Source organism: Maritalea sp. (assembly GCF_047634455.1).
GTDB lineage: Bacteria > Pseudomonadota > Alphaproteobacteria > Rhizobiales > Devosiaceae > Maritalea.
The window spans coordinates 1-55,229 of sequence record NZ_JBLIAI010000012.1 but is presented as its reverse complement, the minus strand read 5'-3'; the positions used below and the strand labels follow the sequence as shown (position 1 = coordinate 55,229).

Below are 55,229 nucleotides of genomic sequence, written 5' to 3'. Positions count from 1 at the left end.
ATTTAGGCGAAATCGGCCGAATTGACTTGCTGTCAATGAGGATATTTCAACGACAAACTGGCAAAATTGAATGCTGCCTTTCGGGTTGGATGCAAAACAGGCAGCTTCAGCGTCGAAAAGCCTCACCGATATGAAAATCGCTTTCGTTTCTCTCCTCAAATCAGTCTATTTTGCACCCAATCCAGACCTTTTCTCAATTCAGTCCAGACCCTAGATTTTGAGGGTGAGTTTTTGGTGTTGGAGATGGGGTCGATTACTTGTCCGCTATTTCAGGGGCGGCGGGGTGGCATGTCCGGTTTAATCAAACAGTATCCCAAAGTCAGTTTCGCAGTGCTTTATGTGCGCGAGGCACACCCAGGCAGTAGCATTGGCGCACACAAGGATTTCGTTGAGAAAAAAGCCCGCGCGAATAAGCTCGTGAACGACGGGGAGGGGCGGCGTATTTTGGTCGATGATGTTGAAGGCACGGTGCATAGTGCTTATGGATCTTATCCGAACGCGGTGTTTATCATCAACAAAAACGGGTGTGTTGTGTTTCGCTCAGACTGGAACATCCCCACGGCTACGGGGCGAGCGATTGAATTGTTGCTTAGCGGCAAACCTGCACATGTAAAAAGCTATTTCCGGCCTGCACGCCTAGACATTGTGATCAAAACCTTGCGTGCAAGTGGCAAGGGCTCGGTTGGGGACTTTCTCAAGGGCCTGCCCATGCTGATCTGGAAGAACCTTATTCGCCGCAATTTTTTGTTGCTGTTAAACCGGGAGCCTCAAATTCGCCCAGATAGTGATTGTTAATGGCTGGTGTTTTGAGGGGGATGAAAATGGGCATATTGCGACACACATTTATGGTTATCGTGGTGATGTTTGGTTTGTTGCCCAGCATGGCCTATAGCGCTTCGATTGAGGCGAAATGGTTTTTGCATCCTTTTGGGGAAATGCGCGCCTATTTTGGCGATTTTTTGGCTGTGTGCGATCAGCAAGGTTTTCAAAATTGTCGGATCATCCAAAATGGGATTGGGCCAGACGCAAATTCGGATGGCAATCTTGTTGCGCCAGCAAAGGGTGTTTTTGGGAACACACGTTTGGCGATCCAACAAAATTATGATGCAAACAATGCTTTAATTTACACGTTGGAAATTTTTTCCACCCTACTTCCTAATGTGCCCAAAGGACCGATGACGTTGTCAATTGATGGGGAAGTGTTTCAACTCAAAAATGATGATTGGCAGGCGGGAAGCCCGGAAGGGTATAATGTTGCACAGACTTTTTCGGTTACGGACCCATCGCTCAACGCCCGTCTTGTAGCGGCAATGAAAAAGGGCAACCGACTGCGTGTGTTGCACGATGGCTGGACAGAAACTCGATTTCAGTTACGTGGCATTACCCGTGCACTTGCGGCCATTGAATTGCGTGAATTTCACTAGGGTCTGGACTGAATGGCGCAGCGATAGCTGTTGCAAGATGTGCGGCTCATATTCAGGCAGATGCCGCCGCCAAATCCCCAATATATGTTAGACCGCAGGTCGCGTCCAATATGAGATGGGCGGGATTGCATCAGCGTTTGGCGTCTATATGTTGCCATTCTGGTTGGTTTTATCCAATGGTTGCTCAATGGCGGCGGTTTGGACAGTGGAAATAGTAGCTGGCTGAGCCGTTTCATCGCGCGGCAGCGACGTCGCGGCGCTTGATTTTGACATTGTGCGCTGCGGCGCTTTCCATTCAAACATGTCGAGTTTTCCGGTGAGTGGCGACGTTGCTTCCCACTCATTGGCGCTGATACCATCCGCAATCCAAGTGAGGTCTGGTTGCGCGGAAATGGCCTTGCCAAGCCAGGCGCGGGCTTTGCCTTGATCGCCAGTTTGGCCCTGCTCAATTTGCGCCATTAGCGCGCAAGTGGATTGCGTTGGGTTGATGTCGATCAAATGGCTCAGCGCAGCGCGGGCCAAATCCCATTCGTGGGCCTCGATAGCGGCTGTGGCCAAAACAATTTGCGCGTCAATATTGTTGGTGACTTCGGACACAAGGCTTTTGGTGCGTTTGAGGCGCTCAACTGCCGACGCGCCGGGTTGGGCGTTGGCGTAAAGCATTGCCACATGGGGATGCGGATCAGCACGCCAAACGCGCCGCAGCAAGCCGGATGCTTTGCGCGCCTCACCGCGGTTGATATATATCCGTGCAGCGATTAGGGCCGCAGGCACGAATTCGGGGATGCGTTTGAGGGCATCATTGGCGAATTGAATGGCTTTGTCTGGATCAGTTTCTTCAATCTGTTTGGCAATTGCGGTGCGCAATATGCCGTCCATGCGTTTGATTTTGGCGCGGTCGGCGCGGCTTGTTGGCATATTCGTTAAATGTTCAAGCGCTTCTTCAAATCGCTCGTTCTTGGTGAGGTCATTGAAAACAGCGTCGTTTGCCCAATCAAGTTTTGGCGCAAGGGTGATGGCTTTTTGTGCGAATTTTAGCGCGGTATCATTGCGGCCCTGGTGGCGCGCTTGTTCGTACAGCCCGGATAGGGCGGCAATCGCTGTGTCTGGGTTGGCGATCATTTCGCGATATTGGTCACGTGCGTCATTCCAGTCGCCAAGTTTCACGCTGGCTTGTGCTTCAAGCAATTGGGCGGCGCTGTTGCCGCCCAGTTTTACACGGGCTTCGCGGGCAAGTTGTTTGGCGCGAGCTGGGTCACCTGTTTGCAAAGCAATGATGGCATTGGACAGTGCATCCACCCCACGATTGTGCTTTCGGTTGGCGGCGGCGCGGGAAAACAGGGCAGGAATACCAAAGATGCGGCGCAAGATTGCCCAGACGACAATGGTGAGCAGCATCAACAGGATCAGACCAAAAATGGTCAAGCCAAGGCCTGGGCGCATTTGATAACCAAATGCTTCAACCGTGACGTTGCCGGGCAGCGCAATGATCCAGCTTGCCCCAAGGGCAACGGCAAGCGAAAGGGCGACGACAAGGAACATCCGGATCATTGAGTAGCTCCTTGGTCGGCGGTAGCGAGTTGGAGTGTCAGTTTTTTGGCTTGGTCTAACAAAGCGCTTGCCTGCTTTGTCGAATTAAGTCTGTCGCCAAACTCACTTGCCGTAACCAGCAAATCAGCGGGCAATTGATCAAATGCACCAGATGCAGCGGTCAAGTCGCCTTGCTCAAGCGCTATCTCTACACGCGCGACGATTGCCAGCGGATCGTTACCAGATTGATCAAGCGGGCGCAGGCCAATAGCGGATTTTGCTTGTGCGATCAACTTGTCATACCACGCGGCATCGGCTGGCAAGTTTGCATCCGAACTTATCAAAGCTGGTATCAATTCAACAAATTCACTGTGCAAGGCGGCGCTGGTCGTAACACCAGTGCTTGCTGCCATGTTCTGCGCATCTGTTGACTGCAAATCTGGTAGGATTGTTTGTGCGGTGGTTAAATAATTGTCGAACGGCGCACCGGAGCTGATCGCATCGCCCCATGCATTGAGGATCAACGGCAAGTTTGTCGAAGTCGGCAAAGTTACAGGTGCGGGCTGCGCATCAACTTTGGTTGTGAGTGCGGTTAGGGCTTGCGATAGTTTTGCGATTTGTATTTTTAGGTCATTCAATGACGCCACGTTCAAATTTTGATTGAGGGCAAGCGTAGTCACTTTTGCAATTGTTGCCTCGAGCTTTTGATTCTGCTCGAATTGTGCTTCTAGCGCTTGAGTATTGTCCGGAGACAGTTCCAAAATGGACGCCTTCACGCCCGCAATTTCACTTTGCAACTGCGTTAGAAGTGCTGGATCAACGAATGGATTGTCGATTGGTAAATCACTTGCGCTGGTGGCCGGCAATTCTGATTCAATAGTGTTGATTCTGTCAGCCAATATATTGAGCTGCGCGTTGAGCGTGTTCACCGCGTCACTAGTGCTTAAAGTATCCAACTGTTCTTGGGTAACAAAGGAACTCAGATCCGATTTTGGTGCATTTTCTAGGTCGTAAACCCGTTTTTGCAGGGCTTCCATGCTTGTGCTGAAACGCACACTGGGCACGCCTTTTTCAAACGGGGCAATGCCATTGAATGCCATGAAGCTGGTGGCGCCGGTGCCAAGGGCCGCGCCCAACAGAGTTACACCAATCAGGCTTGCCACAATTGGGGGGGTAAAAGCGCGGCCGGATTGGGGTTGGTCGGGCTTGGTCGATTTTGCTGTTGTGGAAGGGGCCTGTGGCTTTGGTACGCCTGATGGTGCGCTGCGCTTAGTCGTTGACAGCTTTGCTGCGGCTGGCTTTGCGCTTGGTGCAACAGATGGTTTTTCGTTGGCGGTTTTGGCTGTGGGCTTCGCATCGATAATTGGAGGCTTTACAGGGCCTTTTTGCTTGTCATCTGCCATAAATATTATCCCTTGTGCCGCAAAGATGGGGCCAAACTATTTTAAGCCTAGTTAGGCTGATTTGCCATCAGACAAAATGTCAATTTGTGCAAAAAGTGCATTTTCATTGGGTTGATCGGCAAAGCGCCCAAATTGCGCGCCAGATGTTTGTAATGTGTGCCAAATAGATGGCGACAAACAAATGAAATTCAATATTGAAATATCAATTTGGTTATCCCGGCAAAGCGCGACAAAATGTTCTGCGGCTCTTTGTGAATACAGCAAAACGTCATCAATCACGCCTTCTTTAAGTTGTTTGATCACCGGGTTGGGCAGCGTTTTGGCGGCGATCATTTCGTAGACGGGGGTCACTTCAATCGTAACTTCGGTCCCAGCAAATGCATTCTCAATGTCTGGTTTTCGATCGATCGCGCAGGGGTAAAAATAGGTGCCGCCAAGCCCCATTTTTTTGATCATGGCGATCAGGTCTTGCACGTCGCCTTTGGTATTGATGACGTTGTGAAAGCCATTATTTTCAGCCACCTGGGCTGTCGTATCGCCGACGGTAAAACAAGGTAACAGTTGATGGCCGATTTCAAGCTCGGTTGATAGTACAGATTTTACGGCGTTGGCAGATGTAAAAATTGTCGCCACCATATTGTGCGGCGAAGGCACATCAAACGGCAAAATGCGTTTGGAAAAGAGCGGCGCGGCCATTGGTTGATGCCCCATATCGATCAGGGACGCGACGGTTTTTTGACCGCCGGGGAAGGGGCGTGTGACCAATAGAATTTTGCCGCTCATTACCTCACCTCAAAGCTTTCAAGGAATTTTTCACCCGCTTGTTGGCGCAAAATCTCTGCCAAATGCTGGCCGATTTGTGCGCAATCAGCAACATGTCCTGTTACTTCGCCCTCAAAAGCGGTTTGTCCATCGATTGACAGGAGTTGACCGATGACCTTCATGTCATCGCCGTCAATCTCGGTGTGCGCCCCAATTGGGGTCCGGCAGGACCCGTCGAGGCCATGCAAAAAGTGGCGTTCGGCCACCAAAGCGGCGGCGGTGCCGGCGTGGTTAAGCTGGGCGATCAGTTCGCGGGTGCGGGTGTCGCCTGTTCGGGTTTCAATGGCAATCGCACCTTGCGCGGGGGCGGGCATGAAAATGGTGGGGTCGATCAATTGCTTGGCGATATGGGTTTGGTTGAGCCGTCTTAAACCAGCATAAGCCAGCAATGTTGCATCGGCGACGCCTGTTTCAAGCTTTTTCATCCGGGTTTGCACATTGCCGCGAAACTCAACAATGTTGAGGTCTGGGCGTTTGCGCAACATTTGCGCGGCTCGGCGCAAGGAAGATGTGCCAAACACAGCCCCCTCGGGCAGGTCGTCGATTGATTTGTAATTTAGGGATACAAAGGCGTCGCGCACATCTTCGCGTTTTAAGAATGCATATAGGCCCAAGCCGTCTGGCAATTGGGTGGCGACATCTTTTGCGGAGTGCACGCCAATATCGATACGGTCCTCAAGCAATGCCATTTCGATTTCTTTGGTGAACAGGCCCTTGCCGCCGACTTCGGACAATGGGCGATCTTGGATAATATCGCCAGAGGTTTTGATGACCTCAATCACGATCTCTTTGGTGTCCACAGAGTGGAACTTTGTGAGCTTACTTTGTACCAGTTTTGCTTGGGCGAGGGCGAGCAAAGAACCACGGGTGCCGATACGTAAAAATGGCTTATTGTGTTGATTTGTTTGCAATGGGCTTTCCACTTGATGTAGGCAATAGCGAACTGTCACTATAGGGCTTAACCAAAGACGGTCTATGTCGCAAGCAACTACCATCATTCTTGGCATTGAAACCAGCTGCGATGAAACCGCCGCGGCGATTGTTGTGCGCAGCGCAGATGGTCGCGGGCAGATATTATCCAATATTGTGCGCACCCAATTGGATGAGCACAAGGCCTTTGGTGGTGTGGTACCCGAAATCGCTGCCCGTTCCCATGTGCAATGGTTGGATCATATCGTCGCACAGTCGTTTGAAGCGGCAAACCTTAGCTACAAAGATTTGGACGGCGTGGCCGCAACCGCAGGGCCGGGTTTGATCGGCGGGGTGTTGGTGGGGCTAACGACCGCCAAGGCGATTGCCAAAGCAACCCATAAGCCCTTGATTGCGGTCAATCACTTGGAAGGTCATGCGCTAACTGCACGATTGACCAATAATGTTGAATTTCCGTTTTTGCTGTTGCTGGTTTCTGGTGGACACAGCCAATTTGTGCTGGTGCGCGATGTTGGAGACTATGAACGCTGGGGCACCACAATTGATGATGCGCTCGGGGAAGCGTTCGACAAGGTTGCAAAAATGCTCAATCTTGGTTTTCCCGGCGGGCCGCAAGTTGAAGAATGGGCAAAAAAGGGCGATCCGAAACGCTTTAAGTTCCCACGACCTTTACTGAAGGAAAAGCGGCTGGATTTTTCTTTTTCCGGGTTAAAAACCGCTGTCCGGTTGGCTGCCGAAGCTGCCGCACCATTGTCTGATCAGGATGTGGCGGATATTTGCGCGAGCTTTCAAACAGCTGTTGTGGCTGTTCTGGAAAAGCGGTGTGGGCAAGCGCTGGAACGTTTTGCGGACGAGCTTGCTGGTGAACCCATTCGGTTGGTGGTTGCTGGCGGCGTAGCGGCAAACCAAAAAATTGGCGCTGCCTTGCAAAGCGTGACTGAACAATATGGCGCGGAATTGATTGTGCCACCGATGAATTTGTGCACCGATAACGGGGCAATGATTGCGTGGGCTGGGGCCGAGCGTTTGGTGCGCGGCCAAATCGACAATTCCAGTTTTGCAGCGCGACCACGTTGGCCATTAGACAGTGAAGATATGAAATTGAGGGCGGCGCATGACTAAAGATATATTTGTTGTTGGCGCAGGTGCATGGGGCGTGGCTTTGGCGCATACGGCGGCGATTGGCGGTTGTAAGGTACGGTTGTGCGGGCGTGATAAAACTATTGTTGATCAAATCAACAATCACCACACTAACCCGCAGTTTCCAGACTTAGCCCAAGTGAACTCAAATGTTGTGGCGCAGGTCGGCTATGCTGGCATTGAGGCGACGCAAACGACTTTGATCGTGGTGCCTGCCCAAGCGACACGGCAAGCGATATTGGATATTGGGCCTGAAAAATTGGCCGGCAAGAACCTTGTGCTGTGCGCCAAAGGCCTCGAACAAGACACTCTAATGCGCCAAAGTGAGATCGTGGCTGAGTTGGTGCCAGAGGCAGTGTCGTTTTCGCTGTCGGGTCCAAGTTTTGCAATTGATGTGGCGCAGTCCAAACCCACGGCGGTTACGTTGGCCGGGCCAACACTTCAACAAGCCCGCGAGATTGTTGATCTGCTCGCTGGCCCCACATTCAGACCCTATTCCAGTGATGATTTGATCGGCGTCGAATTGGCCGGGGCATTGAAGAACATTTATGCGCTGGGTGCAGGCGCCGTTGAAGGGGCTGGGCTTGGTTTTTCTGCGCGCTCTTCGCTGATTGCACGTGGGTTTGCGGAAATGGGCCGCTTGGTCGACGCATTGGGTGGTTCCGCGGCCACGCTAAATGGGCTTGCGGGACTTGGCGATCTCACCATGAGCTGTACCGCGCGCGAATCGCGCAATTACGAATTCGGTTTTCGCTTGGGTGCCGGTGAAACGGTGCAACAGATATTGGACAGTGGTGCGAAGCTTGCTGAGGGGGTGTTTTCAACGCCAGTTGGTTTTAAACTGGCGCATCAAAACGGCGTGGATGTGCCAATCATTGGGGCGGTCAATGCGTTACTTGATGGCAAGGTAACGATTGATGTGTTGGTGTCAAAATTGATGGCGCGGCCATTGCGATCTGAATAGGAGAGAATATGTATTTTGTGATTTCTGGGCGCGACCGGCCCGATGCATTGGAAAAACGTAAAAGTACCCGCGCGGCTCACTTATCCTATTGGGGTGATTTGGGCGCTGATCTAAAATTGGCGGGTCCGTATCTGGATGAAAATGGCAACCCGTCGGGCAGCTTGATCATCATTGAAGCGCCAACGATCGTTGCCGCGCGCACTTACGCGGAAGCAGACCCATATGTGACCCAGGGGGTTTTTGAGTCTGTCGGGGTAACCGAGTGGATGTGGGCGGTAAATGCCCCAGAAAAGGCGGGTGCGTAATGGCTTATTGGTTGTTTAAAAGCGAGCCGAACACGTGGGGCTGGGACGACCAGGTGAAAAAGGGTGCGCCCGAAGAGTGGGACGGCGTACGTAACTATCAAGCGCGCAACAATATGCGATTGATGAAAGTTGGCGATCTTGGGTTCTTTTATCATTCCATCAAAGAAAAAAGCATCGTTGGCATCGTCCGCGTCGCCGCAGAAAGTCATCAAGATAGTAAAACAGACGATCCGCGTTGGGAGTGCGTTGACATTGAGGCGGTGAAACCGTTCGTTACACCAATTACGCTGGACGATATCAAGGTGCACCCGGATTTAGGCGACATGGTATTGGTCAATAATTCGCGACTTTCTGTTCAACCTGTTACCGAGAAAGAGTGGCAGATTATTTGCAAGTTGGGTGGTGTGGTGGCATAGTTTGGGCGTATCGCTTGTGAGCGATAAATCATTGACAGAAGCAAAAGGGAGTTTGGGGATATGGGTCACTTTGCAGATATAAATTGGCTGGCAATTGTGCTGGCAACGATTGCGAGCATGGCGCTGGGCATGGGCTGGTACACGGTACTTGGCAAGCAGTGGATGACCGCGCTGGGCAAGACCAAAGAAGACCTGATGCCAGACGGTAAAGGGTCGCCAAAGCCATTTATCATTGCGGGCATTTGCCAGTTAATTATGGCCTATTTCTTGTTGCTGCTGACGCGCGCCATTATAGATACGAGCGCTGTTGACGTTCAAATTTTGGATGCCGTGCTTGTTGGCGCGCATATGTGGTTTGGATTTTTGATGACCGGCATGATTTTAAACCACGCCTACCAAGGTCAAAAACTGTCGTTGACCTTGATCGATGGTGGGTATTTGCTGGGTATTATGATCGTGCAGGGCGTTGTTTTGGGCTTGCTGGCGTAGTCTAAGCGTTCGTCGTTTTAAAACTTTATTGCCGCTCCGGTTCTGCTGGGGCGGTATTTTTGTGCGATCAAAAATCGCTGGCAATGCCTTTGTTTTCCCAATCGCCATAGCGGGCCGGGTCCGGGCCCTCTTTGCCATTGATTTCACGCGGGGCGTTGTTGGTGACATTGTCGATCTCTGCACGACGGGCCTTGGCCTCTTCAAGCGCCTGTTGGGCGATCTTGGGGTCAGGGCGCTTGGCGTTTGGGTCGGTTTTGGCCATTTTCTGGTCGCCTTTTATGGTTTGCAATGTTGCATCAAATTTGACCCTTGTCAGGGCTACTTTTGAATACCATCTGTATCATTAAGGAGTGAAATAGGAGTTTTGCATGTTCAATGCAATAAGAACAACGTTCTTGCTCGCGGTGATGACTGGGCTGTTTATGGCTGTCGGGTTTGTGGTTGCGGGCAGTTTTGGGATGTTTTTTGCGTTGGCTTTAGCGCTCGTGACCAACCTGATTGCCTATTGGAATTCGGACAAGATGGTGTTGCGGATGCAGCGGGCGAGAGAACTTAGCTGGCGTGATAGTCCTGATCTGTTTGATATGGTTGAAGGTTTGGCGCGACGCGCAGGTATCCCCATGCCAAAACTCTATCTTATACAAAACAAGCAACCCAATGCCTTTGCCACTGGTCGCAATCCTGAAAACGCAGCCGTTGCGGTGTCCAGTGGGCTATTAAACCATCTTGAATATGATGAAATCGGTGCGGTAATCGCCCACGAAATGGCGCATATTCGTTCTCGCGATACCCTAACGATGACCATAACTGCTACTTTTGCCGGGGCGATTTCCATGCTAGCGCAGTTTGGTCTGTTTTTTGGCGCGCGCAACACCAATAGCCCGCTTGGGCCTGTTGCTTCGATTGTGATGATTGTTGTTGCGCCGTTGGCGGCCTTGATGGTGCAAATGGCGGTCAGCCGCACCCGCGAATATGAGGCGGATAAGGATGGGGCGCAAATTTGTGGCAATCCATTGGCTTTGGCGCGGGCGCTTAAGAAGATATCCAAACTGGCAAAGAATTTTGAGAATCCATTTGCACGTCGGTCGCCGGGCATGGCGCATCTGTTTATTATCAACCCGTTAGCGGGGCGTGGGGCGGATAATATGTTCTCCACCCATCCAAATGTTGAAAACCGAATTGCAGCATTGCTTGAATTGTCTAAGCAAATGCAGGTAGAAGAACGCCAACAAAGTGACATTGGACGTTTCTTGCACCACCCTCAACCAAAGCGGGGTGGGTGGCGGACACCAAATAGCCACGTTTCTGATCGAAACCAGCCCAAAGGCCCTTGGGGCTAAGCAATTCTAGGAACGCAGATGAGTAGACATTCTCAAGCCACAGGGTTTGATATTCGGCGCGCGGCCGCACAACGATTGCAAACAGTTCTAACCGGTGCCCCATTTGTGCCTTTTGGGGCGCGCGAGATTTCAGATTCTCGTGATCGGGCGCTGGCGAACAAATTGGTTACCGTGAGTTTGCGGCGGCATGGTCAGATCAGCCGAATTCTTTCTTCAGTGCTTGAAAAAGGCATACCCAAGCGGGCGGGAATTTTTGAGGCCGCTTTGCGGTCCGGAATTGCCCAATTGCTGTTTTTGCCTGACATGGGGCAACACGCGGCTATTCATTTGGCGGTGGAAGTCATCAAAAAGGATCGTCGTGCCGGCAGATTTGCAAAATTGGCGAATGCGGCGCTGCGCAATGTGCAGCGTGGATTTTCTGTTGATGACCTTGACCCAAAAGATTTGGTACCGGCTTGGGTTTTTACCCGTTGGGAAAAGCATTATGGTGAAACGGCGGCGCTGGGTATGCTCGACGCCTTGTTGGCTCCGGTTCCTCTGGATATAACGGGGCGACCTGACCAAGACCAAACTGAGTTATTCAATAAAATGGGCGCAGTCAAAAATTTGGGGGCGAGCTATCGCCTTGAAGACCGTGACGTTTCGGTTGAGGAATTGCCAGGTTTTGTTGACGGCCAATGGTGGATACAGGATTTGGCCTCAACATTGCCGGTTTATCTGGCGAACCCGCAACCTGGGCAAAAAGTGTTGGATATTTGCGCCGCGCCTGGCGGAAAAACAGCGCAACTGGCGGCAAGCGGCGCTGAGGTGACCGCTGTTGATTTGGATGGCAAACGGCTTGAACGGGTGAAAGAAAACCTTGATCGCTTAAAGCTCAACGCGACGCTCATTGAAGCGGATGCGACCAACCTTAGCGCTGAAACACAATATGATTTGGTGGTGTTGGATGCGCCGTGTAGTGCAACGGGGACGTATCGTCGACATCCTGAAGTCTTGTGGCACCGCCGCGAAAAAGACATCAAACAGCGTGCGCAGTTGCAAAAAGAAATGCTAATAAATGCGGCGCATCTTGTGAATGTGGGCGGGCAATTGGTGTTTTGCACATGTTCTTTGGAGCCTGAAGAAGGCGAGGTGCAGGTTGCGGCATTTTTGAAAATCCACCCCGAGTTTGAAGTGGTGCCGGTGATTCAAAAAGAGCTGGAAAACTGGACTGATCCTATCCTTGCAGGCGGATATGTGCGGACATTGCCCAGCATGTCAGCGCCGCAAAATGGTACTGGAATGGATGGCTTTTTTGCCGCTAGATTGCGCCGTATCAAATAAATTCGATTGCAATTGTTTTCACTAAGTGTGAATCGGTTGCGGCCGTGCTATCCTAATTCATAGACTTGAGGAATATAATTACGTGTCAGGCGGACCATTTTTGCGTCGTACATTGGGGGCCATTGCGGACGGGTTTGTTACAAGCCCAGTTTTCCGCTGGACGTGGTCGGCCCCTGGCAGAGGAAATGTAAAACATAAGCTTTTGGAAATTCGGCCAGCCGACGCTTATAACGTTGCTGACATGATGATTGGCCAATATCTGCTCGCGCAACGACTTGTCGATACTGGTGGCACGACCCCATTTGCTGTTGATTATGCAAGTGACGAGTGGTTTGACGAGCTGCACAGTTTTTCGTGGCTGCGCCACTTTTCTGCGGTGCAGGATGAGGGATCCAAAAGATTTGCCGGAACGCTGGCAATGGATTGGGTGTCGCGCTATGGTCGCTTTTCAAAAAAAGTTTGGGAAAATAAACTCACGGCGCTGCGCATACTCAACTGGGTCAAGCATTTTGATCAACTGTGCTTTGGATTGAACGATGGGCGGCGCGCGGTTGTGGAACTCAGTTTAGCTGAACAGGTTAAAAGCTTGCGTGTGCGGATAAATTTTGAGGCCGATCCCGCATGCCGATTGTTGATGCGATTGGCGTTGCTTGGGGCTGCGGTGGCATTGCAATATTCCAAGGAAGAGGTTTCTCAACTGCTCGAGCGGACCTTATTGTCCTTGGAACGACAGATAGACGCGCAAGGTTTGCACCGCAGTCGGAACGGCGAAATGCAGTTTTTGTTGCTTTTGGAAATGATACCGGTGCGGCATGCGGTAACACCTGTTTTGCCGGATGCCTCCAAGGTATTTGCGACAGTGTTGGACAAAATGCACCACAGTTTGGCCCTTTTGATGCATTCCACAGGCGAATTGTCGTTTTTCAACAATGCGCGCTCGGTGCCACATGAAATGCTGTTGGCGGTACAATCGCGGGCAAACAACAATCTTGAAATTGACCAAGGTGAGCAGATTGGTGGATATGGTGCGCTGCTGGGGGCGGAATCTAAACTGATTGTCGATGGTGGTGCCGAACTTGGAGATGACTTCCGGCAAGGATTGTTCGCTGGCGGTGCTAGTTTTGAATATAGTTTTCGCAACGATTTAATCGTGAGTAATTGTGGACCGGGCCCAACCGCATTGGGCGCAGATGCGGACCTGTTTTTGTTGCCCGCGTCTCATTCTAGCCTTGAAATTGACTATCGCGGTGCTTTTCCATTTAAATCAAATACGCTTTTGCAGCAGCATATGCGGGCAAATCGCACCGCAATGCCAAAGATTGACTTGCGCGAAATGCGCGTCGACATTGTCAATAAGGGTTTTGAAGTTCTAACCGGACTAACCCACGAGCGCAGCCTCAACATTCTGGCACAAGATGGCGATGCACTGTTGGGCCAAGATATTATCCGCTGCGATATGAGCCATAAAAACGCACCAGACCAATTCTTGCTGCGTTTTCATTTGGGTTCTGGGGTTGAAGCGACCTTGAATGAGGGTTCAAACCAAATTGAATTGAAATTGCGCTCTGGCGCGATTTGGGCGTTTATCTGGGAAGGTGCGGGTGCGCTCATTGAAAGAAGCGTACGTTATTCCGCGCATAAGGGACTTGAACCCATTCAGCAAATTGTGCTGAGCGGCAATGTTGTTGCGCATAGTGAAGTTGTTTGGACCTTTATGCCGCGCACCTAATCGCCAGTTTGGGTCACAAAAAGCGATGTCATGTGGTTTCTTTTTAAAAAATATCGTGCTAGCGAAGCGCCATTAGCGCCTCTGGCGCTTTTTGGACCCAACAAAAGGTGAGCTTACCGTGCCCCTCAAACGTGCCCTACTTTCGGTTTCAGATAAAACCGGCCTTGCCGATTTCGCCCGTCATTTGGTTGCTCATGGCATTGAGTTGATCTCCACCGGGGGCACCAAAAAAATGCTGGAAGATGAAAAAATTCCCGTGATTGATGTGGCAGAGGTGACCGGTTTTCCAGAAATTATGGACGGTCGGGTCAAGACTTTGCACCCCAAAATTCATGGTGGATTGTTGGGTCGGCGCGACAGCGATAGCCATAAAAGCGCGATGCGCATCCACCAAATCTCGAACATTGATATGTTGGTATCCAACCTTTATCCATTTGTGGCGACGGTGAAATCTGGCGCTGATTACGATACGGTGATCGAAAATATCGATATTGGCGGGCCGGCTATGATCCGCGCGGCGGCGAAAAACCACGCGTCGGTGACGGTGATTGTTGACCCTGATGATTACGATAAAGTTGTCGAAGAGTTGCAGGCGAACGGCGAAGTGCCGTTAAAGTCTCGGCAGCGTTTTGCGGCAAAAGCCTATGCGCGCACTGCAGCCTATGACGCTGCGATTTCGAACTGGTTCGCACAAACGCTGGAATTTGACGAAATTCCCTATCGCAGTTTTTCTGGCAAGCTTGATCAGGTCATGCGTTATGGCGAAAATCCGCATCAGTGGGGCGCGTTCTACACGGATGGATCAGATAGTGTTGGTGTTGCGACGGCCGAACAGATCCAAGGCAAAGCGCTGTCGTACAACAATGTGAGTGACACTGACGCGGCGTTTGAATTGGTCAGTGAGTTTAATCCAAAAGAACACGCAGCAGTTGCCATCATCAAGCATGCGAACCCGTCTGGCGTGGGGTTGGGTGAAAACTTGCTTGAGGCCTATGAGAAAGCCCTGCGTTGTGATCCGGTTTCGGCTTTTGGCGGCATCGTGGCGTTGAACCGCGAGATTGATGCAGAAGTAGCTGAGAAAATCATTTTGGTTTTTACCGAAGTGATTATTGCGCCAAGTGCCACGCCGCAGGCGATGGCTATTTTTGAAACCAAAAAGAATTTGCGGCTTTTGTTAACTGGTGGATTGACCAATACCAAGGCAGAAGGTTTGACCGTGAAATCTGTCACGGGTGGCCTGCTGGTTCAAACACGCGATAATAAAAGCGTTGAAGATTGTGAATTAAAAGTGGTGACTAAGCGTCAACCCACAGCGCAGGAACTGGTCGATCTCAAAATTGCGGCAATTGTTGCCAAGCATGTAAAATCCAATGCGATTATCTACGTCAAAGATGGGGCAACCGTTGGTATTGGCGCGGGGCAGATGAGCCGTGTCGATTCTTCGCGCACAGCACACCGAAAATCAAAAGATGCTGCAAAGGCGATGAAGCAGAAGGGCGCGTTAACGCAAGGCTCCGTTGTCGCCTCGGATGCGTTTTTCCCATTTGCAGACGGTTTGATTGCAGCAGTGGAAGCGGGTGCAACGGCGGTTATTCAACCCGGTGGGTCCATTCGCGACGATGAAGTGATCGCTGCGGCAGACGAAGCGGGCATTGCGATGATCTATACGGGTATGCGCCATTTCCGGCACTAAGCCCTTTTTGCTGTCTATTGATTTTGGTCCCGGATCAAGTCCGGGACGGCCAAGTGGGGATAAACACATCCGCTGCGGCATCCCCGGACGACTAAGTGGCGCGCGCGCCATGCAGGCTGATCCGGGGTCAATCTTGGGTTTAGGGTTTGCAGGTTTTCTTTGTAAAACACGCCCTTTGTACCGCCCCGCACCGGATGCGGGGCCTCATGCGATGATGTAAAGCCCCCCACCCTTAATCCCTCCCCACCAGGGGGAGGGAGATTAGACCTTGCCATACCCCACGTCCGTTCTCCCTGTCAGAACGGTGATCAAGGTCTGACTGTCAAAGTTCAAAAAGTGCTAGAATTTGTGGTTCGCTCCTTACTGGGTACCCGGGTAAGCTTGGGTATAACGGTGGAGGATGGCGCAGGAATTGGCTACTGTTTGGCGACGCGCAAGACCCACCTCCCTCCCCACCAGGGGGAGGGAGACTAGACCATACCCCACGTCCGTTCTCTCCGTCAGAACGGTGATCAAGGTCTGAATGGCAAAGTTCAAAAAGTGCTAGAATTTGTGGTTCGCTCCTTACTGGGTACCCGGGTAAGCTTGGGTATAACGGTGGAGGATGGCGCAGGAGTTGGGCACTGTTTGGCGACGCGCAAGACCCACCTCCCTCCCCACCAGGGGGAGGGAGACTAGACCATGCCCCATGTCCGTTCTCTACGTCAGAACGGTGATTAAGGTCTGAATGGCAAAGTTCAAAAAGTGCTAGAATTTGTGTTTCGCTCTTTGCTCGGTCCCCGGGTAAGCTTGGGTATAACGGTGGAGGATGGCGCAGGAATTGGGTACCGCTTGGCGACGCGCAAGACCCATCTCCCTCCCCACCTGGGGGAGGGAGATTAGACCTTGCCATACCCCACGTCCGTTCTCTCCGTCAGAACGGTGATTAAGGTCTGACTGTCAAAGTTCAAAAAGTGCTAGGATTTGTGGGTCGCTCTTTGCTCGGTCCCCGGGTCAAGCCGGAGTATAACGGTGGAGGATGGCGCAGGAGTTGGGCACTGTTTGGCGACGCGCAAGACCCACCTCCCTCCCCACCAGGGGGAGGGATTAAGGGTGGGGGGCTGTAAAAGTTGGTCCCGGATCAGGTTCGGGACAGCCAGAGGGGTTGCTTTAGGTCCCGGCTCGAAGGCCGGGAATGCCCTGTGGGGATAAATCGAATTTGCCTTTCGGCATCCCCAAGCTATATTTCCTTTTGGCTTCCCCGGACAGTCAAGTGGCACTCACGCCGCGCGGGCTGATCTGGGGTCAATCTTGGGTTTAGGGTTTGCAGGTTTTCTATTCAGCCCAAACAATAGGTTCATTGGCGCAATTAAAACCTTCAGCCATTGTGTCGGCGACATCGCGCGCAATTTGATTGGCGTTTTTGTACTTACTGGCATTGATGCGTGCAACTTGGCACGTCTCGCCCAATTTTACCTTGGTTACAATCAAATATTGCTGTTTGTCACCCATGCCGTCTTCCGTAAAGAACCGCAGGATGGTCGCGATTGGTGTCCAGCCTGTGGCCCGGTTGGCGAGACGCCATTCAAGCGTTTCCCCAATGGTGTTGAATGCAGAAAGGGTTTGCTCGGCCGCACGCTCATTGAGTGAATCAAGGCCATAGCTAACAAACATGCGCAAGTCGCCTTCGGCAACCATTACCGGATAACCGCGATAGCCTGGGCAGGCAAGGGTCGCTCCAAAATCATCCGCTTGAATGATTGAGCACTCATTGTCGAGGTCGAGTTTTGTGTAAACACTGTCATTTGTCTGTGCCAACGCCCCCGTACTCAATAGCGCGAAAAAAGTAAGATTAACCAAAATTGCCGCAAAAAATGTTTTGTGCATGGCGGTTTTTCCTCCCGAACGGATGATTTAAACATATTAGCGGCATTATGGCTTGCATTCAGCGCAGCGGCTAGGCATTAGTGCTGGCGAAAATTACAATGTTCATCACAAGGGAGCAGATTGATGGATCTCAATGCAATTGGTGCGGGCAAAAACCCACCTGAGGAAATCAATGTTGTGATCGAAGTGCCGATTGGCGGCGAGCCGATTAAGTATGAGTTTGACAAAGAGAGCGGTGCGATTTTTGTTGATCGTTTTTTGCACACCCCGATGCGCTATCCGGGCAATTATGGTTTTGTGCCAAACACGCTTTGCGGCGATGGTGATCCGTTGGACGTCGTGGTGATGAATTCACGCCCCATTATGCCCGGTGCAGTGATTAAATGTCGCCCGATTGGCGTTTTGATCATGGAAGATGATGGCGGTATGGACGAGAAGCTGCTGGCGCTGCCGATTTCAAAGCTCACCAAGTCCTATGAAAATATCAAAGACATTACCGACATGCCTGAAATTGAAGTGGCTAAAGTCGTGCACTTCTTCACGCACTATAAAGATCTTGAGCCGGGAAAATGGGCAAAGATTGAAGGTATTAAAGGTATAGAAGTGGCCAAGAAAATCATCTTGGACAGCATTGCATTGCACAATAAACAAGGCTAATTGCTTTTTGCTTTGACGCCAAGAGTTTGAGGGGTCGGCGTTATGCTGACCCTTTTTGTTTGACGAAATAAAGCCCGGCCAGGCCCATCAGCATCAACACCACAATCGGCGAGATGCCGATTTGTTGGGAGCCAGACCACCCGGTGGCGATGGCCACAGCGATCGGGCCAATAAATGCTGTTGCGCGACCGGAAAAAGCATAAAGGCCAAAGGCTTCGGTGACTTCACTCGGCCGCACCTGGTGGACCAACAATGTCCGCGACGCTGCTTGAATCGAGCCGCCAAACGCGCCGATTAATGTGCCAGCGATATAAAAAGTGAGCAGTGGGACGCTGCTTTGTGCATCCACTGGTATGACGAATAGGATGTAATTTGGTGTGGTGGACACCACCAAAAGACACGCTAGCACGAGGACGAGGCAAGAGATGGCGACCACGGGCTTCGGGCCGAATTTTTTGTCCATTTTGCCGCCAATGAATGCCCCTAGTGCACCGGCAACCGCCGCGATGATGCCGAAAATGCCCACTTGGGTGACGCTGAGGCCCAAAACCCCAGCCGCATAAATGCCGCCAAATGCATATAGGGCATTTAGCCCATCACGATAGAAAAGCGAAGAAAGCAGAAACGCGAAATAACTTTGGCGCTCCGGCAGGGTTTTCAGCGTCGCCATGAGTTTGTGCAAAGCCAGCGACACTGCATTTTTGGTGGCTTGGCGGTTTTTTGCGTCTGGCACGAACAAAAATAGTGGCAGCACAAACACCAAATACCAGATGGCCGTGAACGGCCCTGTTGCGCGGTCCCCTTCAAACGACTTTCCATCGAGGCCAAATAGGGGGTCAAATCCCAACAGGGTTTTGCCGGTTTCTGCGTCGCTGGTTGCCATGAACGCCAATATGAAAACCAGCGATGTTACGCCGCCAACATATCCAAGCGCCCAGCCATTGCCGGACAGTTCTCCCAGTTCTTTTCGCGATACCAAATCTGGCATCATCGCATTGTTAAAGATGGCGGCGAATTCAAAGCCGATCATCGCCACCACGAGACCAACCAGAGCAATCATCACCGCGTTCTGTGTACCCGGCACCGCAAAAAACAGCGAAGTTGCGCCCGCAACCGCCAGAACCGAAAACAAAGCGATATAGGGTTTTCGCGGACCGGTGGCATCTGAAATGGCACCCAAAATGGGCGCGAGGAATGCAATGATTAGTCCGCCAATGGCAACGGCCCAACCCCAAGAGGTTTGCGCTTGTGCACCGCTGGCGGCCAAATGCTGGGCAAAATAGGGTCCAAATATAAAGGTAAGAATGACCGTATGGAACGGTTGCGCCGCCCAGTCAAAGAACATCCAACTCACTCGCGCCTTTTTTGATGCGCCTGCTGGTTGCTCTGTTTGCCCTATTGTTGCGCCAATCATTTTCTTCCCCTCAAAATATGTCGGTCACCTTAATGGGCATTCTGGGATTGGGGAATAGGGCCTGTGGATGAGAGTGATATCAAAAAGCCTCGGCAAAAGACTTGCCGAGGCCGATGTTTGAATTATTCAGGTCGAAATTAGCCGCGGGCCAAATCGGACAACAGACCGGCGGCCACTGAAAGTCGTGAAACGCTCAGCGTGCTTTCGGTGATATTGGCCACCATTTCACGGCTGCGTTCAATGTCGTCACGACGAGCTTCATGCCAAGCGGCGAGACCGGTTTCCACATCTGAGCTGTCAAAGCTTAAGACATCCAATGTGATATCGCGCTGTGCACGCATCAAGTTGGCAATCGCCCGATCAAGCGCCATCCGATCATAATAGTCTTTCACTTCGATGGTGTGCACTTGCTCGGTGATGCGTCCAAGTTGGAAGGTTTCAAGAACTGCAAAATAGGTCTTAGCAGCATCCTGGATCGGGATTTTGACACGTTCACTGATCAACACCACTTCTGTTGTAAGGGTGAGCGCTGATAATTGTGCGATCCGTTTGGCCAATTCTTCGGGTGTGCCACCATCTTTAAAGCCTTGTGCTTGGTCAGAGACTGACTTTGCAACAAAAGCGGGCAGCACCTGATCAAGCATCGAACGAATGGTCTCAATGCCTTTTGAGTAGGTATCTACAACAGTTGATATGCCGTCGGCAAAATTGACGTTGCGCAAGAACCATGCGGTTTGTTGCAACAATAGGGTGCGCAACTCATCGTAAAGCTCAAGTTGTGTATCGCCCTTCATTTTTGTGTCCAAGTCATCAATCGCTAAATTCATGTCTGTTAAGCCAAAGCTGTCTCTTGCTGCCGCGTAAGCTGCGGCGACCTGAGAGGCATCCGCACCCGTTGCTGCGGAGATACGATGCACGAAATCAGGCCCCCCGCGGTTGATCATGGCGTTACACAAAACCGTGGCGATCACTTCGCGCCGCAAGCGGTGATTTTTGATTGTGCCAGGATGCACTTCTGCCAATTGATCCGGGAAGTAGCGGAACAGTTCCTTGCCCAAATAAGGATCGTCGGGGACTTCGCTTTCCAACAGCTCGGCGTAGAGCGTGTTTTTTGAATAGGCGAGAATGACCGCCAATTCGGGTCGATAGAGCCCATTGCCTTGGGCTTCGCGCTCCATTAGCTCCACGTGCTTGGGTAAATACTCAACCTTGCGGTTTAGTTTGCCCGCCGTTTCCAATGCTTTCATGAAGTCAGCGTGATATGGTAAATCGCTGAGCTGACGCCGCTCGGCTAATGACAGGGCCAGTGTTTGCAAATAGTTGTTGCGCAAACAAAGTTCGGCAACTTCGTTGGTCATTTGTGCCAAGAAGCTATTGCGTTGCTCGTAGGTGAATGTGCCGTCGCGCACCAATGTGCCAAGGGCAATTTTGATGTTCACTTCCAAATCTGATGAATTTACACCCGCAGAATTGTCAATGGCGTCGGTGTTGATGCGACCGCCATGGCGCGCAAACTCAACCCGGCCCAATTGGGTGATGCCAAGGTTGGCGCCCTCCCCGAGGACTTTCGCGCCAATTTCTGAACCGGTAATACGAATTGCATCGTTTGCACGGTCGCCAGCTTCAGCATCGCTTTCAGTACTGGCCCGCACATAGGTGCCAATGCCGCCAAACCACAATAGATCAACTTTTGAGACAAGAATCGCGCGCATCAATTCGTTTGGCGTCACCTGGTCTTTTTCAAGACCCAATGCCTCAACTGCTTCAGGTGAAAGTTTGATCGATTTTGACGTACGCGGATAGATCGCACCACCGGCTGACAATAGTGATTGGTCGTAATCTTGCCAGCTCGAGCGACCCATATCAAATATCCGCTTGCGCTCAACCCAAGTGGTCTGAGGGTCAGGATTTGGATCAATAAAAATATCGCGGTGATCAAAAGCGGCAATTAGTTTGGTGGCTTTTGACAAGAGCATACCGTTGCCAAACACGTCGCCGGACATATCCCCGACGCCCACCGCTGTAAACGGTTCGGTCTGTATGTTGCGGTCCAATTCACGGAAGTGGCGTTTTACCGCTTCCCAACCGCCACGGGCAGTGATGCCCATTTTTTTGTGGTCATAGCCGACCGAACCACCCGAGGCAAAAGCATCCGACAGCCAGAAACCGCGCTCATCGGAAATGGTGTTGGCCGTATCTGAGAATGTTGCTGTGCCTTTGTCGGCGGCAACAACCAGATATGAGTCGTCCCCATCAATGCGCGTCACATCTTTTGGCGGGATGACTTTGTCGCCATCCAAATTGTCCGTGATATCAAGTAGTGACCCGATGAAAATTTTGTAAGCTTCTGTGCCCTCAGCGATAAATTGTTCACGGGTTGCGTTTGTTGGGATTTGTTTGGGCACAAACCCGCCCTTTGCCCCAACGGGTACAATCACTGCATTTTTCACCATTTGTGCTTTGACCAACCCCAAAACCTCCGTGCGGAAATCTTCAGGACGGTCGGACCAACGCAAGCCACCACGCGCGATCATGCCGCCGCGCAAATGCACCCCCTCAACCCGAGGGCTGTAGACATGGATTTCGCGATAAGGACGTGGCTCGGGTAAGCCATCGACTTTTGAGGCGTCATATTTTATGGCGAGCGCCGGGCGGCGTTTGTTGTCTACCCGTTGGAAGAAATTTGTTCTTAGGCTTGAATCCACCAAATTTACATATCTACGTACGATGGTGTCATCATCTAACGAGGTGATTGCTTGTAACGCGGTGGCAATCGTTTCGCGTGCATTTGTTTGAACACTGGTGCGGTCGCCAACAAAATCAGGTGCATGACGCACATGGAACAAATCCACAATGGCTTGGGCCACATCGGGGTGCTTGGCCAACGTGTCCCACATATAGCGTTGTGAATAGGTGATATTGGTTTGCTTGAGGTACCGACCAAGCGCCCTTACGATGGAGACATCGTCCCATTCCATGGCTGCGCGCACGGTGAGTTTATTGTAGCCATCATTTTCGGCATCTTTGTACCACACGGCTTTGAGCGCCCGTTCAATGACATTGTCGACTTGCGTCAAATCCTGTTTAACCCCAGGGGCTTTGATCGTCATGTCATGCATCACACGTTCATCAGTACCCACAGGCGTGACCGTATATGTGCGTTCATTGATGACTTTGAAACCGAAATATTCCAGCATTGGCACCCGCGCGCTTAGCGGGATGGCTGTGGAGCGGTGGTAGAGTTTGAGCGAATACGCGCCTTCGCGCCGCGCATGCTTACTCAACCGTACAGCGATCTGCTTGTCGTCCATGAGCAATTGGAATTGCTCAATGTCTTTTAACGCTTCCCCATGGTCGTATTTTTCTTGATAGGCGTTGGTAAACGCGTTCGCATAATCAATAACGGCACGCGGTTCATTCGCGGCGGCCAACAAGCGATCACCATAACTAAAAGTCAGCTCGGTGATGTAGGTTTCAAGTTCTTCACGGCTTGGGCGTGGTGTTGCGCCACCGTTGCGGCCGAGAATGAAATGCACCGAAACCAATTCGCCTTCGGGGAAGTTGGGATAGTAGGTGGAAACGCGCGCGTCATATTGCTTAGCGAGGTAGTCACCAACCTGTTCGCGCAGCTGCGAGTTATAGCGATCCCGCGCCATAAACATGATGATCGACACGAAATTGTCAAAGGGATCGATGCGGGGCAATACGCGCACTCGTGGGCGATCTGCCAAAGCCGAAATTGTTGTGGCAAATTCAAACAACAAGTCTTCGTCGATCTGAAATAGTTCTTCGCGCGGATAATTGTCGAGCGCGTTCATCAACGCCTTGCCAGAGTGGGAATTTGGATTGTGACCAGAGCGGCGCATAACCCCCATTACTTTGCGGCGCAATAGCGGCACTTCTGTATGGGGTGTGGCCAATGACATTGATGTAAACAAGCCGATAATGCGCAATTCCCCGGCAACGGAGCCATCTTCGTTGAACTGCTTTATGCCGATATAGTCCATGTGGACCCGGCGGTGCACCACAGATTTTATGTTGGCTTTGGTGACCATTAGTGGGTCTGACTTTGTCAAAAAATCCGCATGTTGCGCGGTCATTTCCACATAGTCTTGGCCATGCCGAAGGAAGAAAAAATTTGGATCAGATAGAATTCCAAGGCCGCTTCCTGGAATGGGCTCAAGATGCGGTTTGCCATCAACTTCTGAAAATTGGTATTCGCGCATGCCCAAAAACGTGAAATTATGGTCGGCAAGCCACCCCAAAAAATGCATGCTTTCAGACAATACGGCTTCGTCGACCTTTGGCGGGTTATTGCGATAATTGCGGACCACATCGCCCAATTTTTCCAGCATCGGACGCCAGCCCACAACTGCCCGGCGCACATGTACGAGCACATTGTTTACTTCTGTGTGAATGGCCTCAAGTGTATTTGGATCAAGTCCTGGGTCAAAGTGAACGTGCAACAGGCTTTCTGTAGTTGCGCCATCTTCGAATTTCTCCAGAACTTCGATTTGGTCTCCATTCAGCTTGATGGGCAGCACAGGGTGCGCAAATAGGCGGATGTCGGCACCGGTCGCGCGAATGGCAGCCAAACCCGAATCAACAATGAACGGCATGTCTTCATTGAAGACGTCCAGGATATGGGTGTTGTATTTGTCGTTCAGCGGCGTGACTGTAACCGAATGTTCTTGCGATTGTCGCTTGCCCAAATGGAGATATGACTGGCGAGCAATTTCAAGAAATTCATCGCGATTATAATGGCTTAAGTCTGCTTCATCGATTGAATTTATGAGATGGGTGAGAAAATTTGCGAAACTTTTCTCTGTGGTGCCCAGCCCATGTGCTGCTGCAACCAATTGCGCTTTGTGTGAGGTTTGAACCTGCGCCATCGTGTGGCCCCTTTTGGTGATGACATAGGGGGAGCCTAATCCTTGATGGTAAATAAATGAAGTAGGAAATGGTCTGTAATTTCCAGCCATTGGTCTTATTTGGCTGGTGTGCAGTGACGCCATTGGCGAACTGATCTTTGAGCGTTAGCCTTGACCCGGTTTCCCTAGGGTTTTAGATATATAGATCGAACATTTTCCTTTTGACTTAAGCCCTCGCGAGAAAACACATAAAATGACGACCGCACGCACAATCTATGACAAGATCTGGGATGATCACTTGGTGAGCAATAATGAAGACGGCACCAGCCTGCTTTATATTGACCGTCATTTAGTGCACGAAGTGACCAGTCCGCAAGCATTTGAAGGCCTGCGTATGGCCGGCCGCAAAGTGCGCGCGCCGCAGCGTACTTTGGCCGTGGTTGACCACAATGTGCCAACCACTGATCGCTCGCACGGCATCGATGATCCTGACAGCAAATTGCAGGTCGATACTTTGGCGCAAAATGCCAAAGATTTTGATGTGGAATATTTTGACGAACTGGATCATCGCCAGGGTGTGGTGCACATCGTTGGCCCGGAGCAGGGCTTTACGCTGCCGGGCATGACCATTGTCTGTGGGGATAGCCACACTTCAACCCATGGTGCATTTGGCGCTTTGGCGCACGGCATTGGCACCTCAGAAGTTGAGCATGTGCTGGCCACTCAAACGCTTATTCAGTCAAAAGCGAAAAATATGCGCGTGACCGTTAATGGCAAATTGCCGGCTGGCGTGACGGCCAAAGATATTGTTTTGGCAATTATTGGCGAAATCGGTACGGCAGGCGGCACGGGGCATGTGATCGAATATGCTGGTGAAGCGATTGAGGCTTTGTCGATGGAAGGTCGAATGACGGTTTGCAACATGTCAATTGAAGGCGGTGCGCGCGCCGGTTTGATTGCGCCGGACCAAAAGACATTTGACTATATTCAAGACAAACCGCGGGCACCAAAAGGTGACGCATTTGAGATGGCAAAAGCCTATTGGGCAACGCTTGTCACCGACGATGGCGCTGTGTTTGATAAAGAAATCGTGCTTGATGCCGCAAACTTGACGCCGATTGTGACGTGGGGTTCCTCGCCTGAGGATGTTGTTGCTGTAACCGGGGTGGTGCCAAATCCGGACGATATAGAAAACGAGAACACGCGGGCGTCGAAATGGCGGGCGCTTGATTATATGGGCCTTAAGCCGGGCACCAAAATTACAGACATTACGATCGACCGGATATTTATCGGGTCTTGCACCAATGGTCGGATCGAAGATTTCCGGGCTGCTGCGGAAGTGTTCAAAGGCAAAAAGATTGCGTCCACTGTTAGCGCGATGATTGTGCCGGGTTCTGGTATTGTCAAAGCGCAGGCAGAGGCTGAGGGACTTGATAAAATCTTTATTGACGCAGGCTGTGAGTGGCGTGAACCGGGTTGTTCGATGTGTTTGGCTATGAACGCGGATAAGTTGAAACCAGAAGAGCGGTGCGCTTCCACATCAAACCGTAATTTTGAGGGGCGTCAGGGCTTTAAGGGCCGGACCCATTTGGTCAGCCCTGTTATGGCTGCGGCTGCAGCAATTGCTGGCCACTTTGTGGATGTCCGCGACCTCTAAACAACAGTAAGATGATCAAGGCGAGATCGGTTTTTTCAACTGATTTTGCCTTGCTGTGGTCCGCTTTTGGCGGGCACTTGTGTGCTGGTCGGGGCAGATGAATTGTTCTAATAATTTTGATCCATTTGACGTTTTCAACATGGGGTGACGTCCACCTATCGTGATCAGGCATGTTCGGTTTGTTTTGTTTTATTGTTGTTTCAATGGACGGCTGAACGCCCGGTGCACTTGACAATTCACAGATTTAATTGTGAACATATGTGTGAAATAGCGCCGATGTTTGGTGCGATTTTGGGGGGCTAGCGGATGGTGCAAATCGACCGAAGCTGGAGCCTATTTGGGATATGCATTTTCGTTGTTGCGGCGTTGATTGCACCATTTTTTACGCATTCGGACTATGATTGGGTGCAGCACACAACTGGTGAACTTGCTGGGCAACAAATGCCAAATGCATGGATCATGCGGGTTGGTTATGTCAGCCTAGGCTTTGGCGTTTTTTTTGATGCGTTACAAATGGTGGTGAAGCGTCGCCGCGATTATATTGCGTTCATCATTTTCGGTCTTTGCCTGATCGGTGCCGTAGCGTTTAATCAACGTTCTATTGACCCCAAAAACTTTTTCGCCGCCCCTTTGGCGAATTGGCATGGTTTCTTTTTTGTATTTGCTGGTTTGTCGCTGGTTGTGGGCATTGGCATGCGCTTTTTCCACCATTTGGATTGGCGAAGTAAAACCATTAACGCAACCGTTATCGTGATTGTTTTAGCGACCGCCCCGCTGACAGTGCTTTTGCCACAATTTGCCGGTGTTTTTGAACGTCTTGCCCTGATCGCCAGCCTTGCTTGGCTCGCGTGTTTTTTTCATCCAAAACGGGCCTGAAGGTTGATGGCCTATCGCATTTTTGTCACAAGTTTGAACTGTTGCAGTTCTGATTGATTGAGATAGTAAAGTCTATCTGGTGGAGTCTCTAGCGCGTGTATCCAGATCGCAGGGTCCACGCCCATTTCATACAAGAATTTGGTGATGCGCGCGGTGGTTGTCTGGGCATCTGACATGGCCTGTGGCGCGGTGACCTTAGCTGTTGCCCCATAAATTTGATGCAAGCCAATTGTGGCCTTTGGTCCAGCAAAACGTGTTTTACCGCCTGCAAACATCAAAGGACAGGAAGAAGCGCAGAATCCGCCATCTTCGATGCCAGTTGAAAGCCCTAGTTCTCGGATGCGGACTGCGATCTCTAGTGCGTCATTCACTGATCCGCCCGGTGAGTTAATTTGAACAGTTTTTATATATTCATTTGTGCGGTCAAGTTCTTTGATAATGCGAACCGAGGCCCCGGCTTCAATATATCCTGACAATAGCATGATGCCATTTGGGGCCAGCGTTGCGCTTATGGGGGCCAACAAGATGTCTGGTTGTATTGTGACTTGATCACCTGGATTATATTGGGGCGCATTGGGATCAATTTCGGGCCGATCAACGGCGGGCAATATTGGTTGTTGGGTGAATGGGGTTGCATCAGGTTGAGAAACACTCAGCGTTTGAAAATCAAGATAAAGCAATGCCGCCGTGCCAATGAGCAGACCAAAGAATATCGCTCGCATCAGGTTGGCGTCGTTTGGCCATCCAAATCTTTCGGGTTTGGGATCTGTGCTGGCGTCAATTGTCATGATGGTTTGTTGTCATGTCGTTTTGCGGCGTCGATTGGGGTGACGTTGGGGTCGCCGGTTTTCACATCAATCTCTTTGTCCGCCACAACGGGCTGAGAGGGTTTGGGTGCAGCATGGTGCGCCGCTTCCGCTTCGCGGTTGGCGTTCATTTCATTAAACAGGCTGACGGCGCGCATCATTTCGGCCGCAGTGATCTTGTCCGCCGCGTCCAGGGTGCGCGCTTCGCGTCGGCTGGCGGAATATACAACAGCCAAAATCAGCACCAAAACCATTGGCAGCAGGTCGATGGAAATGGCCCCCGCCCAACTTGGCAAGAAGTCACGCGCATAGAGAAGGACTGCTTCTGCTGAGGAGAGGGGAACAAAGCGACGCGATTTTACCTTGGGTTGTTTCAGGATGCTGTCGGCTGCGGTTTTAAGGGCGGTGGATTGTGCTTGAACTGCGCCCATAACCGATTGCATGACCTCGTCTTGACGGGCAGCAAGGTCCTGTGTGCGCCCATCGGCAACCGGGGCAATAAACCCAAGTGACAAGTCGTCGGCGGCACGGCTGACGGACGATGCGATAGAGGTTTCTTGCAGTGAGGCGATGACACCGGTAAGGGCCACAGCTTCCGCCGCAAACTTGTCGGCGCGCGGTTGCACTGCGCCTTCACCCGACACGAGTGCGCGCATGTTGGCCAAGTGGGTCGAGCCTTGCTCAAACTGTTGGGTTACCGTGCTGCGCGATGCAGCAATGGTGTCGCCCAACTCGTCCAACTGGGCCGACATTTGCGTGAGCAATTGCACCACCGAGCCGGAGCCAGATGTGCCAGTGAGCGCGCCGGAGCGGCGTTCGTCGTCCGCAAGGCGGGAAAAACGCACTGAAGCGCGTTGTACATCCGGCAATAGGCTTTGGGCCGACAAAGCGTTGCCGTGGGCCGCATCCAAATCGGTCACATAGTCTTCCAAGGTGACGGACAGATGTTGCTCTAGGGCGGCGGAACCTGCAAGGGCTGCAGCGTTTAGCCAAGAAGACATGGCTACGATCATTAGACTGCCCAAGCCCATGACGGCAATCAATGCCCCACGCCGCGCATTGTCGCGCATCAAAGGAAAGAATTTGAGCATGTAGGTCCAAAAGGCATAAATGCCAACAGAGACGGCCACCGAATAGATGAGCGCGGCGGCAAAAACCATGTCAGCGGAACCATCAAGCAGGCTGCGCACGCCCAAATAGGTATAGACCCCGCTTGCCAGTGCCAACACGGCGAGAGCGAAACGCGTCATGGTTTCAAGGCTTTTCACCCCTTCGCGCAAGCGGGCGGCATTATTGTTGTCGAGCATGGCGGGCAATCCCTTTGATGGCTGTCGCGCCACATTAAGGGGTTTAATCGCGACAAAAAAAGGGCAATGGTGATTTATGTTAATGCAATCGGCTTGGGCGGCAGAGAAAGTTCAGCAATCGCCTTTGCCAAACGGGCCCGTTTGGCTGGTGTTGGCATGTCATCAAGGCGGGAGAACAAGATGTGCACCAATTCCGGGTGCTCGCCGCTGCTCAGTGTTTTCGCGGCATTTTCAGCATACATGGGCAACTGGTTTGGTGCGGCATTTTTAAGTTGTACGTGCAGTTTGGGTAGAACATCATCACGATATTTTGCAATTGATGCCAACTGCAACAGGATTGCATTTACGTTGTCTTTTGCGATAACCGAACCACGATCTGCCGCAGACAAGATTTGCGGCAATTGCTGCACAATTGCTTCGGCGTTATAGGTGCATGTGGCTGAAATGAGCGTCAGCGAACCCCACAAAATCCGGTTGTCTTTGGTGGCCAAAAGATCAAGGATAAAATCAAACTTGTCGCCAAACCTTTGAGGGCGCAGTGCTGCGAGTTCATAAAGCACTTTGATCGCATCATGGGCGAGCGCTTTGGTGCCATTATTGACAATGCTCAATAGCTCTAAAATTTCACTATTTGCATCTGATTGTGCCGCAAGCTTTTGCGCCAATTCAATGTTCGGTTTTTCGTCACTTCGGTCCAAGGTTGAGGCGAGTTGATCGGCAATGGGCATTTGGCGCTCCGTTCATTGGCTAAAGGGGCTTATAAACTCGCCGCTAATTCTAGCGATAATTGTGCCATGTCGGTGAGCGAGCTTTGGCGCTGGTTCGCATCGATTTCGTCCCCGGTAATCAGGCAGTCTGAGATGGTGCAAATGGCGAGCGCTTTGCAGCCCTTTTGCGCCGCGATGGTGTAAAGCGCGGCGGCTTCCATCTCGACAGCGAGAATGCCGTGCGCGGTGAGGGGTTTATAGGCATTGAGGCCGAGCGGTTGATAAAAACTGTCGCTAGATACAATGCCGCCCGCATGCCAGGTCATAGATTTTTCGTCCGCTAAGTCTGCGGCTTTGCGCAAAAGGGAAAAATCTGCGGTCGGGGCATAGGTGAATTTTCCAAACACCTCCTGGAACATATTGCCTTCATTGGAGGCAGACATGGCCAAAATCACGTCGCGGACCTTGGCTTTTTTGTTGAGCCCGCCGCAGGTGCCAATGCGAATAAGGTTCTTCACCCCATAGGTGTCGATCAACTCATTGACATAAATGGAGAGCGAGGGTTGGCCCATGCCTGTGGCCTGCACACTTACGCGTTTACCGTTGAATGTGCCGGTGTAGCCCAGGCAATTGCGCACGCCATTGACCAGTATTGCATCCTCAAGGAATGTGTCGGCGACCCATTTGGCGCGCAACGGATCGCCTGGCAGAAGAACAGTTTCAGCATAGTCACCAGGTTTTGCGTTATTGTGCGGCGTCATTTTTTACTCTCCGGTCAAATTTGTTGGTCGCATCTAGCCATCATTCGGAATTAGATTCAATGTTTGCGTGTCAGTAATGCGCCACACTTGCGGCAGGGGCTTGACGCCCAAACATCACTGATGCATTGAAAAGGCTGAATTACTAGGGAAATTGCAAATGGACAAGTTCATCTCATTAACAGGCGTTGCTGCGCCATTGCCGTTCATCAATATCGATACCGATATGATTATCCCAAAACAGTATTTGAAAACCATCAAACGCACCGGTTTGGGTAATGCCCTTTTTGCTGAGATGCGCTTTGAAGAAGATGGCGTGACCGAGAAGCCTGATTTTGTCTTGAACAAAGACGCTTATCGCAAGGCGTCGATTATTGTGGCGGGCGATAATTTTGGGTGTGGGTCAAGCCGTGAGCATGCGCCATGGGCGCTGAAAGATTTTGGCATCCGCTGCGTGATCTCCACCAGCTTTGCCGACATTTTTTATAATAACTGCTTTAAGAACGGCATTTTGCCGGTTGTTGTGACCGAAGAACAATTGGCAGCATTGATGGATGATGCTGACCGAGGTTCAAACGCGACCATTTCGATTGACTTGGAAACGCAAACAATTTCTGGCCCGGATGGGGGCACGATTGGTTTTGATATCGACCCATCGCGCAAAAATGCTTTGCTGCAAGGCTTGGATGATGTTGGGCTGACCATGGAAAAAGGCGATGCCATTTCCGGCTTTGAACACCAAATGGAAGCTTCGCGGCCTTGGATTTAGCGGTTTTCTTGGGTTTAGCGGTTTTGGTGCAACAGACCAATATGAGTTAGGCGGGGAAAGCCCCCGCCGTTTTATTGCGTTGTCAGGCAGGATTTTGCGTCGCTGACTGCATTTCTGTTTGACGTTTGCGCCATGCAATGGCGACCAGAGACGCGCCGTTGGATATCAGTTCAACGGATAGGACGATCCCCAATATTGAGGCTGCTGATTGTGGGAAGTTGGCGAAGATCATAATCGCCAATACAACCGACAAGCCGCCGGACAATAATAATGTCCAATAGGAATTGCCGCTGCGCATGGGTAGTGCCATGAAGATTTTGGACACGCCCGTCACCAAGAACAAAATTGCCACCAAAAGTGTAAGTGATAAAATGCCTGCGAGTGGATTTGCAAATAATGCAACGCCAATCAACGCGATGCCGATGGAGGCGATAAGGCCCCAAATCCTATTATTCTGATCCTGATCTTGGAACGCCACATAGCCAGCAATAAGCCCAATGACCAAAAACGCCCAACCCGCCAATTGCTCAACCGCGATAGTTGCCGCGAGCGGATTTGCTAATGCTACTAAACCTGCAATGACCGACAGGAGGCCGGCCACCAACCAAATGATCCAATGTCTCATTACGCCCTCCTTAAAGTGTTAACAATGGCTTAATTGTGCCAGTATTTGCCTGATTTGTCACCTCGTTGAGTAAAGTGATGATTTCTATTGCACTTTTGCTAGTTTTGCGGTGATCTTTGACCATCCTCACAAGTAGAATCAATTTATATATTTGAATGATCTTGAAGTGATTACGGAGGCGAATATGGCAGTGCAAAGAATTTCTACGGGGTCACCTTTGGAGAAACAAGCGGGCTATTCCCGCGCGATAAGAGATGGCGATTGGGTGCATGTGGCGGGCACAACGGGCTATGATTATGCAATAATGGTTATGCCGGATGATGTTGGACAACAGGCTGACAATTGTTTCAAAACAATTTCCGCAGCACTTGAAGAAGCGGGCGCTTCGCTGAACGATGTGGTGCGCGCACGCTATTATATTACCGACCCATCTTATGCCGATGAGGTGTTTAGGATCACTGGCAAATATTTTGGCGATATTCGCCCCGCTGCAACTATGGTGGTGGCCGGCCTGATCAAAACTGAAATGAAAATTGAAATTGAAGTAACCGCAAGAGTTGGTGCTGGGGGTTAGGCGTCTTCAAGACATTCAGCGTAGGGGCGTGGATGGGGCAACTGCTCTATTTGTTTTTCTGACAAAATAACGTACGGTATCGTATGTAATATCTCAGAGGAATGAATATGTTGTATCTATTGGCGGCGTTGGCGGACTTGGTTTTATCTATTTTGCACGTGGCAGCGATATTTGTTGGGGCGCCGCTCTATTTGTTTTTGCGTGCCGGTAAAAAAATGGCTACGGCAGATCAGCATGGCGAGCGCTGGCCAGCATTGTTAACAGTGTTTGTTGCCGCAGTTTTTTTGGCTTGGGGTTTGATCAGCTATTGGGCCGGCACAACCAATGAATATGCAGATTGGGCAAATTATCTGGTCATCGCAATTGGCGGCGTATTTGTGCTGCGGGGCAGTATTATCGTTTTTCAGTTAAGTGGTTCCAGGGCATTTTCTGATGGAGAAGTGCCACAAATGCGGGATTTTGTGTTCAGCGCCGCTTCACTTGGCATCGGTGGGCTCCACCTTGGTGCTGCTTTGGGGGCAATCTAGTCGAATTTTGCCGACAAAGCCTTGTCAGTCTCACTTGTTGCGCGTAGCAAAGCGGCAACCGGAATAATTGTGATAGGCACGGACATGGCAAAGCAAAATCTTTTATTGTTGCCCGGCGACGGCATCGGCACTGAAATCATGGCAGAGGTGGAAAAGCTAATCGCTCATCTCAATGCAAAAGGCCTTGCGGATGTTGCGTTTGACACGGGGCTTGTAGGCGGTTCAGCCTACGATGCGCATGGCGTTGCGATTTCTGAAGAAGATATGCAAAAAGCATTGGCCGCTGATGCGGTAATTTTTGGCGCAGTAGGTGGCCCGAAATGGGATGATGTGCCTTACGAGCAGCGCCCAGAAGCGGGTCTTTTGCGCTTGCGTAAAGACCTTGGTCTGTTTGCAAACTTGCGTCCCGCCATTTGTTATCCGGCGCTCGCTGATGGCTCGTCATTAAAACGTGAAATCGTTGAAGGTTTGGATATTTTGATTGTGCGGGAATTGACCGGCGGGGTCTATTTCGGCGAACCCAAAGAAATCATCGATTTGGGCAATGGTCAAAAACGCGCGATCGACACGCAAGTTTATGAAACCTACGAAATTGAGCGCATCACGCGCGTGGCTTTTGAGTTGGCAAAAACCCGCGACAACCGTGTGCATTCATCTGAAAAACGCAACGTGATGAAATCAGGTGTTTTGTGGCATGAAGTGGTGAGCGCGATCCATGCCAGCGAATATCCGGACGTAAAGCTTGATCACATTTTGGCAGACAATTGCGCGATGCAATTGGTGCGCAACCCCAAACAATTTGACGTGATCGTAACGGACAATTTGTTCGGCGACATCCTGTCGGATGCAGCGGCCATGTTGACCGGCTCATTGGGTATGTTGCCATCCGCATCGTTGGGTGCGCCGGATGCAATCACTGGTAAACGCAAAGCCTTGTACGAACCCGTGCATGGCTCAGCCCCAGATATTGCGGGCCAAGGCATGGCCAACCCCATCGCCATGATCGCCAGTTTTGCAATGGCATTGCGCTATTCGTTTGAAATGGTTGACCTAGCAGACAAAGTAGAAGCGGCAATCGCTTCTGTTTTGGATGAAGGTTATCGCACAGGCGACATCATGCAAGAGGGCTGCAAAAAGGTCTCAACGTCAGAGATGGGCGACGCGATTATCGCCAAACTCTAATGGGCCGACGGACTTGTGATGAGATGTTGGCATTGCGTTCGCTATGACCAGCTCCACAATTGCTTTGAGCAACAAGTGGGCGCTTATGGTTGTCTAAATTGACCCAGTTCTGGGGCCAATCTGTGCGGCAGGGGAACCGTTCTTAGAAAAACCGTTATTGACTCTTAAACAATTGCCATTAGAACAGGCACAGTTATTTTTTGAATAAAGTGTGAGCATTTGATGCGCGGTTTGGAACAGGCAGCGATGAAGATGAAGACCATGTCCACCATTGGTGGCGTGGCCAAAGCACTTGCAACACCAAAAAAGACCACCACCAAAACCGTTTAACCGTCTTCCCTGGGCTTTCTCCCGACAGGGTGGAGGGTCAAAATGACGGCCGCAACTTCTTAAATGTTGCGCGGGGGTGAAGACAAGGATCAAGAGATTATGGGTTATAGGGTAGCGGTTGTCGGCGCGACAGGTAATGTCGGGCGCGAAATGCTCTCAATTTTGGCAGAACGCGGTTTTCCCGCTGATGAGGTGATTGCGATTGCATCATCACGCTCAGTTGGGCGCGAAGTGACATTTGGCGACAAAACGCTCAAATGCAAAGACCTGCAACATTTTGATTTTACCGGCGTTGATTTTGCATTCATGTCTGCGGGCGGTACCATTTCAGAGAAATGGGCCCCTAAAATTGGCGCACAAGGCTGTATTGTCATCGATAATTCTTCGGCATGGCGTTACCATCAAGACGTGCCGCTGATTGTGCCAGAAGTGAACGCGCATGTGCTTGATAGCTATATGGCTAAAAATGACCGTATGAACATTATCGCTAACCCGAACTGTTCAACCGCGCAGTTGGTTGTGGCGCTCAAGCCGCTACATGATTTTGCAAAAATCAAACGGATTGTGGTTTCGACTTACCAGTCTGTGTCGGGATCTGGTAAAGAGGCATCTGACGAGTTGTGGAACCAGACCAAAGGCGTTTTTGTTACGGATTTGCCGACACCTTCTGTTTTTACGAAACAGATCGCCTTCAACGTGATTCCGCATATCGATGTGTTCATGGAAGATGGATACACCAAAGAAGAGTGGAAAGTTTTGGCTGAAACCAAAAAGATGCTCGACCCAAAAATCAAAGTGACGTGCACAGCTGTGCGTGTGCCGGTATTTGTGGGCCATTCTGAAGCCGTAAACATCGAATTTGAAAACGAAATCACAGCGGATGAAGCGCGCGACATTTTGCGTGAAGCGCCGGGTGTTGCCGTAATCGACAGCCGTGAAGATGGTGGCTATATCACGCCAGTTGAAGCCGCCGGTGAAGACGCAACATATGTCAGCCGTATTCGTGAAGATGCAACAGTTGAGAACGGTCTTAATATTTGGATCGTTTCTGACAATCTACGCAAGGGCGCTGCCCTGAATACGATCCAGATCGCTGAATGCATCATTGAGCGCGGTTTGATGGAAAAAGCGGCATAATGACAATCTGGGTCGCCATATTTGAGGATAAGCCGAATACGCAGCATTTGTTTGATGAGAACAAGGTTGCGCATTTGGCCTATCTCGCGGCCCATTCTGCCCAGGTAAAGTTCGCGGCTGGCCTTTGTGAAAATGAGGGCGAGCCGTCTTATGGTGGCATGTGGGTGATCAAAGCTGATCGCCGCGAAGACGCCGCCCGGATTTGTGAGAATGATCCGTTTTTCACAGGTGGTCGTCGTGCTGGATATAAGTTGGCTGCAGCACATGTTGCCCCTGGCTTTGAAACCCTATTTTGAACCTGAGTTTGCGCGAAGCTCGTGCGTCGGATATTGACGCGATTGCAGATATATTCTTGCGGTCGCGGCAGGTTGCCTTGCCGTTTCTACCCATTGTCCACACACCACAAGAAGACCGTGCCCACATGCAAGATATGCTGGCGCGTGGCCAGATTACGTTGGCCGTTTTGGACGAAAGAGCTGTCGGTTTTCTCGTGGACCTGAAAGGATGGATTGCTCATCTGTATTTGGCCCCGGATGTGCGTCGGTTGGGTATAGGTCAGGCTTTACTAGTTGATGCGAAATCTAAACACCAACGCTTAGAACTTTGGTGCTTTCAGCAAAATTGGGCCGCGCGAGCTTTCTACGAGAAAAACGGTTTTGTTTGCGTCAAAGAAACCGACGGGGACAATGAAGAAAAGCTCCCCGACCGGTTATATCGTTGGCAAAAGAAAGCTGATTAGTCACTCTCAGGGCGCGCAAAATCGCCGGTTTCGCTGTCCATGATCCACAATTCAGCCGTTGAGATGTCAAACCATGCGCCATGTAGGTCGATTTTTTCGGCCTCCATCAATTCACCAATATAGGGAAAACTGGCAAGGTTTTTGATCGATTGGCGCACACCGACGCGTTCGAGCGCGATTTGGCGTTCGCTTTCGGTCATAATGCCAGCTGCTGCGACTTGCTCGGCAACTGGGCCGAGTTGGCTCATCCATTTGCCAATGAAATCGCCATCATCTAACTTGCCCTCGCCGCCCGCAAGTGCTGCGGTGATGCCACCGCAGCGACCATGTCCCATAACCACGATATTAGAAACACCTAAGCCTTTTACAGCAAACTCAATGGCTGCTGATGTAGAGTGGTGGCGACCATCGGGCGCATATTCTGGCACCAAGTTTGCAACATTGCGCACGACAAATAGTTCGCCTGGGTGGGCGCTGAAAATCATTTCAGGTGCTGCGCGGCTGTCGCAGCAAGCAATGATCATTGTTGTCGGGTTTTGGCCGTTTGCGGCCAAGTCACGAATGTTCTGACGCTCGTCTTTAAAGCGGCCATCCATGAATTCACGATAACCGTCGAGCAATTTGTTCGGAAAGCTTTTCATAGGTCTTTCGCATACATGCAATAAATGAACTTTTCAATGCGCCAAAAGTGGGATCGGCCTTGCAAAAAACGAATAACTTGCAAAATTGTCGAATTCGTAGAAAAGCTCTTTGCGAGCTAAAGGAGAAAATATGCAGATTTACCGTTTTATCACCAACGACGATGATAGCCAATTTTGTAAACGTGTCAGCAAAGCCCTGACCGAAGGCTGGGTGCTTTACGGGGAGCCGAAATATGCATTTGACGCCACAGAAAACAAGATGCGATGTGGGCAGGCGGTGACAAAACAGGTGCCGGACCAGACTTTTGACATGGAAATGGCCTTGACAGAGTACTAGACTGAGATGCAATTGGCACATGGTTAACCTTTGCTTACGTTTAGGTAAGGTAGGGTCTCCGACTTAAGAACAAGCCCGTGTTCTTTGACGAATCTCTCTGGGGCGGGTAGATGTTTCAGTGTCTTTGGCTTTTTTGCAAAGACTTAACGCAAATAGATAAGAGGCCTTGTCGCAATGGCTGAACCTAATCGACCTCTCTCGCCGCACCTGCAAATCTATAAATTTGAGATCACGATGGCGATGTCCATTGTGCATCGGATCACAGGAACGGGGCTCTATTTTGGCACGGCATTGCTTGCATGGTGGTTTGCCGCCGCTGCGATTGGTGATGGTGCATTTGATCTGGCGCAGGGCTTTTTCAACCACTGGATCGGTCGTTTGGTCTTGATCGGTTACACGTGGGCTTTGTTCCATCATATGCTTGGCGGGTTGCGCCACTTTGTGTGGGACATGGGCAAGGGGTATGGCCCGGAGCGCTATACCTATGGTTGGCTAACGCTTGTTGGCGGCGTGGTATTGACCGCGTTGCTTTGGCTGTTGGTTCTAATTTAATTTCCTTGGGAGGCTGATGATGAGTTATCGTACCCCTTATTCTCGGGTCACGGGCCTTGGTTCTGCCAAGGAAGGCACCGGACATTTCTGGACCCAGCGCATGACCGCTGTGGCCAATGTGCCGCTGATGCTGTTTTTGGTGTGGCTGGTTGTTTCGCTGATCGGCGCGGATCGTGCGCAAATGGTCGCGACATTTTCTAATCCTGTCATTACCGCATTCACGATCCTGACAATTGTCAGCGCAAGCATTCACATGCGGTTGGGCCTGCAAGTGGTGATTGAAGATTATGTACAGGCGGAAGGCAGCAAACTGGTTTTGATTTTGCTGAACACGTTCTTTTCTTATGGCGTCGCTGCTGTTGCAGTTGTTTCGCTTCTTAAACTAAGCTTTGGGGGCTAAAACCTAATGGCACGCAAAGGTTCTTACGAAATTATTGACCACGCGTTTGATGTGGTTGTTGTTGGCGCTGGTGGCGCTGGATTGCGCGCAACGCTTGGCATGGCCGAGCAAGGTTTGCGCACCGCATGTATTTCTAAAGTGTTTCCGACCCGTTCGCACACGGTTGCGGCGCAGGGTGGCATTGCAGCCTCGTTGAGCAATATGGGCCCAGACAGTTGGCAGTGGCATATGTATGACACCGTCAAAGGCTCTGATTGGCTTGGGGACAATGATGCGATGGAATATCTTGCCCGTGAAGCGCCAGCGGCGGTTTATGAGCTTGAGCATTATGGGGTGCCTTTTTCGCGGACGGAAGAGGGTAAAATTTACCAACGCCCGTTCGGTGGCCACATGCAAAACTTTGGTGAAGGCCCGCCAGTTCAGCGCACATGTGCGGCGGCCGACCGGACAGGCCATGCGATTTTGCACACGCTTTATGGTCAATCCTTGCGCAATAATGCTGAGTTCTTCATTGAATATTTCGCCACAGACTTGTTGATGAGTGAAGACGGCGAATGTATCGGCGTTATTGCTTGGAAACTAGACGACGGCACCATTCACCGGTTCCGCGCTAAACAAACTGTTTTAGCAACGGGTGGTTATGGCCGCGCCTATTTCTCCGCCACTTCTGCGCATACGTGCACAGGTGATGGTGGTGGCATGGTTGCGCGTGCAGGTTTGCCTTTGCAGGACATGGAATTCGTACAGTTCCACCCAACCGGCATTTATGGTGCGGGGGTTTTGATTACTGAAGGCGCGCGCGGTGAGGGTGGTTATGTCACCAACTCCGAAGGCGAGCGCTTTATGGAGCGTTATGCGCCAAACGCGAAAGATTTAGCGTCACGCGACGTGGTTTCGCGCTGCATGACCATGGAAATTCGTGAAGGTCGTGGCGTTGGTCCAAACAAAGATCATATCTATTTGCATCTTGATCACCTCGATCCTGCGGTGTTGGCCGAGCGTTTGCCGGGTATTACCGAAAGCGCAAAAGTTTTTGCTGGTGTTGATCTGACCAAAGAACCCATTCCGGTTATTCCAACAGTTCACTATAATATGGGTGGCATTCCGACCAATTATTGGGGTGAAGTGCTTAACCCAACTGCTGACGATGATAATGCGATTGTGCCGGGCCTTATGGCAGTGGGTGAAGCGGGTTGTGCGTCCGTGCACGGCGCGAACCGTTTGGGATCAAACTCACTGATTGATCTGGTGGTGTTTGGCCGCGCAGCTGCGATTAAAGCGGGCAAGGTTGTTAATCCTGAAACGCCGGTACCAAGTTCAAACCCAGCCAGCGAAGAAAAAGCTTTGGATCGTTTGGATCGCTTGCGCTACGCAGACGGCAAGACACCAACAGCGGTGCTGCGCGACAAGATGCAGCGCACCATGCAAGAAGATGCAGCGGTGTTCCGGACACAGGAAACGTTGCAATCTGGCGTGAAGCGTATGACGGGCATTTTCAAAGATATGGGCGACGTCAAGGTTCACGATCACTCTATGATCTGGAACACAGATTTGGTGGAAACGCTGGAGCTTGAAAACTTGATGGCGAATGCTTTGACGACAGTGGTTTCTGCCGAAGCGCGGCAAGAAAGCCGGGGTGCACATGCGCGCGAAGACTATCCGGATCGAAACGATAAGAAATGGCGTAAGCACACGATTTCCCGTCTCGATGCGAAGGGCAATGTTAAGCTGAGCTATCGTGGTGTGCACGTGGATCCGCTGACCGAAGAGGTCGATTTGAAAAAAATCGCGCCAAAAGCGCGGGTTTATTAAGGGAGTTCAAAATTATGGTACAACTGACCCTGCCTAAAAACTCGCAGCCGACTAAAGGCAAGTCGTGGCCCAAGCCAACTGGCGATAATGTGCGTGAATTCCATATTTATCGGTTTGACCCTGATAGTGGCGAGAACCCCCGGGTTGATACGTTTTTTGTGGATTTGAATGATTGCGGTCCGATGGTGTTGGACGCGCTTTTGTACATCAAGGACAAAATTGATCCGACCCTGACCTTGCGTCGTTCTTGCCGTGAAGGGATTTGTGGCTCGTGCGCGATGAATGTTGGGGGCATGAACACATTGGCCTGTACGAAGGGTATGGACGAGTTTGACGGCCCGATCGCGGTTTATCCGTTGCCGCATATGCCTGTGGTTAAAGACCTTGTGCCAGACCTGACGAATTTTTACGCGCAGCACCGCTCAATTGAGCCTTGGCTGAAAACCAAGTCGCCCGAACCTCAGGCTGAATGGCTGCAATCGCACGGTGATCGCGCCAAGTTGGATGGGCTTTATGAGTGTATTCTTTGTGCATGTTGCTCAACCTCTTGCCCAAGTTATTGGTGGAATGGCGACCGTTATTTGGGCCCAGCTGTTTTGTTGCAGGCCTATCGTTGGTTGATTGATAGCCGGGATGAAGCGACAGGTGAGCGGTTGGACGATTTGGAAGATCCGTTTCGTCTTTATCGTTGCCATACCATCATGAACTGCACCAATACGTGCCCGAAGGGGTTGAACCCGGCTAAAGCGATTGGTGAAATCAAAAAAATGATGGTTGAGCGGCGCGTTTAAGGCGTATGATGATAACGGATTGGATGGGCCAAATTGGCGATTGTAACCATTATAAAAGTTGATGATGTCGCGTATGCGCGCATCCTTATTCCGGCCCTTAAAGGGCACGGCTTTCACCCAATTGAAGGCACCGATATTGGGGTGTCTGGCATGGGGGGCATGGCCGGCCCGGAGGGAATTTCCATAAAAGTGCCAGAAGACGAGGCGGAGGACGCCAGAATTCTCGCACATGCTTTGTTGGCGGACATTGTCGCTAAGTAGGACTTTATTCTTCTAAACGTTTGAATTATGCCCTTGCGCAACACAGCCGCCGTATGTTTGCCACATTCGTTGGCGCACAAGACACCTATTGGCGCGGGGGCGCAATTGAAGAGCTTTTAAGGTTTTCTGGATATGGTTAAAAACTTGAAAAGCTACCGAAGGAGATCTGGCATGAAATTTGGTGTGAAGCAATTGGCGATCGGCGCTAGCATTGGCGCATTGGTGCTGCTTTCTGCTTGTACTTCAACTTCTTCTCCGTTTGCATCGCGTTCCTCCAAGTCCAGCCCACCGCCAGAGCAATTGACCCCGGTTGATAATGGTTCGGTGAACAAGTCGGCTTTGCCCCCTGTGGGGAGTGAGTCAATCACCCAAGCTGATTTGCAATCAAATTCGACTGGCGACCCCGCTTTCACCGATGGTCGCATTGATGGCGACGCAGAAAACCTTTTTGGTGAAATGGATCCGTCATTTGTTTCGCTTGACGATTTGGACGGGAATACAAATGTTGCTGGCCGCGATTTGACTGGCCCGATGACGGTATTAAAACTTCTCGGCGTTTGGACGGTGCAAAGCGAGCAACAAACATGTCGTTTAAACCTTACCCAATCCGCAAAAGGGTCGACCGGTCGCTACCGCGCCTCGTCGCCAGGCTGCACGGTTCCAGCAATTGCAGCCGTTAGCTCTTGGCAGCTTACGGGCAATCAAGTGCAACTGTATAATGAAGCGGGTCAGTTGATTGGCGCTTTGCTGCAAAATGGCGACCGTTTCGTTGGCACCATGGTGGGCGGCCAAGGTATTTCGATGGTTGGCTGATGAGTGTTCTTGCTGACACAGATACAGAAATTGTGCATCTTGACAGCGAACCGAACAGCGTTGGCGCGACCTATCAATCTCTGATCGGCGATGGTGTGCTGCACCCTGATCACCAACAAGCAAAATGTGTTGCTGCATTGGATGGCGTTCGCGCGCGCTTGGATGCTGAAAAACAGACGCTGTCCTTGTTCTCCAAATTTGCGTCCAGAGGCAAGCGCCAAGAGGTGATCAAAGGCCTTTATGTTTGGGGCGCCGTTGGACGCGGCAAAACATTGTTGATGGACATGTTTTTTGAGGCGGTGAAGGAGCCACGCAAGCAACGTGTTCACTTTCATGAATTTATGGACGAGGTGCATAATCGCATTGCGGCCTTTCGCAAAAGTGGGGACGCCGACAAGGTCGGAGATCCGATCCCCTACGTGGTGGCACCAATTATTCAAGACGTGAAACTGTTGTGTTTTGACGAATTTCACGTCAATGACATTACGGATGCGATGTTGTTAAAACGGTTGTTTGAAAAACTGTTCGAGGCGGGCATTGTGATGGTGGCCACTTCGAACGTTGTGCCAGACCAGCTCTATAAAAACGGACTAAATCGGCAATTATTCTTGCCGTTTATCGATCTGTTGCACGAACATGCTGATGTGCTCAACCTTGCCTCAGATACCGACTATCGCCGACAAAAGCTGGAAACCCAGCCGGTGTTTTTCTTTGGCCCAGAAAATGAAACCCGTAACGATATGGATAATGCGTGGCGCAACATTTCGGGCGGTGTCGAAGCTGCTCCAAAAAGTGTTGATCTTTTGGGACGTGACTTTGTGGCGAAGCATCATTTTATGGGCGCGGCGCGATTCGGGTTTAAAGAATTGTGCGAAGCGCCAATGGGGGCGCGTGACTATTTGCGCCTGTCGCACCAGTTTCATACGTTTGTGATTGATGGGGTGCCAAGGTTCGATCGGGCGCGCTCGGACGCGGCCAAAAGGCTGATATTGCTGATCGATACGCTCTATGATCGTGGGGTGAAATTGGTTGCCTCCTTCGAGGCGCCGCTGGACGGGTTAAGTCTTGACGATAAAACGGCTTTTGAGTTTCAACGCACCATCTCAAGACTAATTGAAATGCAGTCAAAGGACTATTTGGCAGCGCCGCTTAAAGATGCAGCCGAATAGGTCTTGATGGCCGGTAGGCCGCATAAACCCCCAAACTTGCTGACTTGTTAGACGAACGGGTCACTTGCGCGGCTTAAACTATGGGGGTAAGGAGGGGCAGGAATTACTCAACCTTACCTATAGGGAAACTTCACAAATGGCTCGCAAAAAAATTGCGCTGATCGGCGCAGGTCAAATTGGTGGAACGCTTGCACATCTGGCAGCATCAAAGGAACTTGGTGACGTCGTATTGTTCGACATTGTAGACGGCGTACCTCAAGGCAAAGCGCTTGATCTTTCGCAAACTTCTTCCGTTGACGGTTTTGACAGCAAGCTTAAAGGCACATCCGAATATAAAGACATTGCTGGTGCTGACGTTGTGATTGTAACCGCTGGTGTGCCGCGCAAGCCGGGCATGAGCCGGGATGACCTTTTAGAGATTAATCTCAAGGTCATGGAGCAAGTTGGTGCGGGTATCGCCAAATATGCGCCGGACGCATTTGTGATCTGTATCACCAACCCGCTTGATGCGATGGTTTGGGCGCTACAGCGTTTTTCTGGTTTGCCAGCAAACAAAGTTGTCGGCATGGCGGGCGTTTTGGATAGTTCGCGTTTCCGGCACTTTATCGCGGACGAGTTTAATGTTTCCATTAAAGACGTAACAGCATTTGTTATGGGCGGACATGGCGACACCATGGTGCCGCTTACACGTTACTCCTCCGTTGCGGGTATTCCACTGACGGATCTGATCAAAATGGGCTGGATCACCAAAGAACGTTTGGAAGAGATCGTTCAACGCACACGTGATGGCGGTGCTGAAATTGTTGGGCTGTTGAAAACGGGTTCTGCATTTTATGCGCCAGCCGCATCTGCGATTGCGATGGCGGAAAGCTATTTGAAAGACCAAAAACGCGTGCTGCCATGTGCGGCTTATTTGAAGGGCGAATTTGGTGTTAAGGGAATGTATGTGGGTGTTCCTGTAGTACTTGGCGCCGATGGTGTTGAAAGAGTTGTTGAGATTTCATTGAGCAAGTCTGAGCAAAGCCAATTTGATAAGTCAGTTGGCTCGGTTCAAGGGCTTGTTGAAGCTTGCAAGAAAATCGCGCCTAAACTGGCGTAATTGGGCATAACAAGTAACAAAATCGCTAACCAAGGTGGAGTGACGCGATGAATATTCACGAATATCAGGCCAAGAAATTATTGGCCTCCTTTGGTGCACCAGTATCCAAAGGTATTCCAATTTTTTCTAAAGAAGAAGCCCGTGCGGCAGCCGAAGAACTAGGTGGCCCGTTGTGGGTGGTTAAAAGCCAAATCCACGCAGGTGGACGCGGTAAAGGCAAGTTTAAAGAATTGCCAGAAGACGCCAAAGGCGGCGTACGGTTGGCGTTCTCGATGGATGAAATGCAATCCCATGTTGACGAAATGCTCGGCAACACATTGGTGACCAAGCAAACCGGCCCTGCTGGTAAGCAAGTGAACCGGTTGTATATTGAAGACGGTGCTGACATTGAGCGTGAGCTTTATTTGTCGTTGCTCGTTGACCGGACAACTGGCCGCGTGGCCTTTGTTGTCTCAACGGAAGGCGGGATGGATATTGAAGCTGTTGCTGAAGCAACCCCTGAAAAAATCCACACGCTACCAATTGATCCAGACCATGGTGTAACAGCCAAAGACGCAGCAACCATTTGCGCGTCGCTTGAACTTAATGGTGTTGCTAAAGAAGATGGGATGAACTTGTTCCCAATTCTTTATAAAGCGTTCGTTGAAACCGACATGGCTTTGCTTGAGATCAACCCATTGATCGTCATGAAAGATGGTCGCTTGCGGGTGTTGGATGCGAAAGTTTCTTTCGATAATAATGCCATGTTCCGCCACGCGGACATTGCTGAATTGCGGGACCTGTCCGAAGAAGACGAAAAAGAAATTGAAGCCAGCAAATATGATCTGGCCTATATCGCTTTGGACGGCACCATTGGTTGCATGGTGAACGGCGCTGGTTTGGCAATGTCGACCATGGACATCATCAAATTGTACGGCGAAGAGCCTGCGAACTTCTTAGATGTTGGTGGCGGTGCGAATGCTGAAAAAGTGACTGCTGCGTTTAAAATCATCACGGCTGACCCCAGCGTTAAAGGCATCCTTGTGAACATCTTTGGCGGCATTATGCGCTGTGATGTGATCGCGGAAGGCGTTTTGACGGCGGTTAAAGAAGTTGGTTTGCAAGTGCCGCTTGTTGTGCGGCTTGAAGGCACCAAGGTTGCTGAAGGCAAGAAACTGATTGCTGAGAGCGGTTTGAATGTGATCGCTGCGGATGATCTGGATGATGCTGCACAAAAAATCGTTGCTGCAGTGAAGGGGGCATAACCAATGTCAATTTTGATCAATAAAGACACAAAAGTATTGGTTCAGGGTCTGACCGGTAAAACGGGCACTTTCCACACCGAACAAGCACTTGCTTATTACGGCACCAAAATGGTTGGTGGCACGCACCCCAAAAAGGGCGGCGAAAAGTGGACTTCGGGTCTTGATGGCACTGAGTTGCCGATTTTCACAACTGTTGCTGAAGGTAAGGGCCAAACTGGTGCAAACGCGTCTGTGATCTATGTGCCACCAGCGGGCGCAGCATCAGCGATTATGGAAGCGATTGAAGCGGAGATTGAACTGATTGTTTGTATTACTGAAGGTGTGCCCGTTATGGACATGGTGAAAGTAAACGCGGCGTTGGCGAAATCAAAGTCACGCTTGATCGGTCCGAACTGTCCCGGCGTTTTGACCCCTGAAGAATGCAAAATCGGCATTATGCCAGGCAATATTTTCCAAAAGGGTTCTGTGGGCATCGTATCGCGCTCAGGTACTTTGACCTATGAAGCGGTGTTCCAAACTACAAATGCAGGCCTTGGTCAAACTACGGCTGTTGGCATTGGTGGTGACCCGGTTAAGGGCACTGAATTTATCGATATGCTGGAAATGTTCTTGGCAGATGACGACACCAAATCGATTGTGATGATCGGTGAAATTGGTGGTTCTGCGGAAGAAGAAGCCGCGCAATTTATCATTGATGAAGCTAAAAAAGGCCGTTCGAAACCGATGGTTGGCTTCATTGCAGGTCTAACAGCTCCTCCGGGCCGAACAATGGGTCACGCCGGTGCGGTTATTTCTGGCGGCAAAGGCGGCGCAGAAGACAAAATTGCGGCAATGGAAGCGGCGGGCATAAATGTCTCTCGTTCTCCAGCTAAAATCGGTGAAACCCTTCTTAAGGTTTTGAAGGGCTAAAAAGCATTTATCGCGCGCGGGTTATCGTTAAGTAAAACATAACGCCTCGCGCGCGATACTTAATGACTATTTTCGGCAGTTAGCCGATATGTTGGATCCCTCAAGTGTTGAGGGTCTTTGGATTAGGGGACGACGAGGCCACTCCTCGCCAGGCAAGTCATGACACGACAAGAACAGAACTCTGCGTTTCTGCTCACATCCTTCCTTGATGGAGGTAATGCGGGCTATATCGAACAGCTTTATGCTAATTTTCAAGAGGACCCCGCCAGTGTTGACGAAACATGGCGGTCTTTTTTTGGCTCAATGGATGATGACGCCCTAGATGTTATCAAAAGCGCAAAAGGCCCATCTTGGGCGCGCAAAGATTGGCCAAAGGCTGCGGGCGGTGAACTTGTTTCCGCGCTAGATGGCGATTGGGGCGAAGTCGAGCAGCGCGCGGTCAAAGCCGTTGAGAAACAAGCCAAAACGGCGGGACGCGACCTGAGTTCGCAAGACGTGCAACAGGCCACGCGCGATTCTATTCATTCGATCATGATGATTCGCGCCTATCGGATGCGCGGTCATTTGCATGCCGACCTTGATCCTTTGGGGTTGGCGGTGCTGGAAAGTGCGCCAGAGCTTGACCCTGCGAGTTATGGGTTTACGCCAGCGGATTACGACCGAAAGATTTTCATCGATAATTATCTCGGGCTGGAATATGCCACGATCCCCGAGATGATTGAGATATTGAAACGCACTTATTGCTCAACTTTTGCGATTGAGTTTATGCATATTTCCAACCCAGACGAAAAGGGTTGGCTGCAGGAGCGTATTGAAGGGCCAGACAAAGAAATCGCTTTCACCAAAGAAGGGCGTATCGCGATTTTGAAAAAACTGATTGAGGCTGATGGCTTTGAAAAGTTTTTGGACGTCAAATATACTGGCACCAAACGTTTTGGTTTGGATGGGGCGGAAAGTCTTATCCCAGCGCTTGAACAAATCATCAAGCGTGGCGGCGCGATGGGCGTTAGGGACATTGTTCTTGGCATGGCGCATCGTGGTCGATTGAATGTTTTGACGCAAGTGATGGGCAAGCAACATCGTGCTTTGTTTAACGAATTTAAGGGCGGTTCCGCCGTGCCGGACGATGTGGAAGGCTCTGGGGATGTGAAATATCACCTTGGTGCTTCATCTGACCGGGAGTTTGATGACAATAGTGTTCACCTGTCTTTGACCGCTAATCCGTCTCACCTTGAGATCGTGAACCCGGTTGTGTTGGGCAAGGCGCGCGCCAAGCAAGATCAGCACAATGCCAAAGATGGTATTTTCATTGCACCCAAAAACAGCGACCGCAGCTCTGTGTTGCCATTGCTTTTGCACGGTGATGCAGCGTTTGCAGGTCAGGGTGTTGTGGCAGAGTGTTTTGGCCTATCAGGTCTTAAGGGGCACCGTACGGGCGGTTCGATCCATTTTGTGATCAACAACCAAATTGGCTTTACAACAGCGCCGATGTATTCACGTTCGTCACCCTATCCAACAGATGTGGCCAAGATGATTGAAGCCCCGGTGTTGCACGTGAACGGCGATGATCCCGAGGCTGTGGTCTTTGCGGCGAAAGTGGCGATTGAATATAGGCAAAAATTCCACAAGCCAGTTGTGATCGATATGTTCTGCTACCGGCGTTTTGGGCATAATGAGGGTGATGAACCATCATTTACACAGCCTGAAATGTATAAACGGATCCGCGCGCACAGAACCACGTTGCAAATTTATGGTGATCGTTTGGTTGCGGAAGGTGTGTTGACGGCTGATGAAGTTAGCCGCTTGGTTGATGATTGGCGGGCCCATTTGCAAAGTGAGTTCGACGCGGGCGACGATTATAAGCCAAACAAAGCAGACTGGATGGATGGGGCTTGGAAAAACCTCACTATGGCCGAAGATGGCGCGCGTCGTGGCAATTCAGGGGTCGAGATTGATGAATTGCTGACAATTGGCAATAAAATCACTGAGGTGCCTGAAGGCTTTAGCGCGCACAAAACCATCAAACGCTTCATGAACAATCGCCGCAAAGTGATTGATGCAGGCGAGGGCGTTGATTGGGCCTTGGCCGAAGCTCTAGCTTTTGGGTCGTTGGTCAACGAAGGGCATCCGGTTCGCTTGTCTGGTCAAGATTGTGAACGCGGCACGTTTTCGCAACGCCACACGGTGATCCATGATCAGGAAACAGGTGCGCAATTCACGCCCCTTAACAATGTGGGTGCGGGCCAAGCTCGATATGAAGTGATCAATTCAATGTTGTCCGAAGAAGCCGTACTTGGCTTTGAATATGGCTATTCATTGACTGAGCCAAATGCATTGACCATTTGGGAAGCCCAATTTGGTGATTTCGTCAATGGCGCGCAGGTATTGATCGACCAATTTATCTCATCTGGTGAACGCAAGTGGCTCCGGATGTCTGGCTTGGTTTTGTTGTTGCCGCATGGCTATGAGGGCCAAGGCCCCGAACACTCGTCTGCTCGGATGGAGCGCTATTTGCAGCTTTGTGCGGAAGACAATATGCAAGTGGCGAACTGCACGACACCGGCAAACTATTTCCATATTTTGCGACGTCAACTGAAGCGTGATTTCCGCAAGCCATTATTGTTGATGACACCAAAGAGCTTGCTGCGCCACAAGCGGTGCACATCGACTTTGGAAGAGTTGGGACCAAATAGCACCTTCCACCGTTTGTTGTGGGATGATGCTGAAGCACCAAATAGCCACACTGACATTAAGTTGCAGGCGGATGATAAAATTCGTCGCGTCATTCTTTGTTCGGGCAAAGTCTATTTTGATCTGCTTGAAGACCGCGAAAAACGCGGCATTGATGATGTCTATTTGATGCGGCTTGAGCAGCTTTATCCGTTCCCAGCCAAAGCGCTGCATGATGAACTTTCAAGGTTTGAAAACGCGGAAGTGGTTTGGTGCCAAGAAGAACCAAAAAATATGGGTGCTTGGTTCTTCATTCAGCCCTATGTTGAATGGGTCTTGGAACAAATGGATCGAGCTGGCGAACGTCCACGTTATGTGGGTCGCGCAGCTTCTGCATCGACGGCAACGGGTTTGATGCGTACGCATTTGGCGCAATTGCAAGCCTTCTTGGATGAGGCGTTTGCTGACTGATGACAACAGAATTTAGATAGGAAACTTTAAACAAAATGTCTGTTGAAATTAGAGTGCCCACTCTTGGCGAAAGCGTGAAAGAAGCCACGATTGGGCAATGGTTCAACAAGCCTGGCGACACCGTTATAGCGGACGAGCCAGTGGTTGAACTGGAAACGGATAAGGTGACAATTGAAGTGCCTGCCCCCGCAAGCGGTATTCTGGAAGCAATAAGCTTTTCAGAAGGCGAAACGGTTGAAGTGGGCGCATTAATTGGTGCCATTGCAGATGGCGTCGTGGCGGCCCCATCTGAACAAAGTCAAAACGAGCAAGAAACAAGCGAGGCCAGCATGGCGAGCGATGATAAAAATAATGCAGCGCCAGTAGATATTGTGGTGCCAGTTGCAGGTGAATCTGTTGTTGAGGCAGATGTTGGCGAATGGTTCAAAAAGGTCGGCGACCGGGTAGAACTGGATGAAGCGATTGTTGAACTTGAAACCGATAAAGCGGCGATGGATGTTTCTTCGCCGGTTGCCGGCACACTGATAGAGGTTGCCGCTGAAAGTGGTGAAACGGTTGAAGTTGGCGCATTGCTTGCCCGCATTCAACCAGGTGATGGCAGCGCAGCAGTTGCTGTATCACCAGCCTCAGCTCCAGCCCCGGAACCTGCGGCCGCGGCACCTGCGGCCGCATCAGCGGTTGCTCCCAAAGTTGGTGGTACAGAAATGCCGCCTGCGCCATCAGCTGCGAAAATGATGGCAGAGAAAAACATCGACGCTTCTGGCGTTGCAGGTTCTGGCAAACGCGGTCAAGTCTTGAAAGAAGATGTGATTGCAGCGGCCGCCAATTTTGGCAGCACAGCGGTTGCCAAAACTGCACCAACACCGGTTCGTGCGCCATCAAATGCTGATGATGCACCGCGTGAAGAGCGGGTGAAGATGACGCGTTTGCGCAAAACAATCGCGACCCGCTTGAAAGAAGCCCAAAATACAGCGGCGATGCTGACCACTTTTAACGAAGTGGACATGAAGCCAATTATGGACTTACGCAAGGCGTACAAAGACCTGTTCGAGAAAAAGCATGGCGTGAAGCTTGGCTTCATGGGCTTTTTCACCAAAGCGGTTGTGCATGCACTCAAAGAAATCCCAGCCGTAAATGCTGAGGTTGATGGCACAGATTTGGTCTACAAAAACTATGCGCATGTTGGGGTGGCTGTTGGCACCGACAAGGGCTTGGTTGTGCCGGTGGTGCGCGACGCGGATCAGATGTCTATTGCTGAAATTGAGCAGGAAATTGGTCGTTTGGGCCGGGCAGCACGTGATGGCGAATTGTCCATGGCAGAAATGCAGGGCGGCACATTCACCATTTCAAACGGCGGTGTTTATGGCTCATTGATGTCGACGCCAATTCTGAATGCTCCACAATCTGGCATTTTGGGCATGCATAAAATTCAAGAGCGTCCAGTTGTTGTGAACGGCGAAATTGTTATTCGTCCGATGATGTATTTGGCACTTTCATATGATCACCGGATTGTTGACGGCAAGGAAGCAGTAACGTTCCTTGTGCGCTTGAAAGAAAGCTTGGAAGACCCACAACGTTTGGTTTTGGATATCTAGTTGTAATCGGCGCGCGGCATAACTTGTTGCGCGCCATACCTATTGCTCTCCCCATCATAATAAGGCGAAATCAATTCGCCATGAAATCGGGTTTATAATATTTTACGAGGCTATTATGTCGGACAAATTTGATCTCACCTTTATCGGAACCGGCCCTGGCGGCTATGTTGGCGCAATCCGCGCGGCGCAATTGGGCTTAAAGGTTGCTGTTGTTGAAAAACGTGCAACCCACGGCGGCACGTGCCTCAATATTGGCTGTATCCCTTCAAAAGCGCTGTTGCATGCATCGGAATTGTTTGAAGAAGCCAATCACACTTTTGCGAAATTAGGTATTCAGGTTGAGCCACAACTGGATCTTGGCGCAATGCTCAAGCACAAAGACGATACGGTCAGCTCAAACACAACCGGCATTGAGTTCTTGCTCAAAAAGAACAAGATCACCGCATTTCATGGCCTAGGCAAAATCGAAGCGCCAGGCAAAGTCAAAGTCACAGCTGAGGACGGTTCAGAACAGGTCATCGAAACCAGCAATATTGTGATCGCTACGGGTTCAGATTCGGCCAATTTGCGCGGGGTTGAAATTGACGAAAAACGTGTGGTGAGTTCAACTGGCGCATTGGAACTGGCTGAAGTGCCGAAGAAATTGCTAGTTGTTGGTGCGGGCGTTATTGGCCTTGAATTGGGTTCTGTTTGGTCGCGTCTGGGCGCTGAAGTCACTGTGGTTGAGTTCCTTGATCGGATTTTGCCGGGCATGGACAGCGAGATCGCGAAAAACTTCCAACGCACGCTGAAAAAGCAGGGCTTCAAGTTTAAACTTGGCACTAAGGTGACTGGCGTTGATAATTCTGGCGAGGTTCTGAAAGCCACAATTGAGCCTGCCGCTGGCGGCGATGCGGAGGAAATTGAAGCTGACGTGATCCTGGTGGCTATCGGTCGCACGCCTTATACGCAAGGTCTTGGACTTGAAGCCGTTGGTGTTGAATTGGACGAGCGCGGTCGGGTAAAAACGGATGCGCATTACAAATCAAATATTGACGGCATATATGCGATTGGTGATGTGATTGTCGGCCCGATGTTGGCCCACAAAGCTGAAGACGAAGGCGTTGCGGTGGCTGAGATTTTGGCCGGGCAAGCAGGGCATGTGAACTACGGAGTGATCCCGGGCGTTGTTTACACGAACCCAGAAGTGGCCGCTGTTGGTCAAACGGAAGACGACGTGAAAGACGCAGGCATTGAATATAAGATCGGTAAGTTCAATTTCACCGCAAACGGGCGCGCCAAAGCGATGTTGGCAACCGATGGATTTGTCAAAATCATTGCCGACAAAGCCACCGACCGCGTGCTTGGCGCGCACATCATCGGAAAAGGCGCTGGGGAATTGATCCACGAAGTTGCGGTTTTGATGGAATTTGGCGGATCGGCCGAAGATTTGGCCCGCACATGTCACGCTCATCCAACCATGTCAGAAGCTGTGCGCGAAGCGGCGATGGGATGTGGCGATGGCACCATTCATATGTAATTGAGCTCAGGCTCAATTGATGATCTAAATAAAGTGCCGGGGTTCGCTCCGGCGCTTCTTTTTTGCGGGGATGAGTGAATGGTTAAGCTGCCAACATTGAACGAGATCGAACAGCGTTATGTCCAACTTGCGGGCCAAGTGTTGCGCACACCAACGATCAAAGCGGCATCACGCAAGCTCACCGATGTGCTTGGACCCGACCTCTATTTAAAGCTTGAGCTGTTTCAACACACGGGGACGTTTAAGGCGCGTGGGGCGCTCTCCGTGATCAGCACATTGACCGACGCGCAAAAAGCAAATGGCATAACCGCCGTGAGCGCGGGCAACCACGCCATTGCCGCCAGCTGGGCCGCGCGCAAGGCAGGCATTTCGGCCAAAGTGGTGATGACCAGAACAGCAAATCCTTTGCGGATAGAACGCTCAAAAGCTGAGGGCGCGGAGGTTATTCTTTGCGATGATATCGCGGCCGCTTTTGCAGAAGTGCAACGGCTGGAACAACAAGAGGGCCGCACTTTTGTACATCCGTTTGAGGGCATAAACACGACGCTTGGCGCTGCGGGCGTCGGGCTTGAGCTGATGCAGGATGTGGCTGATTTGGACGTGGTGATCGTTTCAATCGGCGGCGGCGGGTTGATTTCGGGTGTCGCCAGTGCGGTAAAACAGATCAATCCGAACTGCAAAGTCTATGGGGTGGAACCCATCGGCGCTGCGTCCATGTCCACGTCGCGAAACGCCAAAAAACCCGTGACGATGGACAAGATCGACACAATTGCCGATAGCCTCGCGCCACCATACTCACTGCCCTATAGTTTTGCGCTGAACCAAGTGTTTGTTGATGACGTTATTACTGTTACTGACGATCAGATTTGTGGCGGCATGGCGCTTTTTCAAGAAGAGTTGAAATTGGCTGTTGAACCCGCAGCTGGCGCAACCCTAGCGGCCGCACTTGGCCCCTTGCGCGAGCACGTGGCGGGCAAGAAAGTTGGCTTGGTGGTGTGCGGCGCAAATATTGACAGTGCAACCTTTGCGCAGCAAATTGTGCGCGGGCAAGACCATGTGGGTGCGTTGTTGGGTTGACACTCGGCTGCTAGTCACTGGGATTTTTGTGCGAGCAATAATGTCATGCCAAAGCATAGTGGGTCTTCAAGAACGAACTCTTTGATTGTTAGCCCGTTCTCGGTAAGAATATTTTGGTACTCGGTTGGGGAAAGACTGGCATGGTAGACGCTGTCGTCGCACACATAACCTGCGACCTCTCCGTCATCGGGTCCTACAGTTAACAATAGTGACCCATCAGGAACTAAGTAGTCTGCAAGCACAGGCAAAACCGCGCGTTGCTCGTCTTTGGTGAGGTGAAAGAAGCTGTTCCACCCAATTATACCTGCAAATTTTTCGGGTAGGTTCAAAGACCGCATGTCTTGAATGCGCCAATCTTCATTTGGGAAATTGTTGCGGGCTAGTTTTATCATTTCGACACAAGCGTCAACGCCGATTGTCGTTCTGTTGTTTTCGATGAAATATCGCGCGATCGGGTCGCCCGCGCCGCAGCCCAGGTCAAGGATCTTGCCATATCTGGGCGCGAGGTCGAGAAATCCATCTAACCAGCGCCTTTCAACTAGGTCTTTGGGACGCTCAGAAGTCCATTTGTGCGCATTCCGTTCGTAGACCCGTTGGGTTTGCGTCGACAATTCACGAAGTTCTGGCGGTTCAACGCTCATCAGGTTGTCCTTTGCTAAGAAGTTACCGCTCCAACATCACCCGCTCAACGGTATAGCCTTCATTGCGCAAACCTTCCACCACACCTGTTTCGCCGATCAGGTGCAATGCGCCGACAGCGATGAAGGCTGAGCCTTGATCGATAAGTTCAGCGGATTTTTCCACCATGCCTTGATTACGGATATCGAGCAATTCACGTTGGAAACTGCGCATATCCGCCTCACCCTCTTTGAGGCTGTAGGAGTAGTGCATCATTAACGGCAGCATCACGCCAATTTCTTCATCAAGATAAATCTCGGTGATTGATTGTAAAAGGTCGTCATAAATCCCGTCACGATGTTGTTGGGCTGCATCGTCCAACGACTTGTAGAAAAAGCTTTTGTCGATACCGCCAATGGCGTTGATTTGTTGGCGCACCGTTTCCAAGCCGACAATGGCTTTGCCCGCCGCGCGAGCTGTATTCTCCATCGCGACGTCGAGGAAATTTGTGTCGGCGAGATCCATTTCGACATCACACAAAGTCGAGGCAAGCATTGAGGCGCTAAGCCAGGGTTGCAGGGGGTCGAGTTGATCAAAGTCCATGCCACGCTCATTGAGCAATTTATCGACTTGAGCAACCGTTTCGTCGCTCAGATTATCGCTGAGGTTTTGGCCCTCGGGCTGGAACATCAATTCAGGCGTTTCGCTCATGATGAGACCCATTTCGTAAGCGGTCTTGGACCCATCCAACTCACCCACGAATGTTTGGGCTGCGTCCAATGCCGCTTGCACATTCCTTGGCAAATTCAGGATGCGCTCATCAGATTTGTGCATCGTGCCAAAAAGCCAAGACACATGTTCATCATCTTCATGGCTGATTTTCCAAAATAGTCCACGGCTGTTCAGTGTCGCATCTGCTTGCGCTTTGATGTTGGCAAAAG

The 55,229-nt window shown here is 50.9% G+C and carries 52 protein-coding genes; 36 read left to right on the top strand and 16 right to left on the bottom strand.

What is annotated here, in order from left to right; genetic code table 11:
* Positions 1-66: 66 nt before the first annotated feature.
* Together ACJAZW_RS05490 and ACJAZW_RS05485 are read left to right on the top strand one after the other, a co-directional pair.
* On the top strand, positions 67-795 hold the full coding sequence (locus tag ACJAZW_RS05490; protein ID WP_415155874.1) for a deiodinase-like protein: 729 nt from the start codon (positions 67-69) through the stop codon (positions 793-795).
* Between the two features lie 26 nt (positions 796-821).
* Positions 822-1,424: a hypothetical protein gene (locus ACJAZW_RS05485; protein ID WP_415155873.1), complete on the top strand. Its 603-nt coding sequence runs from the start codon at positions 822-824 to the stop codon at positions 1,422-1,424.
* A 144-nt stretch (positions 1,425-1,568) separates the two neighbouring features.
* Here the strand turns inward: ACJAZW_RS05485 and ACJAZW_RS05480 are convergent, their stop codons facing one another.
* From ACJAZW_RS05480 to hemC, 4 genes are read right to left on the bottom strand one after another with little or no spacing between them, the layout of a single operon-like run.
* On the bottom strand, positions 1,569-2,975 hold the full coding sequence (locus ACJAZW_RS05480; protein ID WP_415155872.1) for a heme biosynthesis protein HemY: 1,407 nt from the start codon (positions 2,973-2,975) through the stop codon (positions 1,569-1,571).
* A complete protein-coding gene (locus tag ACJAZW_RS05475; protein WP_415155871.1) occupies positions 2,972-4,357 on the bottom strand; it encodes a COG4223 family protein in 1,386 nt (461 codons plus the stop codon). Before ACJAZW_RS05475 ends, ACJAZW_RS05480 begins: the two co-directional genes overlap by 4 nt.
* Positions 4,358-4,408: 51 nt before the next feature.
* Positions 4,409-5,140: a uroporphyrinogen-III synthase gene (locus tag ACJAZW_RS05470; protein WP_415155870.1), complete on the bottom strand. Its 732-nt coding sequence runs from the start codon at positions 5,138-5,140 to the stop codon at positions 4,409-4,411.
* The gene (hemC, locus tag ACJAZW_RS05465) at positions 5,140-6,090 is read right to left on the bottom strand and encodes a hydroxymethylbilane synthase (RefSeq protein ID WP_415155869.1); all 951 of its coding nucleotides are present in this window, start codon (positions 6,088-6,090) and stop codon (positions 5,140-5,142) included. Before hemC ends, ACJAZW_RS05470 begins: the two co-directional genes overlap by 1 nt.
* Before the next feature lie 64 nt (positions 6,091-6,154).
* Between hemC and tsaD the strand changes: the two genes are divergently transcribed.
* The 5 genes from tsaD to ACJAZW_RS05440 are packed head-to-tail and all read left to right on the top strand — an operon-like array spanning position 6,155 to position 9,423.
* Positions 6,155-7,231 (top strand): tRNA (adenosine(37)-N6)-threonylcarbamoyltransferase complex transferase subunit TsaD, encoded by a 1,077-nt coding sequence (gene tsaD, locus ACJAZW_RS05460; protein WP_415155868.1) that lies wholly within the window; start codon positions 6,155-6,157, stop codon positions 7,229-7,231.
* Entirely contained in the window at positions 7,224-8,213 is a 990-nt protein-coding gene (locus ACJAZW_RS05455) for an NAD(P)H-dependent glycerol-3-phosphate dehydrogenase (protein ID WP_415155867.1), read from the top strand. Before tsaD ends, ACJAZW_RS05455 begins: the two co-directional genes overlap by 8 nt.
* A gap of 8 nt (positions 8,214-8,221) precedes the next feature.
* A complete protein-coding gene (locus ACJAZW_RS05450) occupies positions 8,222-8,518 on the top strand; it encodes a YciI family protein (protein ID WP_415155866.1) in 297 nt (98 codons plus the stop codon).
* Entirely contained in the window at positions 8,518-8,934 is a 417-nt protein-coding gene (locus ACJAZW_RS05445) for an EVE domain-containing protein (RefSeq protein ID WP_415155865.1), read from the top strand. The genes ACJAZW_RS05450 and ACJAZW_RS05445 overlap by 1 nt, the downstream gene beginning before the upstream one ends.
* Before the next feature lie 60 nt (positions 8,935-8,994).
* Complete coding sequence (locus tag ACJAZW_RS05440) at positions 8,995-9,423, top strand: DUF1761 domain-containing protein (protein WP_415155864.1); 429 nt, start codon at positions 8,995-8,997, stop codon at positions 9,421-9,423.
* Between the two features lie 67 nt (positions 9,424-9,490).
* On the opposite strand, the gene ACJAZW_RS05435 is transcribed toward ACJAZW_RS05440, so the two are convergent.
* Positions 9,491-9,685 (bottom strand): DUF1674 domain-containing protein, encoded by a 195-nt coding sequence (locus tag ACJAZW_RS05435; RefSeq protein ID WP_415155863.1) that lies wholly within the window; start codon positions 9,683-9,685, stop codon positions 9,491-9,493.
* Positions 9,686-9,791: 106 nt separating this feature from the next.
* Between ACJAZW_RS05435 and htpX the strand changes: the two genes are divergently transcribed.
* The 4 genes from htpX (at position 9,792) to purH (ending at position 15,508) form a co-directional block, all read left to right on the top strand.
* Positions 9,792-10,763 (top strand): zinc metalloprotease HtpX, encoded by a 972-nt coding sequence (gene htpX / locus ACJAZW_RS05430; RefSeq protein WP_415155862.1) that lies wholly within the window; start codon positions 9,792-9,794, stop codon positions 10,761-10,763.
* Between the two features lie 18 nt (positions 10,764-10,781).
* Complete coding sequence (locus tag ACJAZW_RS05425) at positions 10,782-12,086, top strand: RsmB/NOP family class I SAM-dependent RNA methyltransferase (RefSeq protein ID WP_415155861.1); 1,305 nt, start codon at positions 10,782-10,784, stop codon at positions 12,084-12,086.
* Between the two features lie 82 nt (positions 12,087-12,168).
* Positions 12,169-13,815: a heparinase II/III family protein gene (locus tag ACJAZW_RS05420; protein WP_415155860.1), complete on the top strand. Its 1,647-nt coding sequence runs from the start codon at positions 12,169-12,171 to the stop codon at positions 13,813-13,815.
* A 118-nt stretch (positions 13,816-13,933) separates the two neighbouring features.
* Positions 13,934-15,508 carry a bifunctional phosphoribosylaminoimidazolecarboxamide formyltransferase/IMP cyclohydrolase gene (gene purH, locus ACJAZW_RS05415; protein WP_415155859.1) on the top strand — a complete coding sequence of 525 codons (1,575 nt, stop codon included), beginning with the start codon at positions 13,934-13,936 and terminating at the stop codon, positions 15,506-15,508.
* A gap of 1,314 nt (positions 15,509-16,822) precedes the next feature.
* On the opposite strand, the gene ACJAZW_RS05410 is transcribed toward purH, so the two are convergent.
* The gene (locus ACJAZW_RS05410) at positions 16,823-17,374 is read right to left on the bottom strand and encodes a hypothetical protein (protein ID WP_415155858.1); all 552 of its coding nucleotides are present in this window, start codon (positions 17,372-17,374) and stop codon (positions 16,823-16,825) included.
* 123 nt (positions 17,375-17,497) lie between these two features.
* On the opposite strand from ACJAZW_RS05410, the gene ppa reads away from it, so the two are divergent.
* Positions 17,498-18,031 carry an inorganic diphosphatase gene (gene ppa / locus ACJAZW_RS05405; RefSeq protein WP_415155857.1) on the top strand — a complete coding sequence of 178 codons (534 nt, stop codon included), beginning with the start codon at positions 17,498-17,500 and terminating at the stop codon, positions 18,029-18,031.
* A gap of 40 nt (positions 18,032-18,071) precedes the next feature.
* On the opposite strand, the gene ACJAZW_RS05400 is transcribed toward ppa, so the two are convergent.
* Positions 18,072-19,445: an MFS transporter gene (locus ACJAZW_RS05400; RefSeq protein ID WP_415155856.1), complete on the bottom strand. Its 1,374-nt coding sequence runs from the start codon at positions 19,443-19,445 to the stop codon at positions 18,072-18,074.
* A gap of 137 nt (positions 19,446-19,582) precedes the next feature.
* Positions 19,583-24,337 (bottom strand): NAD-glutamate dehydrogenase, encoded by a 4,755-nt coding sequence (locus ACJAZW_RS05395; RefSeq protein WP_415155855.1) that lies wholly within the window; start codon positions 24,335-24,337, stop codon positions 19,583-19,585.
* 232 nt (positions 24,338-24,569) lie between these two features.
* On the opposite strand from ACJAZW_RS05395, the gene leuC reads away from it, so the two are divergent.
* Both leuC and ACJAZW_RS05385 read left to right on the top strand, forming a co-directional pair.
* Positions 24,570-25,973, top strand: coding sequence for a 3-isopropylmalate dehydratase large subunit (gene leuC, locus ACJAZW_RS05390; protein ID WP_415155854.1), 1,404 nt, complete (start codon positions 24,570-24,572; stop codon positions 25,971-25,973).
* A gap of 306 nt (positions 25,974-26,279) precedes the next feature.
* Entirely contained in the window at positions 26,280-26,849 is a 570-nt protein-coding gene (locus tag ACJAZW_RS05385) for a DUF998 domain-containing protein (RefSeq protein WP_415155853.1), read from the top strand.
* A gap of 11 nt (positions 26,850-26,860) precedes the next feature.
* On the opposite strand, the gene ACJAZW_RS05380 is transcribed toward ACJAZW_RS05385, so the two are convergent.
* From ACJAZW_RS05380 to deoD, 4 genes are all read right to left on the bottom strand, one after another.
* Positions 26,861-27,637, bottom strand: a complete 777-nt coding sequence (locus tag ACJAZW_RS05380; protein WP_415155852.1) for an ATP-dependent Clp protease proteolytic subunit — start codon at positions 27,635-27,637, stop codon at positions 26,861-26,863.
* Entirely contained in the window at positions 27,634-28,962 is a 1,329-nt protein-coding gene (locus ACJAZW_RS05375) for a hypothetical protein (protein WP_415155851.1), read from the bottom strand. The genes ACJAZW_RS05380 and ACJAZW_RS05375 overlap by 4 nt, the downstream gene beginning before the upstream one ends.
* 74 nt (positions 28,963-29,036) lie before the next feature.
* Positions 29,037-29,690 (bottom strand): hypothetical protein, encoded by a 654-nt coding sequence (locus ACJAZW_RS05370; protein WP_415155850.1) that lies wholly within the window; start codon positions 29,688-29,690, stop codon positions 29,037-29,039.
* A 29-nt stretch (positions 29,691-29,719) separates the two neighbouring features.
* Positions 29,720-30,430 (bottom strand): purine-nucleoside phosphorylase, encoded by a 711-nt coding sequence (deoD, locus tag ACJAZW_RS05365; protein ID WP_415155849.1) that lies wholly within the window; start codon positions 30,428-30,430, stop codon positions 29,720-29,722.
* A gap of 157 nt (positions 30,431-30,587) precedes the next feature.
* Here deoD and leuD point away from each other — a divergent pair, with 157 nt between their 5' ends.
* Complete coding sequence (leuD, locus tag ACJAZW_RS05360; protein ID WP_415155848.1) at positions 30,588-31,196, top strand: 3-isopropylmalate dehydratase small subunit; 609 nt, start codon at positions 30,588-30,590, stop codon at positions 31,194-31,196.
* Positions 31,197-31,278: 82 nt separating this feature from the next.
* Here leuD and ACJAZW_RS05355 read toward each other — a convergent pair whose 3' ends face one another.
* Positions 31,279-31,821, bottom strand: a complete 543-nt coding sequence (locus ACJAZW_RS05355; protein WP_415155847.1) for an HdeD family acid-resistance protein — start codon at positions 31,819-31,821, stop codon at positions 31,279-31,281.
* A gap of 184 nt (positions 31,822-32,005) precedes the next feature.
* On the opposite strand from ACJAZW_RS05355, the gene ACJAZW_RS05350 reads away from it, so the two are divergent.
* From ACJAZW_RS05350 to ACJAZW_RS05325, 6 genes are all read left to right on the top strand, one after another.
* Positions 32,006-32,395, top strand: coding sequence for a RidA family protein (locus ACJAZW_RS05350; RefSeq protein WP_415155846.1), 390 nt, complete (start codon positions 32,006-32,008; stop codon positions 32,393-32,395).
* Positions 32,396-32,502: 107 nt separating this feature from the next.
* Positions 32,503-32,922, top strand: a complete 420-nt coding sequence (locus ACJAZW_RS05345; RefSeq protein ID WP_415155845.1) for a hypothetical protein — start codon at positions 32,503-32,505, stop codon at positions 32,920-32,922.
* An 84-nt stretch (positions 32,923-33,006) separates the two neighbouring features.
* Positions 33,007-34,104, top strand: coding sequence for a 3-isopropylmalate dehydrogenase (gene leuB, locus ACJAZW_RS05340; protein ID WP_415155844.1), 1,098 nt, complete (start codon positions 33,007-33,009; stop codon positions 34,102-34,104).
* 429 nt (positions 34,105-34,533) lie between these two features.
* Complete coding sequence (locus ACJAZW_RS05335) at positions 34,534-35,571, top strand: aspartate-semialdehyde dehydrogenase (protein ID WP_415155843.1); 1,038 nt, start codon at positions 34,534-34,536, stop codon at positions 35,569-35,571.
* Positions 35,571-35,867, top strand: coding sequence for a YciI family protein (locus ACJAZW_RS05330; protein ID WP_415155842.1), 297 nt, complete (start codon positions 35,571-35,573; stop codon positions 35,865-35,867). The genes ACJAZW_RS05335 and ACJAZW_RS05330 overlap by 1 nt, the downstream gene beginning before the upstream one ends.
* Before the next feature lie 8 nt (positions 35,868-35,875).
* Positions 35,876-36,310, top strand: a complete 435-nt coding sequence (locus ACJAZW_RS05325) for a GNAT family N-acetyltransferase (protein ID WP_415155841.1) — start codon at positions 35,876-35,878, stop codon at positions 36,308-36,310.
* On the opposite strand, the gene ACJAZW_RS05320 is transcribed toward ACJAZW_RS05325, so the two are convergent.
* On the bottom strand, positions 36,307-36,951 hold the full coding sequence (locus ACJAZW_RS05320) for a carbonic anhydrase (protein ID WP_415155840.1): 645 nt from the start codon (positions 36,949-36,951) through the stop codon (positions 36,307-36,309). The genes ACJAZW_RS05325 and ACJAZW_RS05320 overlap by 4 nt on opposite strands.
* A 130-nt stretch (positions 36,952-37,081) precedes the next feature.
* On the opposite strand from ACJAZW_RS05320, the gene ACJAZW_RS05315 reads away from it, so the two are divergent.
* From ACJAZW_RS05315 to ACJAZW_RS05245, 15 genes are all read left to right on the top strand, one after another.
* Positions 37,082-37,288, top strand: a complete 207-nt coding sequence (locus ACJAZW_RS05315; protein ID WP_415155839.1) for a DUF1737 domain-containing protein — start codon at positions 37,082-37,084, stop codon at positions 37,286-37,288.
* A 174-nt stretch (positions 37,289-37,462) separates the two neighbouring features.
* Positions 37,463-37,840, top strand: coding sequence for a succinate dehydrogenase, cytochrome b556 subunit (gene sdhC, locus ACJAZW_RS05310; RefSeq protein WP_415155838.1), 378 nt, complete (start codon positions 37,463-37,465; stop codon positions 37,838-37,840).
* 19 nt (positions 37,841-37,859) lie between these two features.
* On the top strand, positions 37,860-38,240 hold the full coding sequence (gene sdhD, locus ACJAZW_RS05305) for a succinate dehydrogenase, hydrophobic membrane anchor protein (RefSeq protein WP_415155837.1): 381 nt from the start codon (positions 37,860-37,862) through the stop codon (positions 38,238-38,240).
* A 6-nt stretch (positions 38,241-38,246) separates the two neighbouring features.
* Entirely contained in the window at positions 38,247-40,052 is a 1,806-nt protein-coding gene (gene sdhA / locus ACJAZW_RS05300; RefSeq protein WP_415155836.1) for a succinate dehydrogenase flavoprotein subunit, read from the top strand.
* A 14-nt stretch (positions 40,053-40,066) separates the two neighbouring features.
* On the top strand, positions 40,067-40,843 hold the full coding sequence (locus ACJAZW_RS05295; protein WP_415155835.1) for a succinate dehydrogenase iron-sulfur subunit: 777 nt from the start codon (positions 40,067-40,069) through the stop codon (positions 40,841-40,843).
* Between the two features lie 33 nt (positions 40,844-40,876).
* Entirely contained in the window at positions 40,877-41,104 is a 228-nt protein-coding gene (locus tag ACJAZW_RS05290) for a hypothetical protein (RefSeq protein ID WP_415155834.1), read from the top strand.
* A 171-nt stretch (positions 41,105-41,275) separates the two neighbouring features.
* Positions 41,276-41,917 carry an AprI/Inh family metalloprotease inhibitor gene (locus tag ACJAZW_RS05285; protein ID WP_415155833.1) on the top strand — a complete coding sequence of 214 codons (642 nt, stop codon included), beginning with the start codon at positions 41,276-41,278 and terminating at the stop codon, positions 41,915-41,917.
* On the top strand, positions 41,917-43,086 hold the full coding sequence (gene zapE, locus ACJAZW_RS05280) for a cell division protein ZapE (RefSeq protein ID WP_415155832.1): 1,170 nt from the start codon (positions 41,917-41,919) through the stop codon (positions 43,084-43,086). Before ACJAZW_RS05285 ends, zapE begins: the two co-directional genes overlap by 1 nt.
* Before the next feature lie 136 nt (positions 43,087-43,222).
* Complete coding sequence (gene mdh, locus ACJAZW_RS05275) at positions 43,223-44,185, top strand: malate dehydrogenase (protein WP_415155831.1); 963 nt, start codon at positions 43,223-43,225, stop codon at positions 44,183-44,185.
* 47 nt (positions 44,186-44,232) lie between these two features.
* Positions 44,233-45,429: an ADP-forming succinate--CoA ligase subunit beta gene (gene sucC / locus ACJAZW_RS05270; protein ID WP_415155830.1), complete on the top strand. Its 1,197-nt coding sequence runs from the start codon at positions 44,233-44,235 to the stop codon at positions 45,427-45,429.
* Positions 45,430-45,432: 3 nt separating this feature from the next.
* The gene (gene sucD / locus ACJAZW_RS05265; RefSeq protein WP_415155829.1) at positions 45,433-46,338 is read left to right on the top strand and encodes a succinate--CoA ligase subunit alpha; all 906 of its coding nucleotides are present in this window, start codon (positions 45,433-45,435) and stop codon (positions 46,336-46,338) included.
* A 159-nt stretch (positions 46,339-46,497) separates the two neighbouring features.
* Positions 46,498-49,479, top strand: coding sequence for a 2-oxoglutarate dehydrogenase E1 component (locus ACJAZW_RS05260; protein WP_415155828.1), 2,982 nt, complete (start codon positions 46,498-46,500; stop codon positions 49,477-49,479).
* A gap of 35 nt (positions 49,480-49,514) precedes the next feature.
* The gene (gene odhB, locus ACJAZW_RS05255; RefSeq protein WP_415155827.1) at positions 49,515-51,074 is read left to right on the top strand and encodes a 2-oxoglutarate dehydrogenase complex dihydrolipoyllysine-residue succinyltransferase; all 1,560 of its coding nucleotides are present in this window, start codon (positions 49,515-49,517) and stop codon (positions 51,072-51,074) included.
* Positions 51,075-51,189: 115 nt separating this feature from the next.
* Positions 51,190-52,593 (top strand): dihydrolipoyl dehydrogenase, encoded by a 1,404-nt coding sequence (gene lpdA / locus ACJAZW_RS05250; RefSeq protein ID WP_415155826.1) that lies wholly within the window; start codon positions 51,190-51,192, stop codon positions 52,591-52,593.
* Between the two features lie 78 nt (positions 52,594-52,671).
* Positions 52,672-53,670 carry a threonine/serine dehydratase gene (locus ACJAZW_RS05245; RefSeq protein ID WP_415155825.1) on the top strand — a complete coding sequence of 333 codons (999 nt, stop codon included), beginning with the start codon at positions 52,672-52,674 and terminating at the stop codon, positions 53,668-53,670.
* A 14-nt stretch (positions 53,671-53,684) separates the two neighbouring features.
* On the opposite strand, the gene ACJAZW_RS05240 is transcribed toward ACJAZW_RS05245, so the two are convergent.
* Both ACJAZW_RS05240 and ACJAZW_RS05235 read right to left on the bottom strand, forming a co-directional pair.
* Positions 53,685-54,311, bottom strand: a complete 627-nt coding sequence (locus tag ACJAZW_RS05240; RefSeq protein WP_415155824.1) for a class I SAM-dependent methyltransferase — start codon at positions 54,309-54,311, stop codon at positions 53,685-53,687.
* Positions 54,312-54,333: 22 nt separating this feature from the next.
* Positions 54,334-55,229 (bottom strand): TraB/GumN family protein (locus tag ACJAZW_RS05235; RefSeq protein ID WP_415155823.1); only part of this gene is annotated, 896 nt, incomplete at its 5' end.

Bases quoted from the DNA above. Each gene is read 5' to 3' on its own strand.
- ACJAZW_RS05485 (WP_415155873.1), top strand. From the start codon at position 822: ATGGGCATATTGCGACACACATTTATGGTTATCGTGGTGATGTTTGGT.
- ACJAZW_RS05480 (WP_415155872.1), bottom strand. From the start codon at position 2,975: ATGATCCGGATGTTCCTTGTCGTCGCCCTTTCGCTTGCCGTTGCCCTT.
- ACJAZW_RS05475 (WP_415155871.1), bottom strand. From the start codon at position 4,357: ATGGCAGATGACAAGCAAAAAGGCCCTGTAAAGCCTCCAATTATCGAT.
- ACJAZW_RS05470 (WP_415155870.1), bottom strand. From the start codon at position 5,140: ATGAGCGGCAAAATTCTATTGGTCACACGCCCCTTCCCCGGCGGTCAA.
- tsaD (WP_415155868.1), top strand. From the start codon at position 6,155: ATGTCGCAAGCAACTACCATCATTCTTGGCATTGAAACCAGCTGCGAT.
- ACJAZW_RS05455 (WP_415155867.1), top strand. From the start codon at position 7,224: ATGACTAAAGATATATTTGTTGTTGGCGCAGGTGCATGGGGCGTGGCT.
- ACJAZW_RS05450 (WP_415155866.1), top strand. From the start codon at position 8,222: ATGTATTTTGTGATTTCTGGGCGCGACCGGCCCGATGCATTGGAAAAA.
- ACJAZW_RS05445 (WP_415155865.1), top strand. From the start codon at position 8,518: ATGGCTTATTGGTTGTTTAAAAGCGAGCCGAACACGTGGGGCTGGGAC.
- ACJAZW_RS05440 (WP_415155864.1), top strand. From the start codon at position 8,995: ATGGGTCACTTTGCAGATATAAATTGGCTGGCAATTGTGCTGGCAACG.
- ACJAZW_RS05435 (WP_415155863.1), bottom strand. From the start codon at position 9,685: ATGGCCAAAACCGACCCAAACGCCAAGCGCCCTGACCCCAAGATCGCC.
- htpX (WP_415155862.1), top strand. From the start codon at position 9,792: ATGTTCAATGCAATAAGAACAACGTTCTTGCTCGCGGTGATGACTGGG.
- ACJAZW_RS05425 (WP_415155861.1), top strand. From the start codon at position 10,782: ATGAGTAGACATTCTCAAGCCACAGGGTTTGATATTCGGCGCGCGGCC.
- ACJAZW_RS05410 (WP_415155858.1), bottom strand. From the start codon at position 17,374: ATGCACAAAACATTTTTTGCGGCAATTTTGGTTAATCTTACTTTTTTC.
- ppa (WP_415155857.1), top strand. From the start codon at position 17,498: ATGGATCTCAATGCAATTGGTGCGGGCAAAAACCCACCTGAGGAAATC.
- ACJAZW_RS05400 (WP_415155856.1), bottom strand. From the start codon at position 19,445: ATGATTGGCGCAACAATAGGGCAAACAGAGCAACCAGCAGGCGCATCA.
- ACJAZW_RS05395 (WP_415155855.1), bottom strand. From the start codon at position 24,337: ATGGCGCAGGTTCAAACCTCACACAAAGCGCAATTGGTTGCAGCAGCA.
- leuC (WP_415155854.1), top strand. From the start codon at position 24,570: ATGACGACCGCACGCACAATCTATGACAAGATCTGGGATGATCACTTG.
- ACJAZW_RS05385 (WP_415155853.1), top strand. From the start codon at position 26,280: ATGGTGCAAATCGACCGAAGCTGGAGCCTATTTGGGATATGCATTTTC.
- ACJAZW_RS05380 (WP_415155852.1), bottom strand. From the start codon at position 27,637: ATGACAATTGACGCCAGCACAGATCCCAAACCCGAAAGATTTGGATGG.
- ACJAZW_RS05375 (WP_415155851.1), bottom strand. From the start codon at position 28,962: ATGCTCGACAACAATAATGCCGCCCGCTTGCGCGAAGGGGTGAAAAGC.
- ACJAZW_RS05370 (WP_415155850.1), bottom strand. From the start codon at position 29,690: ATGCCCATTGCCGATCAACTCGCCTCAACCTTGGACCGAAGTGACGAA.
- deoD (WP_415155849.1), bottom strand. From the start codon at position 30,430: ATGACGCCGCACAATAACGCAAAACCTGGTGACTATGCTGAAACTGTT.
- leuD (WP_415155848.1), top strand. From the start codon at position 30,588: ATGGACAAGTTCATCTCATTAACAGGCGTTGCTGCGCCATTGCCGTTC.
- ACJAZW_RS05355 (WP_415155847.1), bottom strand. From the start codon at position 31,821: ATGAGACATTGGATCATTTGGTTGGTGGCCGGCCTCCTGTCGGTCATT.
- ACJAZW_RS05350 (WP_415155846.1), top strand. From the start codon at position 32,006: ATGGCAGTGCAAAGAATTTCTACGGGGTCACCTTTGGAGAAACAAGCG.
- ACJAZW_RS05345 (WP_415155845.1), top strand. From the start codon at position 32,503: ATGTTGTATCTATTGGCGGCGTTGGCGGACTTGGTTTTATCTATTTTG.
- leuB (WP_415155844.1), top strand. From the start codon at position 33,007: ATGGCAAAGCAAAATCTTTTATTGTTGCCCGGCGACGGCATCGGCACT.
- ACJAZW_RS05335 (WP_415155843.1), top strand. From the start codon at position 34,534: ATGGGTTATAGGGTAGCGGTTGTCGGCGCGACAGGTAATGTCGGGCGC.
- ACJAZW_RS05330 (WP_415155842.1), top strand. From the start codon at position 35,571: ATGACAATCTGGGTCGCCATATTTGAGGATAAGCCGAATACGCAGCAT.
- ACJAZW_RS05320 (WP_415155840.1), bottom strand. From the start codon at position 36,951: ATGAAAAGCTTTCCGAACAAATTGCTCGACGGTTATCGTGAATTCATG.
- ACJAZW_RS05315 (WP_415155839.1), top strand. From the start codon at position 37,082: ATGCAGATTTACCGTTTTATCACCAACGACGATGATAGCCAATTTTGT.
- sdhC (WP_415155838.1), top strand. From the start codon at position 37,463: ATGGCTGAACCTAATCGACCTCTCTCGCCGCACCTGCAAATCTATAAA.
- sdhD (WP_415155837.1), top strand. From the start codon at position 37,860: ATGAGTTATCGTACCCCTTATTCTCGGGTCACGGGCCTTGGTTCTGCC.
- sdhA (WP_415155836.1), top strand. From the start codon at position 38,247: ATGGCACGCAAAGGTTCTTACGAAATTATTGACCACGCGTTTGATGTG.
- ACJAZW_RS05295 (WP_415155835.1), top strand. From the start codon at position 40,067: ATGGTACAACTGACCCTGCCTAAAAACTCGCAGCCGACTAAAGGCAAG.
- ACJAZW_RS05285 (WP_415155833.1), top strand. From the start codon at position 41,276: ATGAAATTTGGTGTGAAGCAATTGGCGATCGGCGCTAGCATTGGCGCA.
- zapE (WP_415155832.1), top strand. From the start codon at position 41,917: ATGAGTGTTCTTGCTGACACAGATACAGAAATTGTGCATCTTGACAGC.
- mdh (WP_415155831.1), top strand. From the start codon at position 43,223: ATGGCTCGCAAAAAAATTGCGCTGATCGGCGCAGGTCAAATTGGTGGA.
- sucC (WP_415155830.1), top strand. From the start codon at position 44,233: ATGAATATTCACGAATATCAGGCCAAGAAATTATTGGCCTCCTTTGGT.
- sucD (WP_415155829.1), top strand. From the start codon at position 45,433: ATGTCAATTTTGATCAATAAAGACACAAAAGTATTGGTTCAGGGTCTG.
- ACJAZW_RS05260 (WP_415155828.1), top strand. From the start codon at position 46,498: ATGACACGACAAGAACAGAACTCTGCGTTTCTGCTCACATCCTTCCTT.
- odhB (WP_415155827.1), top strand. From the start codon at position 49,515: ATGTCTGTTGAAATTAGAGTGCCCACTCTTGGCGAAAGCGTGAAAGAA.
- lpdA (WP_415155826.1), top strand. From the start codon at position 51,190: ATGTCGGACAAATTTGATCTCACCTTTATCGGAACCGGCCCTGGCGGC.
- ACJAZW_RS05245 (WP_415155825.1), top strand. From the start codon at position 52,672: ATGGTTAAGCTGCCAACATTGAACGAGATCGAACAGCGTTATGTCCAA.
- ACJAZW_RS05240 (WP_415155824.1), bottom strand. From the start codon at position 54,311: ATGAGCGTTGAACCGCCAGAACTTCGTGAATTGTCGACGCAAACCCAA.